This window comes from Chitinimonas arctica (assembly GCF_007431345.1).
Lineage (GTDB): Bacteria > Pseudomonadota > Gammaproteobacteria > Burkholderiales > Chitinimonadaceae > Chitinimonas > Chitinimonas arctica.
Window position 1 is genome coordinate 1,885,774 of sequence record NZ_CP041730.1, and the last position, 56,389, is coordinate 1,942,162.

At 61.0% G+C, this 56,389-nt stretch carries 56 protein-coding genes, 2 tRNA genes and 2 pseudogenes (1 of these 60 cut by a window edge); 38 read left to right on the forward strand and 22 right to left on the reverse strand.

The annotated features are described in order from the left end of the window. The first annotated feature begins 114 nt into the window (after positions 1-114). Entirely contained in the window at positions 115-777 is a 663-nt protein-coding gene (locus tag FNU76_RS08510) for a prepilin-type N-terminal cleavage/methylation domain-containing protein (protein ID WP_144277795.1), read from the forward strand. Positions 778-845: 68 nt separating this feature from the next. Here FNU76_RS08510 and FNU76_RS08515 read toward each other — a convergent pair whose 3' ends face one another. Beyond that, a complete protein-coding gene (locus FNU76_RS08515; protein WP_144277796.1) occupies positions 846-2,813 on the reverse strand; it encodes a monovalent cation:proton antiporter family protein in 1,968 nt (655 codons plus the stop codon). Between the two features lie 210 nt (positions 2,814-3,023). On the opposite strand from FNU76_RS08515, the gene FNU76_RS08520 reads away from it, so the two are divergent. The 13 genes from FNU76_RS08520 to FNU76_RS08580 all read left to right on the forward strand — a co-directional run bounded on the left by FNU76_RS08520 (position 3,024) and on the right by FNU76_RS08580 (position 13,789). Then, positions 3,024-4,001 carry a KpsF/GutQ family sugar-phosphate isomerase gene (locus FNU76_RS08520; protein WP_373279716.1) on the forward strand — a complete coding sequence of 326 codons (978 nt, stop codon included), beginning with the start codon at positions 3,024-3,026 and terminating at the stop codon, positions 3,999-4,001. After that, positions 3,973-4,542 (forward strand): 3-deoxy-manno-octulosonate-8-phosphatase KdsC, encoded by a 570-nt coding sequence (gene kdsC, locus FNU76_RS08525; RefSeq protein WP_144277798.1) that lies wholly within the window; start codon positions 3,973-3,975, stop codon positions 4,540-4,542. Before FNU76_RS08520 ends, kdsC begins: the two co-directional genes overlap by 29 nt. Positions 4,543-4,544: 2 nt before the next feature. After that, on the forward strand, positions 4,545-5,120 hold the full coding sequence (gene lptC / locus FNU76_RS08530; RefSeq protein ID WP_144277799.1) for an LPS export ABC transporter periplasmic protein LptC: 576 nt from the start codon (positions 4,545-4,547) through the stop codon (positions 5,118-5,120). Beyond that, complete coding sequence (gene lptA / locus FNU76_RS08535; protein ID WP_144277800.1) at positions 5,101-5,637, forward strand: lipopolysaccharide transport periplasmic protein LptA; 537 nt, start codon at positions 5,101-5,103, stop codon at positions 5,635-5,637. Before lptC ends, lptA begins: the two co-directional genes overlap by 20 nt. Next, the gene (gene lptB, locus FNU76_RS08540) at positions 5,634-6,359 is read left to right on the forward strand and encodes an LPS export ABC transporter ATP-binding protein (protein WP_144277801.1); all 726 of its coding nucleotides are present in this window, start codon (positions 5,634-5,636) and stop codon (positions 6,357-6,359) included. The genes lptA and lptB overlap by 4 nt, the downstream gene beginning before the upstream one ends. Before the next feature lie 7 nt (positions 6,360-6,366). Next, positions 6,367-7,827: an RNA polymerase factor sigma-54 gene (locus FNU76_RS08545; RefSeq protein WP_144277802.1), complete on the forward strand. Its 1,461-nt coding sequence runs from the start codon at positions 6,367-6,369 to the stop codon at positions 7,825-7,827. A 42-nt stretch (positions 7,828-7,869) separates the two neighbouring features. After that, positions 7,870-8,232, forward strand: a complete 363-nt coding sequence (gene hpf / locus FNU76_RS08550) for a ribosome hibernation-promoting factor, HPF/YfiA family (protein ID WP_144277803.1) — start codon at positions 7,870-7,872, stop codon at positions 8,230-8,232. A 133-nt stretch (positions 8,233-8,365) separates the two neighbouring features. Further along, complete coding sequence (locus FNU76_RS08555) at positions 8,366-8,821, forward strand: PTS sugar transporter subunit IIA (protein WP_144277804.1); 456 nt, start codon at positions 8,366-8,368, stop codon at positions 8,819-8,821. A gap of 146 nt (positions 8,822-8,967) precedes the next feature. Beyond that, complete coding sequence (hprK, locus tag FNU76_RS08560) at positions 8,968-9,909, forward strand: HPr(Ser) kinase/phosphatase (protein ID WP_144277805.1); 942 nt, start codon at positions 8,968-8,970, stop codon at positions 9,907-9,909. 2 nt (positions 9,910-9,911) lie between these two features. Next, positions 9,912-10,766: an RNase adapter RapZ gene (gene rapZ / locus FNU76_RS08565; protein WP_144277806.1), complete on the forward strand. Its 855-nt coding sequence runs from the start codon at positions 9,912-9,914 to the stop codon at positions 10,764-10,766. Beyond that, complete coding sequence (locus FNU76_RS08570) at positions 10,763-11,389, forward strand: flavin prenyltransferase UbiX (protein WP_144277807.1); 627 nt, start codon at positions 10,763-10,765, stop codon at positions 11,387-11,389. The genes rapZ and FNU76_RS08570 overlap by 4 nt, the downstream gene beginning before the upstream one ends. A gap of 50 nt (positions 11,390-11,439) precedes the next feature. Continuing rightward, on the forward strand, positions 11,440-12,921 hold the full coding sequence (gene acpA / locus FNU76_RS08575) for an acid phosphatase (protein ID WP_144277808.1): 1,482 nt from the start codon (positions 11,440-11,442) through the stop codon (positions 12,919-12,921). A gap of 70 nt (positions 12,922-12,991) precedes the next feature. Then, positions 12,992-13,789 carry a TIGR00266 family protein gene (locus tag FNU76_RS08580; protein WP_144277809.1) on the forward strand — a complete coding sequence of 266 codons (798 nt, stop codon included), beginning with the start codon at positions 12,992-12,994 and terminating at the stop codon, positions 13,787-13,789. A 135-nt stretch (positions 13,790-13,924) separates the two neighbouring features. On the opposite strand, the gene FNU76_RS08585 is transcribed toward FNU76_RS08580, so the two are convergent. The 9 genes and pseudogenes from FNU76_RS08585 to FNU76_RS08625 all read right to left on the reverse strand — a co-directional run bounded on the left by FNU76_RS08585 (position 13,925) and on the right by FNU76_RS08625 (position 26,608). Further along, positions 13,925-14,380, reverse strand: coding sequence for a hypothetical protein (locus tag FNU76_RS08585; protein ID WP_144277810.1), 456 nt, complete (start codon positions 14,378-14,380; stop codon positions 13,925-13,927). A gap of 204 nt (positions 14,381-14,584) precedes the next feature. Next, a complete protein-coding gene (locus FNU76_RS08590; RefSeq protein ID WP_144277811.1) occupies positions 14,585-16,351 on the reverse strand; it encodes a PAAR domain-containing protein in 1,767 nt (588 codons plus the stop codon). Then, positions 16,348-17,426, reverse strand: a pseudogene (locus tag FNU76_RS24490) (DUF2169 family type VI secretion system accessory protein). Before FNU76_RS24490 ends, FNU76_RS08590 begins: the two are co-directional and overlap by 4 nt. Positions 17,427-17,470: 44 nt before the next feature. Further along, positions 17,471-19,840, reverse strand: a complete 2,370-nt coding sequence (locus tag FNU76_RS08600) for a type VI secretion system Vgr family protein (RefSeq protein ID WP_144277813.1) — start codon at positions 19,838-19,840, stop codon at positions 17,471-17,473. Positions 19,841-20,115: 275 nt separating this feature from the next. Then, positions 20,116-20,202, reverse strand: a tRNA-Leu gene (locus FNU76_RS08605). A gap of 148 nt (positions 20,203-20,350) precedes the next feature. Further along, positions 20,351-21,700, reverse strand: a complete 1,350-nt coding sequence (locus tag FNU76_RS08610; protein ID WP_223879268.1) for a TolC family outer membrane protein — start codon at positions 21,698-21,700, stop codon at positions 20,351-20,353. 92 nt (positions 21,701-21,792) lie between these two features. After that, complete coding sequence (locus FNU76_RS08615) at positions 21,793-24,846, reverse strand: efflux RND transporter permease subunit (protein WP_144277815.1); 3,054 nt, start codon at positions 24,844-24,846, stop codon at positions 21,793-21,795. 18 nt (positions 24,847-24,864) lie between these two features. After that, complete coding sequence (locus FNU76_RS08620; protein WP_144277816.1) at positions 24,865-25,908, reverse strand: efflux RND transporter periplasmic adaptor subunit; 1,044 nt, start codon at positions 25,906-25,908, stop codon at positions 24,865-24,867. 16 nt (positions 25,909-25,924) lie between these two features. Beyond that, positions 25,925-26,608, reverse strand: coding sequence for a TetR/AcrR family transcriptional regulator (locus FNU76_RS08625; protein ID WP_144277817.1), 684 nt, complete (start codon positions 26,606-26,608; stop codon positions 25,925-25,927). Positions 26,609-26,813: 205 nt separating this feature from the next. Here FNU76_RS08625 and argB point away from each other — a divergent pair, with 205 nt between their 5' ends. The 10 genes and pseudogenes from argB to FNU76_RS08670 all read left to right on the forward strand — a co-directional run bounded on the left by argB (position 26,814) and on the right by FNU76_RS08670 (position 33,164). Beyond that, on the forward strand, positions 26,814-27,713 hold the full coding sequence (gene argB / locus FNU76_RS08630) for an acetylglutamate kinase (protein WP_144277818.1): 900 nt from the start codon (positions 26,814-26,816) through the stop codon (positions 27,711-27,713). Between the two features lie 107 nt (positions 27,714-27,820). After that, positions 27,821-28,252 (forward strand): CBS domain-containing protein, encoded by a 432-nt coding sequence (locus FNU76_RS08635; protein ID WP_144277819.1) that lies wholly within the window; start codon positions 27,821-27,823, stop codon positions 28,250-28,252. A 67-nt stretch (positions 28,253-28,319) separates the two neighbouring features. After that, positions 28,320-28,673 (forward strand): hypothetical protein, encoded by a 354-nt coding sequence (locus tag FNU76_RS08640; RefSeq protein WP_144277820.1) that lies wholly within the window; start codon positions 28,320-28,322, stop codon positions 28,671-28,673. Continuing rightward, a complete protein-coding gene (locus tag FNU76_RS08645) occupies positions 28,667-29,149 on the forward strand; it encodes a hypothetical protein (RefSeq protein WP_144277821.1) in 483 nt (160 codons plus the stop codon). The genes FNU76_RS08640 and FNU76_RS08645 overlap by 7 nt, the downstream gene beginning before the upstream one ends. Positions 29,150-29,152: 3 nt before the next feature. Next, on the forward strand, positions 29,153-29,812 hold the full coding sequence (locus FNU76_RS08650; protein WP_144277822.1) for a pyrimidine 5'-nucleotidase: 660 nt from the start codon (positions 29,153-29,155) through the stop codon (positions 29,810-29,812). A 102-nt stretch (positions 29,813-29,914) separates the two neighbouring features. Further along, a pseudogene (locus FNU76_RS08655) lies at positions 29,915-30,646 on the forward strand (methionine ABC transporter ATP-binding protein); the annotation flags it as partial. 57 nt (positions 30,647-30,703) lie between these two features. Then, entirely contained in the window at positions 30,704-30,919 is a 216-nt protein-coding gene (locus tag FNU76_RS25395) for an NIL domain-containing protein (protein ID WP_444542085.1), read from the forward strand. Beyond that, positions 30,916-31,590, forward strand: coding sequence for a methionine ABC transporter permease (locus FNU76_RS08660; protein WP_144277824.1), 675 nt, complete (start codon positions 30,916-30,918; stop codon positions 31,588-31,590). Before FNU76_RS25395 ends, FNU76_RS08660 begins: the two co-directional genes overlap by 4 nt. Before the next feature lie 57 nt (positions 31,591-31,647). After that, the gene (locus FNU76_RS08665; RefSeq protein WP_144277825.1) at positions 31,648-32,427 is read left to right on the forward strand and encodes a MetQ/NlpA family ABC transporter substrate-binding protein; all 780 of its coding nucleotides are present in this window, start codon (positions 31,648-31,650) and stop codon (positions 32,425-32,427) included. 143 nt (positions 32,428-32,570) lie between these two features. Further along, positions 32,571-33,164 carry a 6-pyruvoyl trahydropterin synthase family protein gene (locus FNU76_RS08670; protein ID WP_144277826.1) on the forward strand — a complete coding sequence of 198 codons (594 nt, stop codon included), beginning with the start codon at positions 32,571-32,573 and terminating at the stop codon, positions 33,162-33,164. Here the strand turns inward: FNU76_RS08670 and FNU76_RS08675 are convergent. The 6 genes from FNU76_RS08675 to mutM form a co-directional block, all read right to left on the reverse strand. Beyond that, entirely contained in the window at positions 33,161-33,883 is a 723-nt protein-coding gene (locus FNU76_RS08675; RefSeq protein WP_144277827.1) for a hypothetical protein, read from the reverse strand. The genes FNU76_RS08670 and FNU76_RS08675 overlap by 4 nt on opposite strands. Then, positions 33,853-34,299 (reverse strand): VanZ family protein, encoded by a 447-nt coding sequence (locus FNU76_RS08680; RefSeq protein ID WP_144277828.1) that lies wholly within the window; start codon positions 34,297-34,299, stop codon positions 33,853-33,855. The genes FNU76_RS08675 and FNU76_RS08680 overlap by 31 nt, the downstream gene beginning before the upstream one ends. Before the next feature lie 197 nt (positions 34,300-34,496). Next, positions 34,497-34,820 carry an H-NS histone family protein gene (locus FNU76_RS08685; protein ID WP_223879269.1) on the reverse strand — a complete coding sequence of 108 codons (324 nt, stop codon included), beginning with the start codon at positions 34,818-34,820 and terminating at the stop codon, positions 34,497-34,499. A 142-nt stretch (positions 34,821-34,962) separates the two neighbouring features. Continuing rightward, on the reverse strand, positions 34,963-36,162 hold the full coding sequence (locus FNU76_RS24495) for a P-loop NTPase family protein (RefSeq protein ID WP_223879270.1): 1,200 nt from the start codon (positions 36,160-36,162) through the stop codon (positions 34,963-34,965). Further along, positions 36,105-36,920 carry a dynamin family protein gene (locus tag FNU76_RS24500; RefSeq protein WP_223879271.1) on the reverse strand — a complete coding sequence of 272 codons (816 nt, stop codon included), beginning with the start codon at positions 36,918-36,920 and terminating at the stop codon, positions 36,105-36,107. The genes FNU76_RS24495 and FNU76_RS24500 overlap by 58 nt, the downstream gene beginning before the upstream one ends. A gap of 176 nt (positions 36,921-37,096) precedes the next feature. Next, positions 37,097-37,921 carry a bifunctional DNA-formamidopyrimidine glycosylase/DNA-(apurinic or apyrimidinic site) lyase gene (gene mutM / locus FNU76_RS08695; protein WP_144277829.1) on the reverse strand — a complete coding sequence of 275 codons (825 nt, stop codon included), beginning with the start codon at positions 37,919-37,921 and terminating at the stop codon, positions 37,097-37,099. Positions 37,922-38,008: 87 nt separating this feature from the next. Between mutM and FNU76_RS08700 the strand changes: the two genes are divergently transcribed. From FNU76_RS08700 to FNU76_RS08765, 14 genes are all read left to right on the forward strand, one after another. Beyond that, complete coding sequence (locus tag FNU76_RS08700; protein ID WP_144277830.1) at positions 38,009-39,781, forward strand: tetratricopeptide repeat protein; 1,773 nt, start codon at positions 38,009-38,011, stop codon at positions 39,779-39,781. A 1-nt stretch (position 39,782) separates the two neighbouring features. Further along, the gene (gene lolB / locus FNU76_RS08705; RefSeq protein WP_144277831.1) at positions 39,783-40,346 is read left to right on the forward strand and encodes a lipoprotein insertase outer membrane protein LolB; all 564 of its coding nucleotides are present in this window, start codon (positions 39,783-39,785) and stop codon (positions 40,344-40,346) included. Beyond that, positions 40,343-41,182, forward strand: coding sequence for a 4-(cytidine 5'-diphospho)-2-C-methyl-D-erythritol kinase (gene ispE / locus FNU76_RS08710; protein ID WP_144277832.1), 840 nt, complete (start codon positions 40,343-40,345; stop codon positions 41,180-41,182). The genes lolB and ispE overlap by 4 nt, the downstream gene beginning before the upstream one ends. A 22-nt stretch (positions 41,183-41,204) precedes the next feature. Further along, a tRNA-Gln gene (locus FNU76_RS08715) sits at positions 41,205-41,279 on the forward strand. Between the two features lie 111 nt (positions 41,280-41,390). Then, positions 41,391-42,341: a ribose-phosphate pyrophosphokinase gene (locus FNU76_RS08720; RefSeq protein ID WP_144277833.1), complete on the forward strand. Its 951-nt coding sequence runs from the start codon at positions 41,391-41,393 to the stop codon at positions 42,339-42,341. 89 nt (positions 42,342-42,430) lie between these two features. After that, positions 42,431-43,030, forward strand: coding sequence for a 50S ribosomal protein L25/general stress protein Ctc (locus FNU76_RS08725; RefSeq protein WP_144277834.1), 600 nt, complete (start codon positions 42,431-42,433; stop codon positions 43,028-43,030). Positions 43,031-43,111: 81 nt separating this feature from the next. Next, positions 43,112-43,726 carry an aminoacyl-tRNA hydrolase gene (gene pth, locus FNU76_RS08730; RefSeq protein WP_144277835.1) on the forward strand — a complete coding sequence of 205 codons (615 nt, stop codon included), beginning with the start codon at positions 43,112-43,114 and terminating at the stop codon, positions 43,724-43,726. A gap of 110 nt (positions 43,727-43,836) precedes the next feature. Further along, complete coding sequence (gene ychF, locus FNU76_RS08735; protein WP_144277836.1) at positions 43,837-44,928, forward strand: redox-regulated ATPase YchF; 1,092 nt, start codon at positions 43,837-43,839, stop codon at positions 44,926-44,928. Between the two features lie 100 nt (positions 44,929-45,028). Further along, complete coding sequence (locus FNU76_RS08740; protein ID WP_144277837.1) at positions 45,029-46,162, forward strand: Fic family protein; 1,134 nt, start codon at positions 45,029-45,031, stop codon at positions 46,160-46,162. A 130-nt stretch (positions 46,163-46,292) separates the two neighbouring features. Further along, entirely contained in the window at positions 46,293-46,502 is a 210-nt protein-coding gene (locus tag FNU76_RS08745; protein WP_144277838.1) for a YgaP family membrane protein, read from the forward strand. Between the two features lie 15 nt (positions 46,503-46,517). Further along, positions 46,518-47,030, forward strand: coding sequence for an RNA polymerase sigma factor (locus FNU76_RS08750; protein WP_308418628.1), 513 nt, complete (start codon positions 46,518-46,520; stop codon positions 47,028-47,030). Between the two features lie 204 nt (positions 47,031-47,234). Next, the gene (locus tag FNU76_RS08755; RefSeq protein WP_144277840.1) at positions 47,235-47,507 is read left to right on the forward strand and encodes an oxidative damage protection protein; all 273 of its coding nucleotides are present in this window, start codon (positions 47,235-47,237) and stop codon (positions 47,505-47,507) included. Positions 47,508-47,650: 143 nt separating this feature from the next. Continuing rightward, a complete protein-coding gene (ppk1, locus tag FNU76_RS08760; RefSeq protein WP_144277841.1) occupies positions 47,651-49,747 on the forward strand; it encodes a polyphosphate kinase 1 in 2,097 nt (698 codons plus the stop codon). 33 nt (positions 49,748-49,780) lie between these two features. Continuing rightward, positions 49,781-50,239 carry a SixA phosphatase family protein gene (locus tag FNU76_RS08765; protein WP_144277842.1) on the forward strand — a complete coding sequence of 153 codons (459 nt, stop codon included), beginning with the start codon at positions 49,781-49,783 and terminating at the stop codon, positions 50,237-50,239. Between the two features lie 20 nt (positions 50,240-50,259). Here FNU76_RS08765 and FNU76_RS08770 read toward each other — a convergent pair whose 3' ends face one another. The 6 genes from FNU76_RS08770 to FNU76_RS08795 all read right to left on the reverse strand — a co-directional run. Beyond that, entirely contained in the window at positions 50,260-51,477 is a 1,218-nt protein-coding gene (locus tag FNU76_RS08770; RefSeq protein ID WP_144277843.1) for a heme biosynthesis HemY N-terminal domain-containing protein, read from the reverse strand. Beyond that, on the reverse strand, positions 51,474-53,315 hold the full coding sequence (locus tag FNU76_RS08775) for a uroporphyrinogen-III C-methyltransferase (protein ID WP_144277844.1): 1,842 nt from the start codon (positions 53,313-53,315) through the stop codon (positions 51,474-51,476). Before FNU76_RS08775 ends, FNU76_RS08770 begins: the two co-directional genes overlap by 4 nt. Before the next feature lie 4 nt (positions 53,316-53,319). Further along, entirely contained in the window at positions 53,320-54,162 is an 843-nt protein-coding gene (hemC, locus tag FNU76_RS08780) for a hydroxymethylbilane synthase (RefSeq protein WP_144277845.1), read from the reverse strand. A 75-nt stretch (positions 54,163-54,237) separates the two neighbouring features. Further along, positions 54,238-55,569, reverse strand: coding sequence for a deoxyguanosinetriphosphate triphosphohydrolase (locus FNU76_RS08785; protein ID WP_144277846.1), 1,332 nt, complete (start codon positions 55,567-55,569; stop codon positions 54,238-54,240). Positions 55,570-55,626: 57 nt separating this feature from the next. Beyond that, the gene (mtgA, locus tag FNU76_RS08790) at positions 55,627-56,319 is read right to left on the reverse strand and encodes a monofunctional biosynthetic peptidoglycan transglycosylase (RefSeq protein WP_144277847.1); all 693 of its coding nucleotides are present in this window, start codon (positions 56,317-56,319) and stop codon (positions 55,627-55,629) included. 58 nt (positions 56,320-56,377) lie between these two features. Beyond that, positions 56,378-56,389: the end of a zf-HC2 domain-containing protein gene (locus tag FNU76_RS08795; protein WP_144277848.1), read on the reverse strand. The gene runs 159 nt beyond the window's last position; the window shows 12 of its 171 coding nt (coding positions 160-171); its start codon lies beyond the right edge, outside the window; the stop codon is at positions 56,378-56,380.

Here is a 56,389-nt window from a genome sequence, read left to right on the forward strand (position 1 = left end):
TCCCGCCTGTCTTATGACATTCAACTGGCATTTGCCGGATTTATGCCGTTGGCGCAATGCTTGCTATAACTGGTTTGCAGATTCAATTTTTCAGCAGGAACCGGGAGATATCCAATGCGTACACGTAATAGCAGGCAAAAAGGCTTCACCCTGATCGAAATCGCCATCGTTCTGGTCATTATCGGCCTGTTGCTGGGCGGGGTATTGAAAGGCCAGGAACTGATTACCGGCGCCAAGGTCAAGGCGCTGGCCTCCGACCTCAAGAATATGATGGTCTATATCAATGCCTACCAAGACCGGTTCCGCTCCATCCCGGGCGACGACCTCACCGCCGCCACCCACCTGACGGGCGCCACCAACGCCACCACCCCTGGCGCGGCAGCCAACCGGGGCAATGGCTTGATCACCGGCAACTGGGATCCGACCGTCGCGGCCCAGACCGACGAGTCCTACCTGTTCTGGCAGCATGTGCGCCTGGCCAACCTGGCGACGGGTAACTCCACCGTCGGTGCGGCGGACTACCCGCCGGTCAACGCCCTCGGCGGACGCATGGGCATTACCAGCACCACGCCGGTAACCGGCCAGACCGGCACCTTCTTCGCCTGTGCCAACAATATCACCGGCGATATGGCGAACCGGGTCGATATCCTGGTCGATGGCGCAGCCCAGGGTGCGCAAGGTTCGCTGCGGGTAAGAGCCAATACGGCGGCAGCGGCGGCGGCAGCGGTCGCGGCGCCGGTTGCCACGACCTTGTACACCATCTGCCTCTCGACTTAGAACAGGCAAGGACCAGCGGCCCTGTCGGCGATTCCAGCCGGCAGGGCCGGTTTTTTATGGGTCCGGATTCAGCCTTGCAATAGGCGCCGCTCGGCCTGCGCCAGCAATTCCGGCGCACCCAGCAGCACCAGCACATCGCCGGCCAGCATGACCTCGGCCGCAGCGGGCTCGTCGATCCGTCCGCCGGCGCGGCGCACGGTCTTCACCGCCACGCCGATTTCGGCCAAGCCCAGTTCCGCCAAGGATTTGCCGATCGCATCGGCATCGGCATCGAGCAGGATCGAATGCAGGCGGGGCTGTGCCTGCTCTTCGATATTGTCGTCGGTCACCCCGCGGAAGAAGCCGTGGAACAAGCTGTAGCGCTCTTCCCGCGCATCGCGGATATGCCGCAGCACCCGATTGATCGGCACGCCCAGCAACACCATCGCGTGCGAAGCCAGCATCAGGCTGCCTTCCATTATCTCGGCCACCACTTCGTCGGCACCGGCCGTCCGCAAGCTTTCGATATCGCTGTCGTCCCAGGTGCGCACCACCACCGGCAGCTCCGGCCGCTCCTTGCGAACGATTTCCAGAATCCGTAGCGCCGACGGCGTGTGATGGTAGGTGATGATCAAGGCGCGGGCCCGCGTCAGCCCGGCCGACATCAGCACCTCGCGACGGGTCGCGTCGCCGAAGGAGACGTTTTCACCCGCTGCCGCCGCTTCCCGTACTCGTTCCGGATCGAGATCCAGTGCATAGATGCCGATTTCTTCCTGCTGCAGCACCCGCGCCAGTGCCTGGCCGCTACGGCCATAGCCGCACAGGATCACGTGGTCGGAGGTAGCCATGGTCTTGGCTGCCAACTGGGTCAGGCGCATGGCCTGCAACATCCAGTCCGAACCGATAAAGCGCCGCACGATGGGCTCGGTCTGCTGGATCAGGAAGGGCGCGGCCAGCATGGAAAGCAGGATCGCAGCCAAGGCGATCTGCTCCACATTGGCCGGCAATATTCCCGAGGCGGCCGCCAGCGCCAACAGCACGAATCCGAACTCCCCCCCTTGCCCCAACGCCAAACCGGTACGTACGGCGGTACCCGGGCTGCGGCCGAATGCGCGCGTCAAGCCGCCGATCAAGGCTGCCTTGCCGAAGGTGAGAAATACGAAAACGCCCAATACCACGAACAGGTCCCGCCAGACCGCCAGCAGATTCAAGCGCATGCCCACGGTTATAAAAAACAGGCCCAGCAACAGATCGCGGAACGGCCGGATATCTTCCTCCACCTGGTGACGGTATTCCGTCTCCGCGATCAGCATGCCTGCGAGAAAGGCGCCCAGCGCCAGGCTCAGGCCGGCCTGCGCGGTCGCATAGGCAATGCCCAGCGTCACCAGCAGCACGTTCAGCACGAACAATTCGGTGGAACGCCCCTTGGCGACCAGATTGAACAAGGGCCGCAGCAGCTTGGGACCGAAATACAGCAGGATCACCAGCGTCAGGGCGATCTTCAGCATGGCCGTCCCCAGCACCATCCAAGGGTCGCCGCCCGCCTTGCCCACGGCCGGAATCATGATCAGCAGCGGCACGACGGCCAGGTCCTGGAACAGCAGGATGCCGATGGCGTGCTGGCCATGGGTCGAGTTCACCTCCACTCTTTCCGCCAGCATCTTGCTGACGATCGCCGTCGACGACATGGCCAGCGCCCCGCCCAGCGCCAAGCCGGCCGGCCAGGGCAGGCCCGACAGCAACGCCACCGCGATCACCAGCACCATGGTGGAAACGACCTGGGCGCCCCCCAGCCCGAACACCACCGTGCGCATGGCTTTCAGCTTGGGCAAGCTGAACTCCAAGCCGAGGCTGAACATCAGGAAGACCACCCCGTACTCGGCCAACTCGGCCGCCTCGGCCGAAGAGCCGATCAAGGCCAAGGCATGCGGGCCGATGGCGATGCCCACCAGCAGGTAACCCAGCATGGCCGGCAGCTGTACCCGGCGGCAGAGGGTGACCACCGCGACGGCGGCGGCGAGCAGAAGCAAGACGGTTTCGAGTACGTGGTGATGCATAGAGAGGATGGTCTTCTTGCAAGAGAGGGTAGATTGTAAAGAAGATAGCTTGGCAAATGGTCCAGCGGGGCGAAACCCCCGTTATTCCTATCGCCCCTCGCAAGGAGGAGGCCGTGGTTGTAAGCCCCTTCAAGGGGCAACAACCACGCACCCAACGCTCGTTTGGTGACTTGTGGTGCCGTTCACTTATACTTCCTCGTTATGAATCCGATTCGCACCCCATCCAACGATGCGCTGCTGGGCCTGGCGCGTGAAGTGCTTGCCATCGAAGCCAGCGCCATCGAAGCGCTGGCCGCCCATCTCGACCAGTCATTTATCGCCGCCCACGACTTGATGCTGAACTGCACCGGTCGGGTGGTCGTCACCGGCATGGGCAAGTCCGGCCATATCGGCCGCAAGCTGGCGGCCACCCTGGCATCGACCGGTACGCCGGCTTTCTTTATGCACCCCGCCGAAGCCGCCCATGGCGACCTCGGCATGATTACCGCCGATGACATCGTACTGGCGCTCTCGTACTCCGGCGCGGTGGAAGAACTGGTTTCCCTCCTGCCCGCCCTCAAGCGCCGCGGCGCCCGCGTGGTGGCGATCACCGGCAATGCCGATTCCGCCCTGGGCCGCGCCGCCGATGTCCACCTGGACGGCAGGGTTGCAAAAGAAGCCTGCCCGCTCAATCTAGCACCTACGGCCAGCACCACCGCGGCGCTGGCGCTGGGCGATGCCCTGGCGGTCTGTCTATTGGAATCGCGCGGTTTCAGCCGGGACGATTTCGCCTTGTCCCATCCCGGCGGCAGCCTGGGCCGCAAGCTGCTGGTCCATGTCCGCGATGTGATGCACCAGGGCGATGCCTTGCCGGTGGTCGAAAATACCGTGAATGTGCGCGATGCCCTGTTTGAAATCACCCGCAAGGGCCTGGGGCTGACCGCGGTAGTGAATGAAGGCGGCGAATTGCTGGGCGTTTTCACCGATGGCGACCTGCGCCGGGCCATGGACAAGGATATCGACCTCAAGACGGCCAATATCGAAACCGTCATGACCCGCCTGCCCAGGACCATTGCCGCGGACCGCCTGGCCGTTGAAGCGGTGCAGATGATGGAAAGTGCCAAGGTGTATGTACTCCTGGTACTGGACGAGGGCAAATTGGCCGGCGCGATACGCATGCATGATCTTCTTCAGGCCGGCGTGGTCTGACCCTTTACATAGCAAGGAATTCCCCGTGTTGGAACGTGCGCAAACTGTTCGCCTGATGATTTTCGACGTCGATGGCGTCATGACCGACGGCAGCCTCTATTACACCGATGCCGGCGAAGAGCTGAAGGCCTTCAATTCGCTGGACGGCCACGGGCTGAAAATGCTCCAGAATTCCGGCGTGCAGCTGGCCATCATTACCGGCCGCACTTCGCGCCTGGTGGAGCACCGTGCCCGCAACCTGGGCATAAACAGGCTGGTGCAGGGCGCGCACGACAAGCTGGCCTCGTTTGAAACCCTGCTGGCCGAAACCGGCTTTACCCCGGCCGAATGCGGCTATATGGGCGACGATGTGATCGACCTCCCGGTGATGCGCCGGGTCGGATTCGCCGTTGCCGTTCCGGACTCGCCCGATATTGTCCGCCAGAATGCCCATTACGTGACCGGCGCCCGAGGCGGCAACGGCGCCGTGCGCGAAGCCTGCGATTTGATCATGCAGGCGCAAGGCACGCTGGATGCCCAGCTGGCGGTCTATCTACGGTGAGCATGCTGCCCGACCGCGCCGCGCGCGCCTTTCCGCTACTGCTGCTGGGCCTGTTGGCAGGCCTGGCCCTGCTGCTCGACCGCGCCACCAACCTGCCTTATTTCACGCCCAATCCGGTCAGCCGCGACCCCGACCTGAGCATCAGCCAATTCGAAGCGATCGGCTTCGGCCAGGATGGCAAGCCGCTCTACACGCTGGCGGCGGACAAGATGCAGCACTATCCACGCGACGACCGCTCGGAATTTACCCGGCCGCGCCTGGTACGTACCCTGCCGGGCGAGCCGCAGCTGAATGTGGTGGCCGCCAGAGCGCGTATGCTGGAGCGGGGGAATCGCATCGACTTCGACCAGGATGTGCAAATGACCCGGGTCGCCACGCCCGCTCTCCCCGCCATGACCTTGCGCACCAGCAATCTGCGGCTGGATACCGAACGGGGCCTGGCGAATTCCGATGCACCCGCGGACCTTTCCACCGGCGGCGACCGCATCAACGCCACCGGCTTCGATTACGACCACACGACCGCGCAGCTGATGCTGCGATCCAAAGTGAGGATTAATTATGCTTCGCCGAAACCTTAGTACGCTGTGCCTCGGCGCCTTTCTGTTGCTTGCCCCGCAAGCCCGGGCCGAGTTGGCCGATAGCGAAAAGCCCATGCTGGTCGAAGCCGGCCGCGGCGGATTGGCCGACAAGGCCGGCCGCGCCGTGCTGGAAGGCGGCGTCAAGATGACCCAGGGCACCCTGTCGGTGGACGCCGACCAAGCCGTTATCCAGAAGCAGGCGGACGGCGAGCAGACCGTGCACGCCGAAGGCCGTCCGGTGAAATTCCGGCAACGGATGGAAGGCCAGCAGGGCTGGCTGGATGCCCGGGCCGCCAAGCTCGATTACGATAGCGGCAGCGGCAATGTGAAACTGGTAGGCAACGCCTGGCTCAAGCACGGCGAAGACGAGATCAGCGGCAGCGTCATCACCTACAACACCCACACCGAGATATATAGCGCCGAAGGCGGTCCCGCCACGGCGAACGGCGAAACGGGACGGATAAAAATGATCATCCAGCCGAAGAAAAAGCCGGCAGAGAGTCCCGCCAAGCCATGACCGCACGTCTCTCCGCACAGCATCTGCAAAAGCGCTACAAGTCCCGCACCGTTGTCCGCGATGTTTCCCTGCACGTCGACGCCGGCGAAGTGGTCGGCCTGCTGGGCCCCAACGGCGCCGGCAAGACCACCAGCTTCTATATGATCGTGGGCCTGGTCGCCCTCAATGACGGCAAGATCTTTCTCGATGACGCCGAGATCACCCATAAGCCCATCCATGAACGCGCGCATCTGGGCCTGGGCTACCTGCCGCAAGAGGCGTCCATCTTCCGCCGCATGACGGTGGCCGAAAACGTGCGCGCCATCCTCGAACTGCACGAGAAAAGCGGCGATGCCATCGAGCACCGGCTGGACGAATTATTGCGCGAGCTCAATATCGCCCATCTTCGCGACAGCACCGCCCTATCGCTATCCGGCGGCGAGCGCCGCCGCTGCGAGATCGCCCGCGCCTTGGCCGCCAATCCGCGCTTTATCCTGCTGGACGAGCCTTTTGCCGGGGTGGACCCGATCGCGGTGATGGATATCCAGAAGATCATCCGCTTCTTGAAGGAGCGGAAGATCGGCGTCCTGATCACCGACCACAATGTCCGCGAAACGCTGGGCATCTGCGACCGTGCCTATATCATCAACGAAGGTAGCGTGCTTGCGTCGGGCACCGCAGAGGAGATTGTCTATAACGACAATGTCCGCCGTGTGTATCTAGGCGAGCATTTCCGGCTGTAAGCCCCGCATGAAACAGTCCCTCCAACTCAAATTCTCGCAGTCGCTCACGCTCACGCCGCAGTTGCAACAGTCGATCAAACTGCTGCAATTGTCCACGCTCGACCTGAACCAGGAAATCGAGCGCTTCCTGCTGGAAAACCCCATGCTGGAGCGCGAGGACGAGAACGAGCCGGAAATCCACGTGGTCCGGGAAGACGGCACGCCGGTGGAGGTCGAGGCACCCACGCCCACCCTGGATGAAGCACCCGCGCAGGAATCGGGCGAGTCCGATTTCGATATGGACGACTCGCTGGGCGACAATTACTGGAGCGAGGCTGGTGGGGGCCAAACCCGCGACGACGACGACGAGTTCGACCCGCAAGCCAATGTCGCCCGTATCTCCACCCTGCGCGAACACTTGCTGGCGCAGCTGGGCCTGCTGCCCATCAGTCCGCGCGATCTGGCGCTGGCCAGCATGGTGATCGATGCACTGGACGACAATGGTTACTTGGGGCTAAGCCTGGAGGAAATCTACGAACTGATCCCCCAGGAAGTGCGCGACGGGCTGGAAATCGAGCGGGAAGAACTGCAGATCGGCCTGCAGCTGGTACGCCAGTTGGAACCTTGCGGCATCGGGGCGGTCGATCTCAAAGGCTGCCTGCTTTTGCAATTGCAGCAGCAGATGGGCGATGAACCGGCTAGCGGATTGGCCCGGGCAATCGTCGCCGAGCACCTCGATTTATTGGCCAACAAGGACTACAGTAAGCTTAAGAAAACGCTCAAATGCGATGACGATGCGCTGAAAGCGGCCCAAATACTGATCCAGCGGCTCAATCCACGCCCTGGCGCCATGTTTGGCGAGACCGAAACGCGTTATGTGGTAGCGGACGTTATCGTGAAGAAGCTTCGGCAGGGCTGGTCGGTTCAGCTCAACGAAGCGGCAATGCCCAAGCTTAAAGTTAACCAGCTTTACGCCAACATCCTGCGGCAGCACCGCGACAGCGGCGCCGGCCTGTCAGGTCAGCTGCAGGAAGCCAAATGGCTTATCAAGAACGTCCAGCAACGCTTCGATACCATCCTCCGGGTTGCGCAGGCCATAGTCGAGAAGCAACAACGATTCTTCGAGCACGGCGACGTGGCCATGCGGCCGCTGGTACTGCGCGATATCGCCGAGGAGTTGGATCTGCACGAATCGACCATCTCACGCGTGACCACCCAGAAGTACATGCTCACACCCAGTGGCATCTTCGAATTCAAGTACTTCTTCGGCAGCCATGTCGATACCGACTCGGGTGGCGAATGCTCGGCCATCGCGATCAAGGCGTTAATCAAGCAGCTCATCCAAGGCGAAGATACGAAAAAACCGCTTAGCGACAGCTATCTCGCCGACGTGCTGGGCAAGCAAGGCATCACCGTCGCGCGCCGTACCGTCGCCAAGTACCGAGAAGCATTACAAATCCCTCCCGTGAACCAACGAAAGTCCCTGTAGCCACCAGATCATCGGTGGCGGCCTTAACACAAGGAGAGTCGTATGAACCTGACCATCAGTGGGCACCACCTGGACGTAACCCCAGCCATCCGCGCATACGTGGAAACCAAGCTGGAGCGGGTAACACGCCATTTCGATCATGTGATCGATATGAACGTCACCCTCAGCGTCGACAAGCTGCAGCACAAGATCGAAGTCAATGTGCACCTGCGCGGCAAGGATATTCATGTGGAAGCCACCGAGCCCGACATGTACGCAGCCATCGACCTGGTGGCCGACAAGTTGGACCGGCAAGTCTTGAAGCACAAGGAAAAGCGCTACAGCGATCGCCATAGCGACGCCATGAAATATCAAACCGGCCAGGAGAGCCACGAAATCCAAGAAACCCAGCAGCCCGCCGCCTAAGGCGACCGGCGCTGGACGAGAGGGGACGGGAGCGGTGTGGGGACGCCGCTCCCGTTTTCCATTCCAGACAGCTTAGCCTTGTAGCCACGAGCGACCGGCGTACAATGACGGCCTATTTTCGCATTTCATACTCATGGCCCTGATCGCTTCCATCCTGCCACTGGCCAATGTCTTTCTAGACCTCGACCTGACCAGCAAGAAACGCCTGTTCGAACAGGCCGGCCTGCTATTCGAGAACAGTCACGGCATTGCCCGCAGCGCTATTTTCGACGCCCTGTTCGCCCGTGAAAAACTCGGCTCCACCGGCCTGGGCCAAGGCGTCGCCATTCCGCACGGCCGCATCAAGGGCCTGAAGGAAGCGGTCGGTGTCTTTGTCAGACTGAAACAAGCCATCCCCTTCGAAGCACCCGATGGCAAACTGGTCAGCCTGGCCTTTGTACTGCTGGTACCGGAACAAGCCACCGACCTGCATTTGCAGATTCTTTCCGAGCTGGCGCAATTGTTCAGCGATAAAAAGCTGCGCGAGGCGCTGAACCAGGCAGCCACGGCGGAACAAATGCACCAACTGCTGATGCAATGGCAAGCCTGAGCATCCGCCAAGGGTACGGGATTCGTTAGTCACGCCTTATCCGCGTGGTTTCCGCCCACACCGAACACGCCTTCCAGCGGCCTTGTCCGGACCACCGACCCGGCAAGCCGAAAACTTGCTTCATCACCGGAACCGGAACCGGAAACATGCCGCAGATCACCGTCCGCCAGCTGTTTATCGATAATGCCGAAAAGCTGCGCCTCACCTGGCTGGCCGGTCAGAGCGGCGCCAATAATCTTCTGTCGAACGAAACCCATGCGCAAAAGCCCGCCCACGCGCTGGTTGGCCACCTGAATTTCGTCCACCCCAATCGCATCCAGGTGCTGGGACTGGCGGAAATCGCCTATCTGCAAGAGGTGGAGGCGGCCGCGCTGAAGAAATCGCTGGACCATCTGTTCAGCACAGATATGGCGGCCATGATCGTGGCCAACGGCCAGCCCGCGCCGGATGTGCTGCGCGAAGCCTGCGAGCGGGCGCATGTGCCGCTGCTGACCTCACCCGAACAAAGCCCCTACCTGATGGACGTGCTGCGCTTCTACCTGGCCAAGGCGCTGGCGGTATCCACCAATCTGCACGGGGTGTTCCTCGATGTGCTGGAGGTGGGCGTGCTGATCACGGGCGAAAGCGCCATGGGCAAGAGCGAACTGGCCCTGGAACTGATCTCGCGCGGCCACGGCATCGTGGCGGACGATGTGGTGGAGCTCTACCGCATCGCGCCGGATACCCTGGAAGGCCGCTGCCCTCCCCTGCTGCGCGACTTCCTGGAAGTACGCGGCCTGGGTGTGCTGAATATCCGCACCATCTTCGGTGAAACGGCGGTCAGGCCCAAAAAGAACCTCAAGTTGATCATCCACCTGACCAAGCAAGCCGAATCCATTACGCCGCTGGACCGCCTGCAGATGCAGGCCGCCACCCAAGCCGTGCTGGACGTGGCCATTCGCAAGGTGGTCCTGCCCGTGGCGGCCGGCCGCAATCTGGCGGTGCTGGTCGAGGCGGCGGTGCGCAACTATATTCTGCAGTTGCGGGGCATAGACTCCACCCGCGAATTTATCGAGCGGCATCAACGCTTTATGGAGTCGGGAGAATAAGCGTGCAGATCGTCCTGATCTCGGGCCTTTCCGGCTCCGGCAAAAGCGTGGCACTCAAGTTGCTCGAAGATCTCGGTTACTACTGCATCGACAATCTGCCCGCCACGCTGCTGCCGCAGACAGTCCGGCTGCTGCAAAACGAAGGCCACCGCCAGCTCGGCATCAGCGTGGATATCCGCGGCGCCCAGAGCCTGCCGGCGCTGCCCGATTGCGTGGCCGATCTCAAGGCTCACGGCCTGGACGTGCGTGTCCTGTTCCTGGAAGCGCAGACCGAGGCCTTGCTGAAACGCTTCTCGGAAACCCGCCGCCCGCACCCGCTATCGGCCTTGCACGCGGACCGCACCGTCAGCGAATGCATCGTGCAGGAACGCGAAATGCTGGCCGATGTGGCCGGACTGGCCCATCGGGTGGATAGCACCGATCTGTCGGCGAATGCCTTGCGTGCCTGGGTCAAGCAATGGCTTTCGCTGGATCAATCCCGCCTGACCCTGATCTTCCAATCCTTCGGTTTCAAACATGGCCTGCCGCTCGATGCCGATTTCGTCTTCGACGCCCGCTGCCTGCCCAATCCCTATTACGATCCGGCCCTGCGCCCCTTGACCGGCCGCGATCAGCCCGTCGTCGCCTTTCTGGAGGCCGAACCGCTGGCCCTGACCATGTTCGACGATGTCGCCTCCTACCTGGCTCGCTGGCTGCCGGCTTTCGATCGCGATAACCGCAGCTACGTCACGGTTGCCATCGGCTGTACCGGTGGACAACACCGTTCGGTCTGGCTGGCGGAGCGGCTGGCCGCGCGCTTCGGTCCGGAGCGGCAGGTGTTGGTACGCCATCGCGAATCATGGGCCGACACCATATGAACCCTTTCCCCAGGACCGTCACGCTGGCCCTGACCGGCGCATCCGGCATGCCCTTTGGCCTCCGTCTACTGGAATGCCTGCTGGCCGCCGGCGTGCGGGTCTATCTGCTGTATTCGCAAGCCGCGCAGATTGTCATCAAGCAGGAAATCGGCGAAACCTGGCCCTCGCGCGCGCGCGAGGTGGAAACCATGCTGCGCGTCCGCTACGCCGTCGAAGGCGAACAATTGCGCGTATTCGGCCGGGAAGAATGGTTTGCACCGGTCGCCTCCGGCTCCAACCCAGCCGACGCCATGGTGATTTGCCCCTGCACCATGGGCACCCTGGCGGCGGTCGCGGCCGGCATGAGCGACAATCTGATTGAACGGGCCGCCGATGTCAGCATCAAAGAGGGCCGCAAACTTATCGTGGTCCCGCGTGAAACCCCCTACTCGGCCTTGCATCTGGAAAACATGCTGAAGCTGGCCCGTCTGGGTGTGTGCATCCTGCCGCCCAATCCCGGTTTCTACCACCATCCGCAATCGATCGCCGAGCTGGTGGATTTCGTTGTCGCCCGCATCCTGGATCAACTGGCGGTACCTCACCAGCTGATGCAGCGCTGGGGCGAGGCACCTGAAAATCCCTAACCCGCCGGCAGCCTTTTTGCGACGCTGCCGCTATTCCCGACTATTCATCCATGCTCAAAACATTGCCGCTGGCCCTTGCGCTGGCATTTTCCATGAGCGCCGCGCAGGCGGCCACCCTGGACAAGATCGACCATATCGTCGTCATCTACGGCGAAAATCGTGGTTTTGACCATTTGTACGGGCTTTATCCCGGCGCGGACGGCATCAGCAAGCTCAAGCCCGCCCAATACCAACAGCGCGACCACGACGGTAGCCTGCTACCGCGCCTGCCGCCGGTATGGGATGCGGAACATGGCAAGCGCGGAGAAATCGATCCAAACTTCACGGTCGAACCCCAGCCCAGGAATGTACCGTTCCGTATCGATGCCGCCCCTTACAAATTGAACCTGGCCAGCGAAACACGCGACCTGGTCCATCGTTTCTACCAGAACCAGGAGCAGATAAACGGCGGCAAGATGGATAAATTCGCCGCCATTTCGGATGCCGGCGCCCTGACCATGGGCCATTACAGCGGCAAGCAGATGCGCATGTGGCAGATTGCCCGCCGCTATACCTTGGCCGACCATTTTTTCATGGGCGCCTTCGGTGGTTCCTTCCTCAACCATATGTGGCTGGCTTGCGCCTGCACGCCGCACTTCCCCGATGCCCCGGAAAAGCTGCGTTCCATCGTCAATGAGGACGGCGTCAGCCTGAAGCGCAAGCCCGAGTCCCCCACCAGCGCCCTGCAAGGTCCGCCGGTGTTCGTGCGCGACGGCCGCTTGACCCCGGATGGCTATGCCATCAACACCAACCAGCCCAGCTACCAGCCTAGCCAGGTCCCGCCGATCAAAGATGGCGACAATACCCTGGCCGACCCCGCCAAGTTCCCACTCCCGCCCCAAACGGAAAAGACCCTGGGCGACCTGTTGAGCGAAAAGGGCGTCAGCTGGGCCTGGTATGGGCAGAACTGGAGTAGTGCGCTGAGCGACGGCATGCAGGCCCCCGAGGCGGAACGTACGGTCATCTACAACCACAATCCCGGCGGCGTCGGCTTCCAGGCGCACCACCAGCCTTACAACTACTTCGCCAGCTTCGCCCCGGGCACCCCGGCGCGCGCTGCGCACCTGAAGGATGGCCAGGACTTCCTGCAGGCCATCGACGCCGGCACGCTACCCCATGTCTCGTTCTACAAGCCCAATGGCATGCTCAACTCGCATCCGGGTGGCGATCTGAAGGCGGGCGACGACCATATCGCCGAGGTGGTCGAGCGCATCGAGCGCAGCCCGCAATGGAAACGCACTTTGGTAATTGTCACCTATGACGAAAACGGCGGCTTCTGGGACCATGTGGCACCGCCCAAGGCAGACCGCTGGGGTCCGGGGCCGCGTATCCCGGCCATTCTGATCTCACCGTGGGTAAAGAAGGGTTTCGTCGACCATACCGTCTACGACACCACTTCCATCCACCAGTTGGTCGCCAAACGCTTTGGGCTTCCGCTGTTGCCTGGCGTACGCAAGCAGTTCGGTGATCTTACCCATGCACTGAAGCGTTAATAGACAAGCTCTTTACGCATTATCACAGGCAAGCAGGCGAACACAGCCTCACCCACCCAGGAGCAAGACAATGGCAATGGATGTAATCGACTACCAGATTCACGGCGACGATATGCAGTTTGTCGAAGTGGAACTCGACCCGGGCGAAGCCGCCGTCGGCGAAGCCGGCACCATGTTCTTCATGGAAGACGGCATCCAGATGGATACCGTCTTCGGCGACGGCTCGGCAGCACAGGGCGGCCTGATGGGTAAGTTGATGGGCGCCGGCAAGCGCCTGCTCACCGGCGAATCGCTGTTTACCACCGTGTTCGTGAACGGCGCCAGCGGCAAGAAGCGGGTCGCCTTCAGCGCCGCCTACCCAGGCAAGATCATCCCCATCAACCTGCCTGATGTCGGCGGCACCCTGCTGTGCCAGAAGGACGCCTTTCTTTGCGCCGCCAAGGGCGTATCGCTGGGTATCGCCTTCCAGAAAAAGCTGGGCGCCGGCTTCTTCGGCGGCGAGGGCTTTATCCTGCAAAAACTGGAGGGCGATGGCCTGGCCTTCGTCCATGCTGGCGGCGCCGTGATCGAGCGCGTGCTCAAGCCGGGTGAAGTGCTAAGGGTGGATACCGGTTGCGTGGTGGCTTTCGAGCAGGGTATCGATTTCGATATCGAATACGTCGGCAAGATCAAGACCGCCCTGTTCGGCGGCGAAGGCATGTTCTTCGCCACCTTGCGCGGCCCAGGCCGGATCTGGCTGCAGTCGCTGCCGTTGGCCAGATTGGCCAACCGTATTGTCGGCGCGTCGAAGCTGGCGGCCGGCGGCGGTTCGGGCGGCGAGCAGGGCTCGGTGCTGGGTGGTATTTCGAACTTGTTCGAGCGGGAGTAAGGATACGGGCAGGATTGGTTTTCCTGCCCAGATCGGCACACCGACGTTAACGGACTTATCTGCTATGGCGCGGGCCGATTTTCATCGGCCCGCGTGTGCTTCAAGGATATGGGCCAGGGCAATTGCGCTCGAAGGTCATCCCTCAGCTGCCAAAATGCTGGAACTCAACTCTTCAAGACCTTCGAGAGCGGGAGCCGTCGGTGAATTCAGCGGTACGCTATTGAACACATCCCTGAGCTCCGCCTGGGCTTTTTCCAGTTCCTTTGCCGCGACAGAAAAATCCTCAAGTGCTGCGGCATATAACCCGGCACTTGCTGCGATCGATCCTGCTCCCCAAATATCATCGACAGCCATACGTTCCCACTCGGCACCCGTATCTTTTATCTCCTCGATTACCTCATCTAAATTCATTCCCTTACAAAAAATATTACGGATATAGGAGAGCATGGAAGACAAGTAGTCAGCAAAACTTCTCTCATTGACATTCCCTTCTTCCCCGCGTTCGAATTCATGACCTCGGATTGTTTGCCCACCATTTTCAGTCGCTTGAAAAAAACTTGTGGAATGCGACAAAGACGGATCTATTTTCATTACGAAACCCTATACTAGTTATATAAAATACATCAATCTATACAATACCAGTGCCAACTTATCGAAGATTGACTAGCTTCATTTTGTGAATTTGTCCGTTTTTGTCGATACTTGAACTACGCCCCTGTCATCATGCCTTCGCCGAGCGGACGCAGATCAATCATCGGCGATGAGGCACATCAGCAGGGGTCTTCCAATATTTCCCTATCGATGGATCGCCAAAACATCCGAAAGCTCCCGCCGATATCGATCAAGCAAGGTCCCGCGAGTGCGTTCGGTCAGACCACTCAACCCTGCCACATAATTACCACGTGCAAGGTAGAGCGCACTCACCTGTTGCTCAGCGCCTGGATTGCCAGGCAAGCTGGCAATCGCGGCAGCCATGATCTTCCTGTTCCCAACGGGACTATGATTGACGGACTGACTGAAGATTGCTTCTCGGACCCTATTATCTTCCATATCAAATCCAATTTTTCGTGCTCGATTAGCCAAGGGCTCGTAGTGTGTACGCGCAATGAACGCGTATTGAGCCGAATCGAATTCACTCCCACTGCTTTCAACAACCGAGCGATACGCATCATTGAAGGCTTCTGTCCCAGCTTCCAAGCCCTCGAAATGCTGGCGGAAGTTCGCGTTTTCCGGGCTACTCAAAAATTGAGTCAGCGTGCCGCTATTCTTGGAAAGTTGGTATGCCCCATACGAAACCCCGCCGGGATCACCTGCGCCGTTAGAGATCGTTGCAACGCCACCAGTCCCGCTTTCATACTTTCTGGCTATGAAACCCACGCACGGGTTTTCGTGCCGTGCCTCTTGCTGCTCGGGTTCAGTATTATTTTTAATACTTATCTTTGCGGGCGCGGCCATGACATGCACCCCACCCTTTTTCCCGCTATTCTCTTTTTCGTTTTTATCGCGTGCGGATGGCAATCCCGTTTTCGCCTCACTCGCTTTGGCGGGCGCTGATTCTTTTCTTGCAAGCAGCTTCTCGGCTTTCCCCTGCAACCAGATCCCCAAGGCATGCAACCCCATCCGTACCGGTGGATCGCGCTTCCACAACTGGCTGAGCGGCACAATCAAGACACCGCCCAGATCCAGGGCTGCTTCACCTATCGTGGCGGCCGTGATATTACCCAGGCGGATTTTCTCGGCCAGTATCTGCGCGTTCAATTGGGCGAGTAGCAGGGTCCGTGGCAGTTCCGCCAGCAAAAGCAGCGGCAACCTGGACTCGGTCTTGGCCACTTCATAAGCCAGCCCGCCGGCGGCAAGCATCACGTCCTTGCCCAAACCCAATGCCCCCCGCGCCATTTCACTGGCGCTTTCGATCATCGTATCCGGCTCGCCCTTGATTTTGGCGATAAGTGTGTCCAGATAGGCATTGGTCTTGTTGAAGTCGAGAAGACCATCCAACGCGCTTACCTCCACCTTGCCGGAAGCAACTTGAGACCGAAGGGCGCGTAAGGCATCCAGCTTGTCGCTGCTGCGCTGGCCGGCTGGCGCATCGGGATTGTTCGGCTGGCTGGGCGTCCGCGCCAGGGGCTTCTGTTCCGTATAGAGCATCCCCATCGCGCCGCCCTTGCCTGCCGCATCGCAATTGATCAGACAACGGCTACCGTGGCGGGCGACAGGGCGGCCATTGACCTTTACCGTCGGATGGCCGTCCAGAATTTTGACGTAACCATCTTCAAGCGATGTGTCGGAGACGATATGCCGGCCGCCATTGCCCTGTGTCCCTTTGAATATATCCCCCTCGCGATAGACCGGCCGGCCATGCACCTTGACGTTGGGTGACGCTTGAATCGGCTGACCCAGGCTTGCCACGCTATCGAAAGCGACCCTGCGTTCGCCGACCCAGCACCAGTCGGGCTCGCAAGCGATGGCGATCCAGCCGTCGTCGGCCTGGGCAATATGGCGGGTTTCGCCTGACTGTTCACCGGCCCCGCCGGTAGCGCCGCCTTCATTGGGCGCACTCATTGCGATATCGCCAGTTTGGTGAGACCGATACTCAGTTCGCGCACCGGATCGTGGCGATCGAAATGGGCTCGCCAGACCAGGGTGAGCCGACGACTATCCAGCTCGATACGCACCGTGTCGAGCGAGGGCAGGCACACCTTGCTGATATTGCCGTCGGTTTCGATGACAACGACGACCTGCCAGCCTGGTAGTCGCATTTCCGTTCGCTCTGGCAGCAAGCCCTGCAGGACGATGTGCTCATCCCCGCGCAGAAAGGGTGAAGCAATCAGATCCGGATGCGCGCATTGGAAAAAATGGGCATCGATCCCGCCTATCGAGTGACCGCCGTGACTGGCGTGCGCGGCAATATAGTCGGTACGCGGCCGCCACCAACGGGCCAGGGGCCCAAGCCTTGCGTGGCGACGGCTTGATCGGGCTGGTGGACGGCCATGTCGGCCGCCTCGATCTGTGGTGCAGGCATCTCCTGCAGATTGGCCGCTATAGACTGGACATAGCGGCGCAGCGGCTTGCGCAGGGATGCCAGCGTGGCTGGACCGGGTAGCCAAGCCAAGCCAGCGGGATTGCCGGGGTAGCCGATTACCTCGGCCTGATCGTCCACCTGTAGCTCGGCGGGAATATCGATGCAGCCACCATAGGCCAGGCGGTAATCCAGCATCAGCGAGTGGATGACTTCGGTGCCGTCGAGACGCCAGCCGGGCCAGCGCCGCCGGAACTGGCGTGGGCCATGCAGGCGTAACAGTTTTCGGACTGGGCCAATGCGGACGCCCGCCACCCAGGCATCGCTAAGCCGCCCATCGGGGACATGGGCATGGCCCTGGACAAGAATATCGGTAGCCGGCTTGTACGGTACCAGATCGCTGTCGCGGACCATGACCGCGCGATGCAATTTTGTACCCACCACGCCGGCAAATTCATCATGCAGCGCGCAGGCTTCCTGCTCGGCCGCCAATGGCACGGGCTGGCCATCGGCGCTCAGGTCAAACGTACCGCTGACGACCAGTACATCGAGTAATTCACCCGCCGGCCCCGCTTTTTCGAACCAATAATGCGATAGACCACTGGCGTTCACTACCATGGCGAGAGCCTCCGAGCAGCTTGCCTGCAGCGCAATCCTTCAAACTACGCCTTCAAGAACTCAACCGGAGCTGGCGCGGCTGCGGATGGCGGTACGGGCGGCGGCGCGGCCGTCGTGTTCAGCAGCACATCGTCCGGACCGTCGATATGGATCGTGCTACTGGCGGCAAGATGGATCGTCTTGCTTTCCAGCCGTATATCCTCGTTGGTCATGACCAGCCGAGATTTGCCGCAGACCAATTCGATCTTTTCACCGGCATTGATCGTAAGGGTTTTACCGATGCGGTCATTGCGCGAGGCACCCACCCGCGTATCCATCATCAACCCCACATTCAGGCTATAAGCCACCCCTACCGTTTCCATCCGGCTGAGCCCTACGTTTTGCATATAGCCCTTGGCAATGGTTTCGGTCTTTACCTTGCCGACCCTGATGGACCAGTTCCTGGCTATCGTGTCCTGCTCGTTTTTGCCGACGGATTTCCGGCGCGACTCGGCAATATTGATGGTCTGGTTCCGTCCAATACGCAGGGTTTCATCCTGCCCTACCTGACGGTCCCTATTTTCCCCGACCACCCACGTCTCATTCTTGCCAACCGATTCACGCCGGTTGTCGCCTATGCTGACGGTCTCGTTCTTGCCCACGTCCTCGCTGCGGTTGTCGCCGATCGAGATGGTCTCGTTGTGGTCCACCCGCTCCTTGCGGTTGTTGTGCACCGTGATGGTTTCATCGTTGTCCACCGTCTCGGTCCGGTCGTGCTTCACCAGTACCGTCTCGTCGTGGTCCACCGTCTTCTTGCGGTCGTGCCCTACCCAGTGGCTCTCGTCGTTCTCGACTTCGATGCGCTGGTCCTTCTCGGCATGCAGCCACAGTTCTTCCGCGCCCTTCTTGTCTTCGAAGCGGATCGCATTGGCGTGGTCGTACGCGCCACCCTGGGTCGAGCGGGTCAGGATGCCGGACTGGGTCTTGTTGGCCGGCAAGTCCCACGGCGGCATCTGGCCGGCGTTGTAGACCCGGCCGGTGATCAGCGGCTGGTCGGGATCCCCTTCCAGAAAGGACACCACCACCTCCTGGCCGATACGCGGCAGCGACATCGCCCCGAAATTCTGCCCGGCCCACGGTTGCGAGGAACGGACCCAGCAGGAGCTGTGCTGGTTGCGGCCGCCACGGCGGTCCCAGTGGAACTGCACTTTGACGCGGCCGTATTCGTCGCAGAAGATTTCTTCGCCCGCCGGACCCACCACCACCGCCGTCTGCGGACCCTGCACAAAGGGGCGCGGCGTGCTGCGGGCCGGCCGGAACGGCAGCGCGCTGGGCAGCGCATCGATCTGGCAGCTGGCGACCCATTCGCCTGCACCCGACTGGTAGGAAGCTTCCGCCCAGCTCAGATGCGCGCTGGTCACCAGGTATTCACGGTTCTGGTCGGCGCGCGGGTGGTCGAACAGGGTGAACAACGAACCGACCGGCAGGCCGCGCACGGTACCTTGGCCGGTGGCGGTTTCCTGGCGGGCCTGCGCTTCGTCCAGGCGAATGCGGGCGTAGTGCTCGCCCAGGCCCGGGTCGACGTATTCGCCCGGGTAGTCGAACACTTCGTGGTGCGCTTCGCCGTGGTTGCGGTCGATCTTGGACCGTACGGTCAGATCGGAGCGGGGCTTTTCGAAGTCGTAATCGGTCAGTACGAAGTTCACCGGCTGGACCGACTTGCTGTAATGCCAGTGTTCCAGATGCTCGCGGTCGGTGGTCATGCCGCCATCGCCGCCGCCCTGCTCGAACGGCACCTTGGCATAGCCGGGCGCCGGCTTGTGGGCGGACAGGGCATCGGCCAGGATCAGCGTGTGCGCGCCTTCGGCGTGTTCGAACCAGAAGTAGATGCCTTCCTGCTCGCACAGCCGCGCCACGAAGTTGTAGTCCGACTCGCGGTACTGCACGCAGTAATCGAATGGGACGTAGCTATGGCTGGTACGGACGACAAACTTGGCGTTGGCGTGGTCGGCAAGGACGGCGCGGATAATATCCAGAGCGTCCTGATGCTGGAACACCCGGCAATCGACGGTGCGCGACAGGAACCACAGCCAGGGCCGCAAGGTGGCCTCATAGCGGTAGTACTCGCCCTCGCGGCCGGCCAGGCTGATCTCGCTGACATGGAGATTGAGATGCCGAACCTCGCCCTGGGCGATATCGGTGCTGATGGTGACGGGATGCCCGAGCACCTTGTCCAGGGCCAGGTCGGCACGGAGCGACAGCGCCACCAACCGGTATTGGCCCAGCTGGCCCAGCGCTTCGAAGCCGTCCAGGCTACGGAAGATCAGCGCCTTCGGGTCCAGGGGTGTGGTAAGACGGAAGTTGCGGCGGGAAATCGATTGTGCGGCGACCAGTCTGGCGAGAGGGCTTCGTTCCAAGGACGTAAGAATCGACATGACTTTACTCCCGAGGCAAATGGGAGTTGTCAGGCAGCGAGCGCATAGGCGGTCACCAGCGCGACCCAGATGATCCAACCGCCTTGCAGTGCTCGGCTTTGCTGGATTTTCCGGCAACGCTAGGGAAAGCCTCGACGATCCCGCTGTTCACTTTCTCGCGGGTCTTTGGGATTTGCGTCGACGAGCTGAAATGCAAAAACCCAGCACAAGGCTGGGTTTCTGTTTTGGAAGGCCTGGATATCCGATTGCCGGAACCCACACCATCCTTGCTGTTTTGGTGCCCAAGAGAAGACTCGAACTTCCACGACCTTGCGATCGCTAGGACCTGAACCTAGTGCGTCTACCAATTCCGCCACCTGGGCTTCGAACCACATCGCGTCGTCAAGACCGCAGTGCCGTCGAAAGATGCGCATAATAGCCCTAAATCAGCCGGAACGGAAGCCCGGAATCATCAGGATGCACTGATTTTTCGACAAGACCGCCACGAATGGCGGTCTTTTTGCTATCGAATCAATGAATTAATTGGGAATTGACGCTATCCAGATTTTTCTCGGCCAGCTCACCCACCGCGGCGGAAAGCTTCAGCTGATTCAGCAGATAGCCGTAGCGGGCCTGGGCCAGGTCACGCTTGGTCGAGAAATACTGCTGCTGCGCATTCAACAGATCCAGGGTGGTACGCACACCGACTTCGCGTCCCAGCTTGGTCGAATCCAGCGAGCTTTGCGACGACACCAGGGCTTGTTCCAGCGCCTTGATCTGGGCCGCGCCCGATTGCACGCCCAGGAAAGCCTGCTTGGTATTCTGGGCGGCATCGCGGCGGGCAGCCTCCAGCTTGTGCTGGGCCTGCTCGCGCAGCGCGATGGACTCGCGCAGCTTGGAGCTGGTGTGGCCGCCGGTGAAGATCGGGATATTCAGCTGCACGCCGATGGCCGTGGAACGGGTCTTGTCGGTACCGCCGATGGCCGCCAGACCGCCACGGCTGTATTCGTCGCCGTACTTGGCCACCAGGTCCAGGGTGGGCTGGCGCAGCAGGCGGTATTTATCGATCTCGGCTTCGGCGATAGCCAGGGCGCCACGCTGGGCGTCGATGGACAAGCTCTTCTGCTCCGCCATCTTGACCCATTCGTTCATGTCGGCAGGCATCGGCGGCGTTGCCACCATCTTCGGCGGCAAGGCCACCAGCTTGTCGGCGGGTACGCCGGTCAGCTGCAGGAAGGCGTTCTGCTTGACGGCCAGATCGTTCAAGGCGGCGATTTCGGCCGCGACGATACCGTCATACTTGGCCTGCGCCTCATGCGTATCGGTGATGGTCGCCACGCCCACCTCGAACTGCTTCTTGGCCTGGGCCAGCTGTTGCGACACCGCGTCCTTCTGGGCGCGAGCGAATTCCAGGCTGTCTTGCGAGTACAGCACATCGAAATAGGCTTGCGCGACCCGCAGGATCAGATCCTGCTTGGCGGCGCTGAAGCTGACTTCGGCGAGACGGGCCTGCTCGCTGAGCTGGCTGGCGCCGGCACTGTATTCGGCACGGTAGATAGGCTGGCTGGCGCTGACGCTATAGCTGTATTGATTACCGCTACGCTTACCGTCGACCACGCCGGCGGCCGGATTGGATTCGCCGTAGGTCTTCTCGCTGCTGGCACGGTTGTAGCCGGCTTCGACCTGGACCTTGGGCAACCACAGGGCGGTCGCCTGGCTGGATTTTTCCTGGCCGGCGCGCAATTCGGCCTCGGCCGCGGCAAAGGTGGCGTCGTATTTCTTGGCTTCCTGATAGACCTGCATCAGGTCGGCTGCCACGGCGGATGTGCCGGTGGCCAGCAGGACTGCGGCGGTCAGGGCGCGGATTGCGTAGCGCTTCATCGTTGATCCTCTGGATTGAACGAGTTGTTTAAACATACCGTTCGGTATTCTACTAGGGTTAATTGCTGAATAATAAGTCATTTCCGGGGCCGTCAGGCAACATCCAGCGGTTTTTTCACGCCGTACCAGGCTGCATATAGCGCCGGCAGGAATAGCAGCGTCAGCAGGGTAGCCACGAACAAGCCGCCCATGATGGCCCAGGCCATGGGCCCCCAGAAGGTGGAACGGGTCAACGGCACCATGGCCAGGATGGCCGCGGCAGCGGTCAGCATGATGGGCCGGAAACGTCGAACCGCCGATTCGACGATGGCATGCCAAGGATGTTCCCCTTCGGCCGTATGTTGATCGATTTGATCGACCAGAATCACCGAATTGCGCATGATCATGCCGGCCAGCGCGATCACCCCCAATTGGGCGACAAAACCGAACGGCACCTGGAACAACAGCAGCGTGGCGGCCACACCTATCATGCCCAAGGGGGCGGTAAGCAGTACCAGGATCATTTTGCTGATGCTCTGCAACTGGAACATCAACAGCGTCATCACCGCCAACAGCATCAATGGCATCACCGCCATGATGGAGCTCTGTCCCTTCACGCTGGATTCCTGCGAGCCGCCGATCTCGATGCTGTAGCCGATGGGCAGGCTATCGTTCAGCTTCTTCATTTCGGGCCATAGGCTCATGGTGACATCCGGCGCCTGCGCGCCCGACACGTCGGCGCGAACCGAGATGGTCGGCATGCGGTTACGCCGCCAGACGATGCTTTCCTCGCTTTCGAGCTTGAGGCGCGCGACCTGGCTAACCGGCACGTACTTGCCGTTGTGCAGATAGATCTTGGCGTCCTTCAGATTGTTGAGGTCGGTACGTTCGGGCACATCCAAACGCGCCACCACATCGATGGTCCGATCATGCTCGCGGTACTGCGTCACGGTGATACCGGTCATGGAGGTCTGCAGCGCGATCGACAGCTGTTGCGAGGTGATGCCGAGGGCGCGTGCCTTGTCCTGGTCCACTTCCAGCCGCATTACCTTGACCCGCTCGCTCCAATCGGTGTTCACGTGGCGCACATGGGCGTTGCCGCGCATCAGGGTGGCAACCTGTTCGGCAATGCCCTTGAGCTTGACGTGGTCGGGACCGGCCACCCGGAACTGCACCGGATAGCCAACCGGCGGACCGTTTTCCAAACGGGTTACCCGGCCGCGCACCAGCGGAAAATCGGTGTCGAACAGCTTCTGGATCTTGTCGAACACGGCATCGCGCACATGTTCGTTCTTGGTCATGACCATCAATTGACCGAAGTTCAGATTGGGCAGCTGTTGTTCCAGCGGCAGATAGAAGCGCGGACTGCCGTTACCGACATAGCTGGTGACGCTTTCGATATTCGGGTCGCCCTTCAGCTTGGCCTCCAAGGCCTTGATCTGGCTTTCGGTCTGCGCATAGGTGGAAGCCTGCGGCAGCCAGACGTCCACCATCAGCTCCGGCCGGTTGGACGCGGGGAAGAACTGCTTGGGCACGAACTTGAACAGGCCGACCGACACGACAAAGGCCAGCAGCGTCACCACGATGACGGTCTTGCGATATTTCAGGCAGGCATTCACCAAGCGGCGGAAGCGGGCATAGAAAGGTTTCTGGTAAACGGCATGCTCGTCGCCGTGGTGCTTGCTTTCCGGCAGCAGCTTGAAGCCGAGATAGGGGGTAAACACCACCGCGACCACCCAGCTAAGGATCAGGGAAATACCTACCACCTGGAAGATCGATACCGTGTATTCGCCGGCATTGGACTTGGCCAGTCCCACCGGCAGGAAGCCGGCGGCGGTGATCAGCGTGCCCGTCAACATCGGGAAGGCCGTGGTGGTATAGGCATAGGTAGCCGCCCGCAGCCTGTCCCAGCCCTGCTCCAGCTTCAGCGCCATCATTTCCACCGCGATGATGGCATCGTCCACCAGCAAGCCCAGCGAGATGATCAGCGCGCCCAGCGAAATACGCTGCAGATCCAGGCCGAAGGCGTACATGGTGAGAAAGGTCATGGCCAGCACCAGCGGGATGGACAGCGCCACCACCAGGCCGGTACGGAGTCCCAGCGAGATAAACGATACGGCCAGCACGATGACCACCGCTTCCATCAGGCTCTTGATGAACTCATGGATGGAATCGCCGACCACCTTGGGCTGGTCGGAAATCGCATGGATCTCCACGCCGACCGGCAGTTCGGCCCGCAGGCGCGCCAGGCTTTCATTCAACTTTTTGCCCAGCTGGATCACGTCGCCGCCCTTGCGCATGCTGATGGCCAGGCCGATGGCTTCCTGGCCGTTGAAGCGCAGCTTGGCCAGGGTCGGGTCGGAATAGCCGCGATAGACATTCGCCACGTCGCCCAGCCGGAAAGTCCGGTTATTGGCGCGGATGCCGATATTGCGAATCGCTTCGATCGAGTCGAACTCACCCGTTACCCGCAAGGCTACCCGTTCGCTGCCCGACTCCACCGTACCGGCCGGCACCACCGCATTGGTGGCCTGCAGCGTCTGGAACACCAGTTGCGGATCGAGTCCCAGCGAGGCGAGCTTGGCATTGGAGGTTTCGACATAGATCTTCTCGTCCTGCACGCCCATATAGTCGATCTTGTTCACATCGGGCACATGCAGCAGTTCGGCGCGGGCCGCATCGACGTATTTCTTCAGTTCGGCATAGCTGAAGCCGTCGCTGGTAAAGGCATACAGATTGCCGAAGGTATCGCCGAACTCATCGTTGAAGAACGGGCCCTGCACGCCGGCGGGCAAGGTATGGCGCATATCGCCGATCTTCTTGCGGACCTGGTACCAGATGCCGGCCACATCCTTGGGCGGCACGCCTTCCTTCAGGTTGATCATCAGCTGGTTTTCGCCGGCCTTGGAATAGCTGCGTACAAACTCGATCTCCGCCATCTCCTGGAGTTTTTTCTCCATCTTGTCGGTGACCTGCAGTTCCATATCGCGCGCCGAGGCGCCCGGCCAATAGGCCTGGATGATCATGGCCTTGAAGGTGAATTCGGGGTCTTCCTTCTGGCCCAGCCGGGTATAGGAAAACACCCCGGCCAGCATAAAGACCACGATAAAGTACAGCACCAGTTGCTGGTGCTTGAGTGCCCATTCGGACAGATTGACGCCACGCATAAGGTGTCCTCTCCGGGCTTATTGGCGATTAAGCTGGCTGGCGGCGAGCCGGACAGCCTGGTTGGCGTGCAGCAGGTGAGCCCCGGCGGTCACCACGGTTTCCCCGGCCTTCAAGCCGCCGGCCACCAGCACCACATCATTGCGCACACCGGCCAATTGCACCGGACGGGCGGCAACACGGCTGGTCTTGCCATCCACCACCCAGACCTTGGGCTGACCATCCTGGTCATAGATGGCGGTCAGGGGCAGCGTAAATCCGGCGTGGCCTTGCTCGCCGGGCAGCAGGACATTGGCGGTCATACCCAGCCGCACGGCCTCATCCGGATTTTGCAAGGTGATACGGGCGGCATAGGTGCGGGTAATCGGATCGGTATCCGGCGCCATCTCGCGCAATTTTGCCTGGTAGCGCTTGCCCGGCGTGGCCCACAGCACCACGCTCAGGTCACTGGCCTTGCGCAGTTCCTCGACCCGCGATTCGGGTACGCTGACCACGACCTCCCGCTCGCCATCCTCGGCCACCTTGATCACCGGCGTACCGGCCGCCACGACCTGGCCGACCTCGGCGGTCAAGGCGGTCACGATACCCGCGCGCTCGGCTTTCAATAGGGTATAGCCACCCTGGTTGGCGCTCAGGCTGAACTGCGATTTGGCCGCATCGAATACAACCTTGGCCTGATCCACCTGGGCCTGGCTGACAAAGCCTTGCGCACGCAGCTGCTGTGCCCGGTCAAAATCCATCCTGGCCTTGTCGAACTGGCTCTTGGCGGTGGCCTGCTGCAGCACCACGTCACGCGCGTCCAGGCGCAACAAGGCTTGACCGGCCTTGACCGATTGGCCCAGCTCGACGTAGCGCTCAAGCACCTGGCCAGGAAGGCGGAAAGCCAGCTGGCTTTCGCGGCGGGCGCGCACTTCGCCGGAATAGCTGGCGCCGGTGGCAATGCCGGTGGGCTGAACTACCGTGGTCCGCACCGGACGCACATCCTCGTACTTTGCCTCGGTCTTACCGCAAGCGGCCAGCGCGCTGCCGATGGCCAACAACAAGGCCAGGTTTCGTTTCAACATCAGAGGTTCTCCGTTTTTACGAATTCGTGCCGGGGCGTACGCCCAGGCCATGGATCAGGGTTTCGATAACGATGTCGAGGTAGCGATCCAGATCGATGCCATCGTTGCCACATACGTCGGTGTGCTTCCAGACCATGGCCATCACCACCGGCGCGGTCACCACCTTGACGGCCAGTTCGACCGGCTGCGGCCGGAACTCGCCCCGGTCGATGCCGTACTGGAGGGCGCGACCGATCAGCGCTTCACCTCGGGCAATCACCTCTTCGCGGTGAAAGCGCGCCAGCTCGGGAAAGTTATTGGATTCGGCGATCATCAGCTTGGGGATGCCGGATAGCCGGGTGGCGCCATTGAGTTGCCACCAGGTGCGTATCACCTGGGTCAGCAACTCGGCTGCCGAGCCCTCGAAATTGGCCAGCAGCGCTTCACCTTCCAGCAAGGCGGGCGCGAAGGACTCGCGGATCACGGCCTTGAGAATTTCTTCCTTATTGGCGAAATAGCGGTAGATGGTGCCGGCGGTCACACCGGCAGCCCGCGCAATATCTTCAACCTTGGTTGCGGCAAAACCACGCGCCACGAACAGATCGAGCGCGGCATCGAGTATCTCGCCCGGCCGGGCATCCTTGCGGCGCGTCCAGCGCGCCACGGTATCGAGAACGGCGCAACACGCTGCCGGATCGCTGGGGGGCTTGGTGGATTTCATGACAACCATAGTAAATGAATGTTTATTTATTTTCCTAATTTACGCTGCCCAGCGTATTCGGGCAAGCGTGCCAGGGTCCTGGCCGATGAACGGCGCGGATACAAGACCCGAAGTACTCGCTGTCTGCACTAAGGCGTGCCGGCACGGTCTTTCACGCTAAAATCCCCTATCGGAACCGCTCCAACCCAACACAAAAGGACACCGCATGCCCGCCGTTGAACCCATTTCCGCCCAGACGGCGGCCGACAAGGCCTCCATCCTGGCGGAAGCCATGCCCTATATCCGCCGCTTCTTCGGCAAGACCATCGTGATCAAGTACGGCGGCAACGCCATGATCGATCCGGAGCTGAAGGAAGGTTTCGCCCGCGACGTGGTGCTGCTGAAGCTGGTGGGCATGAACCCGGTGGTGGTGCATGGCGGCGGTCCGCAGATCAATGAGTTGCTGGCCAAGATCGGCAAGCAGGGCGAGTTTGTTCAGGGCATGCGGGTCACCGACAGCGAAACGATGGAAATCGTCGAAATGGTGCTGGGCGGCCTGGTGAACAAGGAAATCGTGTCGCTGATCAATCAGCATGGCGGCCGCGCGGTCGGCCTGACCGGTAAGGACGGCCACTTTATTCGTGCCCGCAAGATGTATCTGAAGGATGCGAGCGGGCAGGAACAGATCGATATCGGCCAGGTGGGCGAGGTCGATAGCATCGACCCCGAGCTGGTCGCCCTGCTCGACACCCGCGACTTTATCCCGGTGATCGCGCCTGTCGGTGTCGGCCAGCAAGGCGAAGCGTTCAATATCAACGCGGATCTGGTGGCCGGCCGGCTGGCCGAGGTACTGGATGCGGAAAAGCTGATCCTGATGACCAACACGTCCGGTGTACTGGATAAGGAAGGCAAGCTGCTCACGGGTCTTACCCCCTCCATCGTCGAGCAACTGATCGCGGATGGAACGATCTCCGGCGGCATGATTCCCAAGATCGCATCGGCGCTGGAAGCCGCCGTCCGGGGCGTGAACGCCGTGCACATCATCGATGGCCGGGTAAAGCACGCCCTGTTGCTCGAAGTGCTCACCGACCACGGCGTGGGCACCATGATCACCCGGGAAGACTAGGCGATTCGATGGGCCGGCCGCACACTACGTGGAGCCGCCGGTCTTGCGCGAAGCGGGCGCTGCTCTATTATTTTTATGATGACCATTGCGAACGGAGAGAGTGCAGCATGAAAACCGCCCGTCAGCTTCTGCAGGAAAAGTCTCGCCAAGCCATTTTCTCGGTACCCCCCAATGCCACTGTCTATCAAGCGCTGCAGCTGATGGCCGAGAAGGATATCGGCGCGGTGCTGGTCATGGAGGGCGATGCCCTGGTGGGCATTTTTTCCGAGCGCGATTACGCCCGCAAAGTGGTTTTGCAGGGCAAGACCTCGGCCGGTACGCCCATTCTCGATATCATGACCAAGCGGGTCATGTTCGCCAAGCCCACCCATACCGTGGATCAGTGCATGGCCATCATGTCGGAAAAGCGCTTCCGCCATTTGCCGGTCATGGACGGCACCACCGTCCTGGGGGTACTTTCCATTACCGACCTGGTGCGCGAACAGCTCGCCGAACAGCAATTCCTGATCGAGCAGCTGGAACACTATATCCACAGTTGACTCGGTCTACGCAACCCACTCAGCCGGCCTTGCGCCGGCTGAGTGCTTTTACTTCCCTGGAGTAGCCATGAAGTTGTCCCCCTTGCTGCTAGCCGCTGTACTGGGCAGCAGCACACTGTGCCAGGCGGCCTGCCAGCAGCTGGATATCCAGCCGCTGCACGCCTTGAAAGCGGATTTCCTGTTGCTGGGCGAAATGCATGGTACCGAGCAATCGCCGGCCTTCGCCGGCGAACTGGCCTGCAATCTTTTGGAAGACGGCAAGGGGCTCTTGCTGGGATTGGAAATCCCCCGGCCGAACAGGCCAGACTGGATGCCTACCTGCGGTCGCGCGGCGACGCGGCGGCCCGCCAGGCCCTATTGGACGGACCTCACTGGGATAGCAGCAAATGGGCGGATGGCCGCAGCAGCGAAGCCATGCTGAAACTGATAGAACGTGTGCGCCAACTGCGCCAAAGCGGCAAGCCCGTCGATCTGCTGGCTTTCGCCGATGGTGGCGCTCTCGGCTATGCGCGTATGCTGGCCACCACGCAGGCCAGCCGTAAACTTCGGGTGCTGGCCCTGGTGGGCAACGTCCATGCCAATCGGGCCGAGCTAAACAGTTATACCGGTGCACCGCCCATGGGGGCGCTGCTGGCGGAACATGGCCGTACCGTCAGCCTGAATGCCAGCTATCCAGGCGGCAAGGCCTGGCTTTGCATGGATCAGTTCGGCTGTGGCCCGCAAGCCCTGACGGGCAGCCCCAAGGCCTTGCCGGCGGGTCGCATCAGCCTGGTCGAAGCACGCCGCGACAAGGTCTGGCTGTATGACGGCTGGTACGACCTGGGGGAACTGAGCGCATCGCCGCCCGCGCGTCCAGCCCCGACACCGCCGCCCCGGTCCGAACAAAAGACAAGTTGATAGATGGTTACCTGGATTTTTGACCTGGACAATACGCTGCACGATGCCGAGCCTTTCATCTTCCCCGAGATGAATCGCCTGATGACGCGTTATATGGCGACCCATCTGGATATGAGCGAAGAGCAGGCGGATAGCTTGCGTCTGCACTACTGGCAGCGCTATGGCACTACCCTGGCCGGCCTGCTGCGCCATGACGGGGTGGATGCGGCCCATTTCCTTAGCGAGACCCATCACTTCCCCCATCTGCTGAGGCAACTGCTCCCGATGCGCGGCATGCAAGCCATGCTGCGCCGGCTTCCCGGCCGCAAGATCCTGTTCACCAACGGGCCGCAAGCCTATGCCTTGGCGGTATTGCGCGGCCTGGGCATTGCCCATCTGTTCGACGGTGTTATCGCCGTCGAACATACGAGGCTGCGACCCAAACCTGAAGCGATCGGCTACCGCCAGCTGCTGAAGCGCTATCGGCTGGATCCCAGCCGCTGCATCATGGTCGAAGATACCCACGCCAATCTGGTCACCGCCCGCAAACTGGGCATTCGCACGGTCTGGCTAGGCAGGCGGGCTAGACATGGCTTCATGGTGGATTTGGCCTTGCCGGCGCTGGCGCATCTGCCCCGCCATGCCAAGCGGCGCGGCTGGCTGATTTCTAATAACCAAAAATAAGAAAATATTACTTTTTTAGTATTTTATTGGAATAACAATCTTCGCTAAAGTCCGCTCAGAGCCAAGTCACCGGCGTTTTTTCTGACTAAAAGCGGGCAAGCTGTGATCGCGTTACAACACCTTTCCAAGACTTATCGCGCCGAGGGCCGCAGCGTCCACGCCCTGCGCGATATCAATCTGCAGATTCCCCAAGGCCAGATTTTCGGCATCATCGGCCGCTCCGGTGCCGGTAAGAGCAGTCTGCTGCGCAGCCTGAACTTATTGGAACGGCCGGATTCCGGCTCCATCCGAATCGCCGGCGAGGAAATCACCACCCTGGATGCGGCCGGCCTGCGCGCCCTGCGCCGCCGTATCGGCATGGTGTTCCAGCATTTCAATCTGCTCAGCCATCGCAACGTGGCCGGCAACGTGCGCTTCCCCCTGGAGCTGGCCGGCGGTCATACCAAAGCGGACATCGAGGCACGGGTCAATGAACTACTTGAACTGGTCGGCCTGACCGAACAGCGCGAGCAGTTTCCCAGCCAGCTTTCCGGCGGGCAGAAGCAGCGGGTCGGCATTGCCCGCGCGCTGGCCACCCAACCGCAGCTGTTGCTATGCGATGAAGCCACCTCGGCGCTGGACCCGGAAACGACGCTTACCGTCTTGCAACTCCTGCTTGATATCAATCGGCGACTGGGCTTGACCATCGTCCTGATCACCCACGAGATGGCGGTGGTAAGGGCAATTTGCGACCGCGTGGCGGTGATCGACGACGGTGCCATTGTCGAAAGCGGCCCCGTCGCCGAGGTCTTTCTCCATCCTCGCCACCATGCCACCCGGCGCATCGTTGCCGAAGGCGCTTACACGCCGCTGCCGACGCTGGGGAAGCAGGGCGCGACGAGTACCCGGCTGTTGCGCCTCACCTTCCTGGATGGCGCCACCTACGAACCGATCATTGCCGACGTGGGCCAGCAACTGGATGCGCCCATCAATATCCTGCAAGGCAGTATCGGGCGCATCAAGGACCGTCCATACGGCCAGTTGATCATAGGCTTCGACGGCAATGCCGTACGGGCCCGCCGCGCATTCGAAGCCCGCGGCGTGCACGTCGAGGAGTTGACGGCATGAACAAGGATTTCGACTGGAGCCTGATCGATTGGACCGATATCGGCCTGGCCACGCTGGATACCCTGACCATGCTGGGCGTTTCGCTGGGCTTTACCCTGGCGCTCGGCTTGCCGCTCGGCGTGCTGCTGTTCCTGGCCGGGCCGCGCCAATTGCTGGCCAACGGCAAGGTCTACGCCCTGCTCTCCTTCCTGGTGAACGTACTGCGCTCGCTCCCTTTTGTCATTCTCCTGATCGTGCTTATCCCCTTGACGGTCAAGCTGGTCGGCACCTCCATCGGGGTGGCCGGCGCGATCCCGCCACTGGTGGTGGGGGCGGCGCCCTTTTTTGCCCGCCTGGTGGAAGCGGCGCTGCGCGAAGTGGATCACGGCATTGTCGAGGCTAGCCAGGCCATGGGCGCCGATATCTGGCAGATCGTGACCCGCGCGCTATTGCCCGAAGCCCTGCCAGGCCTGCTGGCCGCCGCGACGGTAACCGCCGTTACGCTGGTTTCCTATACCGCGATGTCCGGTGTGATCGGTGGCGGCGGCCTGGGCGACCTGGCCATCCGTTACGGCTATCAACGCTTCCAGACCGAGGTCATGGCCATCACCGTACTGGCGCTGCTGGTATTGGTCCAGCTTCTGCAGATGGCCGGCGATTGGCTGGTACGCCGCATCGCGCATCGACGCTGAGCCCCCTATTCCTGCTTCCCCAAACCTATTTGAATCCCACTGCCCGAGGACCAAACCATGAAACTGCTGAACTCGCTCTTGATCGTTGCCACCAGTGCAGTCGCATTAATCGCACACGCCGAAAAATTGACCGTCGCGGCCACCGCCCTGCCCCATGCCGAAATCCTGGAATTCATCAAGCCGGCCTTGGCCAAGCAAGGGGTGGAACTGAACGTGAAAGTGTTCACCGACTATGTCCAACCCAATGTGCAGTTGGCGGAAAAGCAGGTCGATGCGAACTACTTCCAGACCAAGCCTTATTTGAGCGAATTCAATAAAAACCGCGGTACCGGCCTGGTAGCCAATGTGGCGGTCCACGTCGAACCGTTCGGCGCCTACTCGCGCAAGGTCAAGAAGGCTGCCGAGCTACAGGAAGGCGCCGTGGTAGCCATCCCCAACGAGGCATCCAATGCCGGCCGCGCCCTGGTGCTTTTGGCCAAGCACGGCGTGATCAAGTTGAAGGATCCAAGCAATATCCTTTCAAGCGTCAAGGACATCAGCGCCAATCCGAAGAAGCTGAAGTTCAAGGAACTGGAAGCGGCCACCTTGCCGCGCATCCTGGACCAGGTTGACCTGGCGCTGATCAACACCAATTACGCGCTGGAAGCCAAACTGGTGCCCACCCGCGATGCGCTCTTTATCGAAGATGCCCACTCGCCTTACGCCAACTACCTGGTCACCCGTAGCGACAACCAGGCCGCCCCCGTCGTGAAGAAACTGGCGCTGGCGCTGACCTCGCCCGAGGTCAAGAAATTCATCGCCGACAAGTACAAGGGCGCCGTGATTTCCGCTTTCTAAATGTTCCACGCGTGGTACCCGCACCGGCAAGTGCGGTTTGTTTGGCTTGTCTCACTCCATCGGTAGTTATTACGCCACGCCTTGTGCGTGGCTTTTTTTTGGGCGGATGGCACAATTGCGCCATTCCTCCCTTGGTAACACCCATGCTGATCCGCAAGCTGTTCAAGTTCGAAAATGCCCATATCGTCCGCAATTGCAGCAGCGATCGTTGCCGGCACTCGATCCACGGCCATAGTTACAAAGTGGAAGTACTGCTGCAGGCCAATGCGCTGGACCATGGCCAGATGGTTTACGACTTCGGCCTGATGAAGGGCACGATACGCGACGTTATCGACGCCTTCGACCATGCCATCTGCTTTTGGGATCGCGACGAAGCCGACTATATCGCCTGGGCCAAACGCTATTCGCAGCGCTGGATCGCCATGCCGGTCTCGCCATCCGCCGAACAGTTCTCCCGGCTATTCTTCGTGCTGATCGACGCCATCCTGGCCAATACCCGGATGGCCAACGGCGAACAGGATGTAACGCTGCACTCGGTGATCGCCCACGAAACCGAAACGGGGTATGCGCAGTGTTTCCGCGAGGATGCCTATAACCCGCGCATGGGTGACATCAAGCTGGAAGAAGTCGTCTTCTCCGATCAGTGCCGCGCCGAGTGGCATGACCCGGCCATGCTGGAAAAATTGCAGCGTGGCGAGAAATTCACCAATCCCACCATTGCATTGCAGGTCCGCTAAGGCAGCACTACCGAATGGCGAGCCTGCCGCCAGTCCAGCACCATCAACCAGAACAGGTAGGCTGCCGCCAACCAAGGCCAAGCTTCCGACATGGTCTGGGTCAGGCCGCTGAAATCACGCAGGTGGCCATAGGACCATTTGAACAGGCTGGCCATGCCGACCGGTTGGGCTGTCAGCGGCCACAATGCTTCCACCAATTGCGCCATGCCCAGGCAGAGCAGGGCCATACGGGCTTGCCAGCGCCGCTGCAGACGCACCAGCACCGCCAGCAGCCCCCACGCCAGCAAGGCGCCCGCCAACACGTTCAAATTGAACCAGGCGAGGAATTCCGTCGGTTTAAGCAAAGCGCCGGCGAACAGCACCTTCAACAGCAAAGCGGTCAATACCAGCCCAAAAATGGCCAGCACGGCATTGCGCCGCTGCGCCAGCAGGGTAGTCACCAGCAGACCCACCGCTGTGACGCTGAGCATCACTCCCACGCCTTCCAAGGCTCGCAGGAACAGCAATGCATTGCTGATGGGCGATACCCACGGCTGCGGCAGGCCTACCGGCTGCACGACCACCCCGAACAGCGGGACGGCCGGGTTCAACTGCGTCAGTAGCCACAACACCATCAGCGTCAGTCCGAAATCGGTCAGCGGCCCTTCGCGAAACCAGCGCTGCCGCCGGACATGCCAGCCACGCACGATCAGCAATTTGGTGGATAGCCCAGCCAGCAAGGCGCCGCCAAGACTGCCGGCGGTGTTGTACAGCAGATCGAGATTGGAGGCGACACGCCCCGGCAGGAATTGCTGTACGAACTCGACCGAGCCCGACAGCAGCCCCCCAGCGCCAAAGCCAGGAGCGGGGCGTACCAGCGGCAGCGGAAAAATAGCGCCCAGGCGTAGCCCAGCGGCATATAGGCCAGCAGATTGAGGGTGTTGTCCGAGGCGGTATGATAATAAGGCAGCGGATAGCCGAAAAAAGCGAATATCGGCTCGCCGGTATAGCGCCAACCGCTGAATGGATACCAGCTGGTAACCAGGATGACCGCATGCCAAGCGAACAGAAAATGCCGCCCCAGCCAGGACGGCACGGTATCACGAGCGAGATAGGAGATCGGCAATTGCCAGCGCATGGCGGGCAAGCTTATCACGGCGCCGATGGCTGGAAATATTTGCCGTCGATCCGTCGCATGCCGGGAGGCGGCGGAGACAGTGCGGCACTGCGCAAGCGGCTGGACGCCAGCTTGTGCAGACATGTCGAAACAAGTCCACCCGCCCTGCTTTGGATGGTTTACAAACAATAAAAAAGGAAGCCGAAGCTTCCTTTTTTATAAGCGATGCAGCTGGCTTATACGCGCAGCGAATCGATATCGCCACCCTTGGCCAGGTGATCGGCAACCCACTGTGGCTTACGGCCACGGCCGCTCCAGGTTTGCTCCGGATTGGCTGGGTTCTTGAATTGCGCAGCGACAGGACCACGCTTGCCACCGCGCTTGCTGGGCGCTTCGGCGCCGAGCAATTCGGTCAGGCTGAAGCCACGCTCGGCGGCCAGCTTTTGCAGGTCGGCAATCGCCTTGTGCTTGTCTTCGACCTTGCGGCGGGAAATCTCGCGCTCCAGGTCTTTCAGCAGTTGATATAGCTGGGGCAAGGTCAGGCCGGACAATTCCACCATTTTCATTTCTCCTATTACTTACGCGTTTTTTGGTCGGAAGACTCGCATTTATTATGCAGCGGTCTAAACAATCAATCAACCCACTTATCAATAAAATCGCCGCACAAGGCGGCGATATGTCATTGGTATATAAATGCTTATTTTACGCGACGTGCCGTGCCGCCGGCTTCATGGCGTCATTGAGGGCCTCATAAGCCCGTTTCAGGCGCACATCCAATTCAGTCAATTGTTGCTGAATTACCGCGTCGATCTCGCTCAATTCTTCAATCCTGTCCTCCAGCGTGTCGGTGGCCTTGTGTATGCGCTTCACACTTTCCAAACGCCGGCGAAGCTGGATCTGGTGCTCGCGCACCTGCGTCTCCATCGGCGCCATCACGGCCTTTAGCCAATTCTCGGCATCGCGATTGGCAACGTCGTAAACATATACGACACGGCTGGCGATGGTTTCCAGGAATTTTTTGATCAACTTGTTTTGCGAGGTGGTGAGGATAGCGCCCACGGTATTGAAATGCTCGTGGAAACTCTTCTCCAGCCGGGCAATTTCCTTGTGGTATTTCAGCGTGGAAAATGGCGGCGGAGTGACGGCGCCCAGGCCATGCTCGTCGCTGAATTTCTTGTACATGCCGGCCATCATGGCCTGGATTTCGGCAACTTGCTCGGCGGACTTGGTTATGTTGCCGTTCACATCCTTAAAGAATTTCTGCATAGCACCGGTAAGGCCGGACGATAGGCTGGAAGCATCCATTTCCATGCGTATCTTGGTAATCCGGTTCTTCAGGCCGTCCATGCCCAGGTAGCCGAACAGCACGTTGGTCTGCTGCGAGAACACGCTCCGCAAGGCCTGGAAGCGTTGCATGCCGCGTTCGAAGTGGCTTTTCTCTTCCTGGATCTTGTCCAGCATATGCTCGATCACGTCGCGGTTCTTGCCCCGCAAGGCGGTCAGCTCATCCAGTTGCTCCCTGACGCCGTCGCGGCGGGCGCCAAGAATGCCGCGGGTGGCCAGGACCAGGTCTTCCACTTCGGTCTGGGTATTATCGCGGACGATTTCCTGCTTAAAGGGAATCAGGTCTTCCGAGAGCGCACGTTCAAGCAATTTGAGACGGCTTTTTTCCAACAGCTCGTCATCGTCATTGATCTTGCCGACCAGGCCTTTCTGGGCCGACACCGGAAATACCTGGCTACTCTTTATACCCAGCAATTCGGCGCTGGTCTTGACCTGCTTGTCGATCTCCGCATTTATCTCGGCTTCGCTCTTGAGGCTGTCCCACAAGCCGTCGATTTTGTTCAGGACGGCAATACGCCCGCGCTGCCCCCTTGCGCCTTGCCGATATGATTGCGCCATACATCGATATCGGTCTTGGTCACGCCGGTATCGGCCGCCAAAATAAACAGGATGGCGTGGGCATTGGGCAGAAGATTGAGGGTCAACTCAGGTTCGGTACCGATGGCATTGAGACCAGGGGTATCCAGAATCACCAAGCCTTGCTTCAGCAGCGGATGCGGGAAGTTGATTACCGCATGGCGCCAACATGGAATTTCGATCTTACCGGCCTGCACCGAGAGTTTATGGTCGGGATCCGCTTCGTCGAATAGCCCCAGCTTTTTAGCTTCGTCGACGCTTACCCATTTTTTCTGGCCCACTTGCTGAAATGCAGCCAGCATGGCCTCGCCCGAGTCGATATCGAGCGAAACGGTCGTCCACTCTTCGGGGTAGCGCCGATATTCGGAAGTGGTGGTGTCGCTGGCGCGCGTTTCAATTGGCAACAGCTGGATGCAATTCGGTCGCGACGCCTCATATTGCAGCTCGGTCGGACACATCGTGGTACGCCCGGCCGACGAAGGCAGCAGGCGCTGTTTATATTCCGCGAAGAAGATCGCGTTTATCAGCTCCGACTTGCCGCGCGAAAATTCGGCGACGAAGGCGATGTTCAGTTTGTCCTCGCGCAGCTTGTCGATCAGGTGCTGGATGCGCATATTGGTTTGCGCATCATTGAGATCCTGCTCGGAAAGCCAGCGCTGCAATTCGCCCAGACGCTGAATCAGATTACCGCGCCATTCGCTGTAGGCTTCGAAATTGGCTACCAGATTATCGTGCGACATCCTAATTCCCTTCGCGCGGCGCAGCGTTCCGTCTGCAGGCGCATGTTTTGACGATATAAAGTTCATTGTCATTAAATAACGCGGGGCGCGGTCGCGCAAGCGCGGTCATCGGCATTGACATACCGCGCAGCGGGATTCATGCATCCGCGCCCCGATAGTGGCATCACGCCACTTATTCAACGCGGCTGGCAATCCACGCACCAAAACGTGGCGCGCTGCCCCAGGCGGGCATGCCGCACGGGACTACCGCAACGCAAACACGGTTGTTCTTCACGGCCATAAACAAAATAGCCTTGCTGGAAATAGCCCGGCCGGCCTTCGCTGTCGACGAAATCCCGCAAGGTGCTCCCACCGGCCGCGATCGCTTCGGTCAGTGTCTCGACCACCACCCGCACCAAGCGTTCGCAATCGGCCAGACTCAGCTTACCGGCCGGCCGATCCGGCCGGATGCCGGCGCGGAACAAGGCCTCATTAGCGTAAATATTGCCAACGCCGACCACGATATGGTTGTCCATCAGGGCCAACTTGATGGCGACCTGCTTGCCTTCCAGTGCGGCCTTCAGATACTTGGCGGAGAAATCCGCCTCCAAGGGCTCCGGCCCGAGATTTGCCAGCAAGGGATGCGCGAACGCCTCGCCAGGCTGCCATAACACGGCGCCAAACCGACGCGGATCACGATAACGCAATACCCGGGGTTCCGGCAGATCAATCAGCAGGTCGATATGGTCATGCTTGGCGGGCGGCACATCGGCCGCCAATACCCGCAAACTGCCCGACATACCGAGGTGCAGGATCAAATGGCCATATTCCAGGTCGAACAACAGGTATTTCGCCCGACGCCTGATTCCGGCGATGCGCCGTCCCGCCACCAGCTCATTCAATGCCGGCGGCACCGGCCAGCGCAACCGCCCGTCGCGTACCACCGCCCCGCTCAACTCGACGCCGCCAATAGCAGCCTCGATACCGCGTCGGGTTGTTTCGACTTCCGGCAATTCAGGCATAGGGTCGATTAGAAAGAGTTAAGATAACAAGGCGGCCGACTATAGCATGGCCGCAAACGTCGCCACGTGGCGACCAAGGATACGAGCATGACTATCAGACCTTCCCACCGCAGCAGTGCCTTGCTGCTTATCGCCGGCCTGCTGGCAGGCTGTGCGACGCCGCCCGCGGCCAACACCGAAAACGCCGCGCCAACCGCGCCTGCCCGCGCCCCAGCCATCAGCGAAAAGCCGGTCGAATCGGTAGTCATCCGTGAAGACGCCAAGTATCCCAAGCAGGAACTAAGCCGCGAACTGCTGTTCGGGATTCTGCTGGGCGATTTCGCGGCCCTCCATGGCGACAAGGCGCTGGCAGCCGATACCTGGCTGGAACTGGCCCGCCGTACCCGCGATCCGCGCGCGGCCAAGCGCGCGGTGGAGATGGGTTTCGTAGCAGGCAAGGCCGAGCACGCATTGATGGCGTCCAAGTACTGGCGCGAGCTGGAGCCCGACAGCCTGCCGGCGCGCCAGATGGAACTCAGCGTACTGGCCCGCGTCGGCAAATTGGCGGAAACGGAAGCCGCGCTGGCCAACTGGATGAAGGACCGCCCCCAGGACGTGCCAGGCATCCTGATGCAGGCGCATACATTGTGGTCGCCGCAAGCCGACAAGCAAGCCATCCTGGCACTGATGAAACGCCTGGCCGCGCGCCATCCGCAATTACCGGAAGCCTCGCTGGCGATCGCACTGGCGGCGAATCGCGCAGGCGATGGCGCGGCTGCCCTGGCGGCCGCCGACAACGCGATCCGGCTCAAGCCGGACTGGGAAGCGGCCATCCTTTACCGCGCCGCCCTGACCGAAGCCAATCCGGCGGTAACGGTGCAATACCTGCAAACGGCCACCCAGCGCCTGCCCAAGTCGCGCGAGATCCAGGCGGCCCTGGCGCGGGCATTGACCGACGCAAAACGCTACGCCGACTCCCGCCGTATATATATGGGCCTGGCGCAAACCTATCCCGACGAGGTCGAGTACCTGGTCGGGCACGCGCTGGCCACCATGCAGCTGCGCAATTACGCCGAAGCCGAAGCCCCCCTCACCCGCGCCTTGGAACTCGGCGTCAGCAAACCCGCGGTACTTCACTACTACCTGGGCATGGTAAGCGAAGAGCAAGGCAAGTTGACCGCGGCACGCGAGCACTATCTACAGGTAAGCGACAACGAACAAAGCGTGCCGGCCGCCGTGCGCCTGGCCCGCATCGAAGCCAAGCTGGGCAACCGCGAAGCGGCTTTGGCGACGCTGGAACGTTTGCCGCAGATCACCCCTTCGGACCAGGTCGCCCGCGTACAGCTGGAAGCGCAGATCTGGCGCGAACTGAAGGACCTCGGCCGGGCCCGCGCCACGCTGGATGCCGGCATAGGCAAGCACGCCGACAACGCCGATCTGCTCTACGATCGTTCGCTGGTATTCGACCAGCTAGGCGATCTGCAAGCGGCCGAGAAAGATCTTCGCCAGTACCTGGTACTCAAACCCGACAGCCCGATCGGCCTGAATGCGCTTGGCTATACCCTCGCGAATCGAACCCAACGCTTCGAAGAAGCGGAGTCGCTCCTGCGCAAAGCGCTGAACCAAGAACCCGACAATCCGGTGATCATCGACAGCATGGGCTGGCTACAGTATCGCCGGGGCAATCTGGAAGAAGCCGCCAAGTGGCTGAATCGCGCCTTCACCACCCTGCCTGATCCGGAAATCGCCGCCCATTACGGCGAGGTGCTGTGGCAAGCCGGCAAACATAAGGAGGCCCGCAAAATCTGGGCCGAGGGCAAAAAGCTGGATCCGGCGCACGAAGTACTCAGCGAAACCATGCAACGCTTGAACGGGGAGTAGCATGGTGCGTTTCAAATGGCTGGCAACCGTGCTTGCCGGCCTGCTTCTGGCTTCCTGCGCCACCCAGCGGCCGGCGCCGGCCGCCTTGTCGCAATTGCCCGCGCAATACCATGTCAGCGGCCGTGTCGCCGTGAATGCGGCCGGCAAGGGCTACAACGCCCGCTTTAGCTGGTCCCATGCCAGCACGCTCGACACGGTCGATATCAGCAATCCGCTGGGACAGGTGCTCGCCCGCCTGGAATTGGACGGCGACGACGCACGCTTCTTCGACGGCAGCGGCAAGCTACGTGCCGCGGACGATATCGAAGCGCTCAGCGAACGGGAACTGGGCTGGCGGCTGCCGGCCAGCGGCCTGCGCTTCTGGCTGCTGGGCCTGGCCGACCCCGGCAGGCCGGCCATCTGGACCAAACTGAGCGATGCCAATCAACTGGAGCAGGATGGCTGGACCATACGCTATCCGCTCGAAACCGCCGGGACCGCGCCCACCCGCCTTACCTTGTCGCGGCCGGATCTCGAAGTCCGTATCGCACTCTACGACTGGCAATTGGCCAGCAGCACGCCATGACCGTATTCCACGCTTTCCCCGCCCCCGCGAAACTCAATCTCTTTCTGCACGTGACCGGCCGGCGCAACGATGGCTATCACCTGCTGCAAACGGCATTCCGGCTGATAGACCACGGCGACACCGTGCATATCGCCATCGATGGCAGCGGCAATGTGGTGCACGAGAATCCGCTACCCGGCGTACCGGCCGATACCGATCTGATCGTTCGCGCCGCACGCCTGCTGCAACAGGCCACCGGCACCCGGCAGGGTTGCCGCCTGCGGATCGATAAGCGCCTGCCGATGGGCGGCGGTCTGGGGGGGGGCAGTTCGGATGCGGCAACGACGCTGATTGCGCTCAATCATCTATGGCGCCTGGGCCTGAACCGTGGCCGCCTGCAGGAGTTGGGCCTGCAATTAGGCGCCGATGTACCGTTTTTCGTATATGGGCGCGATGCATTCGCGGAAGGCGTAGGCGAGGCGCTGCAGCCGATTTCCCTTCCGGCTCAATGGTATGCAGTGCTTATCCCACCGGTATCCGTACCTACCGTCGAAATTTTTTCCGATCCGGCCTTGACACGGAACAGCGAGCCCATAATAATGGCGGCCTTTCCGAGCTACCAGATCCGCAACGATCTGGAAGCAGTAGCAAAAAGGAAGTATCCGATCATCGCCGAATACCTAGCCTGGCTAAGCCAGTACGGCAAAGCGATGATGACCGGATCCGGTGCTTGTGTATTCGCTGCATTCGATACTCAGATTGACGCCGAGCGTGTGATAAAGGCAATGCCTGCCGAGATGCAGGGGTTTATCGCACCAAGTTTGATGCAGCATCCTTTGCTCGATTTGCTCGATTGAGTCATTCGGTCAAGCAGGTTGTAGGGGAGTCGCCAAGTGGTAAGGCATCGGATTTTGATTCCGACATTCGTAGGTTCGATCCCTACCTCCCCTGCCAGTTTTTGCCCTGCAATCGGGCACTACGCGAATGCGTACGTTTAACGCAAGAAAAAATCAGAAAGCGTGTAATGTCGATTACACGCTTTCTTTTTTTGTTAAGGATCAGGACATGGCCTACGAAAGCTTGATGGTCTTCACTGGCAACGCCAACCCACAGTTGGCCGACGCTGTCGCCAAGCACCTCGATATCACCGTCGGCCGTGCAACCGTAGGTCGTTTCAGCGATGGCGAAGCCACCGTCGAACTACTGGAAAACGTCCGTGGTCGCGATGTATTCGTGCTGCAATCCACTTGCGCACCGACCAACGACAACCTGATGGAAGTCTTGCTGATGGTGGACGCGCTCAAGCGTGCTTCCGCCGGCCGCATCACCGCCGCCATGCCCTATTTCGGCTACGCCCGCCAGGATCGCCGTCCGCGCTCCGCCCGGGTGCCGATTTCCGCCAAGGTGGTCGCCAATATGCTGCAGGCCGCCGGCGTCGACCGCTTGCTGACCGTCGACCTGCATGCCGACCAGATCCAGGGCTTCTTCGACATCCCCGTGGACAATATCTATGCCACGCCGGTCCTGCTCGACGACGTCCGCACCAAGAATTACGAAGACCTGATGGTGGTTTCGCCTGACGTAGGCGGCGTACTCCGCGCCCGCGCCATGGCCAAGCAGCTCAATACCGAGCTGGCCATCATCGACAAGCGCCGCCCCAAGGCCAATGTCGCCGAAGTGATGCACATCATCGGCGACGTGGAAGGCCGCACCTGCCTGATCATGGATGATATGGTCGATACCGCCAACACCCTCTGCAAGGCCGCCGAGGCCCTCAAGCAGCACGGCGCCAAGCGGGTTCTGGCTTACTCGACCCACCCTGTCCTGTCCGGGCCGGCCGTCGAGCGCATCGCCCAATCGGAACTGGACGAGCTGGTGGTAACCGATACGGTACCGCTGAGCGAAGCCGCCAAGAAATCCCCGCGCATCCGTGTCGTCAGCCTTGCCCCTTTATTGGCCGAGACGCTGCGCCGTATCAACAACGAAGAGTCGGTATCCACCCTGTTCGTTGACTAATTCCACGGCTGGCCTTTTGGCCGGCCGTTTTAGCAAGCATTGCCTGGTCGCGGGCAGTGTTTTTATTGAGTTGTTCAGGAGCAAGATCCATGACTATCGAAGTTATCGCCAGCCAACGCGTTGAACAGGGCACCGGAGCGAGCCGCCGCCTGCGTCGCGACGGCAAGGTCCCCGGTGTGGTCTACGGTGCCGATCAGGCCCCCGTTGCCGTTACGCTGGACCACAACAATCTGTACCACGCCATGCAACACGAAGGCTTCCACGCTTCGATCCTGAACCTGAAGATCGACGGCAAGGCCGAACCCGTGCTGCTGCGCGATGCGCAATACCACCCATGGAAGCAGATCGTCATGCACGTCGACTTCCAACGCGTGAACCCGAACGAAAAGATCCATATCAAGGTGCCGTTCCACTTCATCAACGCCGATGTCGCTCCTGGCGTGAAGACCGGTGGCGGTATCGTTTCGCACGTGATGACCGATGCCGACGTGTCCTGCCTGCCAGGCAAGCTGCCGGAATTCATCGAAGTGGACCTGAAGAACCTGGAAGCAGGCCATTCCATCCACCTCGGCGACCTGACGCTGCCGGAAGGTGTTGAGTTCGTCGCGCTCAAGCACGGCGACAACGCCACCGTAGCCACCATCCTGTCCGTACGTGGTGCTGCTAGCGAAGAAACCGCCGCCGCTTAATCGGCCGCGCTCCTTCTGAAACGGCTCGTCGCCCCAAGGGCCGGCGGGCCGTTTTTACTTTGGTCATCTCGTATATAAATCATGAGCGCATCCCCTATCCGCCTGGTCGTCGGCCTAGGCAATCCCGGCCCCGAGTATGCCGATACCCGTCATAACGCCGGCTTCTGGTGGGTAGACGCCTTGGCCCGCGAGCTGCGGCTGGACCTGAAACCGGAAAGCAAATTTTTCGGCTTCAGCGCCCGGGCCAAGCTGGGCGAGGGTGAAGTCTTTCTACTCCAGCCCACCACCTATATGAACCGCTCCGGTCACGCCGTGGCGGCCTTGGCGCGTTTCTACAAGATACTGCCGCAGGAAATCCTGGTGGTGCACGACGAACTGGACCTCCTGCCCGGCGATGCCAAGCTTAAGCAGGCAGGCAGCCATGCCGGTCACAACGGTCTCAAGGATATCCAGGCCATGCTGGGCAGCAGCGATTTCTGGCGCCTGCGCCTGGGCATCGGCCACCCGCGTACCCTGGGCCTGAACCAGCCGGTGGTCGATTTCGTACTGCATCGTCCGCGCCAGGACGAGCAGCCGCAAATCGAGGAGGCCATCCTCCGCAGCTTGCAGGCCTGGCCGGCCTTGGCCCGTGGCGAAATGAGCCACGCCACCAAGACCATCAATACCCGCCCGAAGGCGCCCAAGGGTGAGGGCTAGCCAAGCCGAAGATGTTTCGCACCAGCCTGCCCCGTTGGCGGCTGAACCACAATGGCGTGCCGCTCGCGCGCTACCCGATCTAAAATCATGTTTTCCCGGAAGGAACTCCCATGAGCCTGAAATGCGGCATCGTCGGCCTGCCCAATGTCGGCAAGTCCACCCTGTTCAATGCGCTTACCAAGGCCGGCATCGCTGCCGAGAACTATCCTTTCTGCACGATCGAACCCAATGTCGGCATCGTCGAAGTCCCGGACGCCCGCCTGGCCGAGCTGTCCAAGATCGTGAACCCGCAGAAGATCCAACCGGCCATCGTCGAATTCGTCGATATCGCCGGCCTGGTGGCGGGCGCCAGCAAGGGTGAAGGCCTGGGTAACCAATTCCTGGCCAATATCCGCGAAACCGATGCCATCGTGAATGTGGTGCGCTGCTTCGACGACGAAAACGTCGTCCACGTCGCCGGCAAGATCGATCCCCTGGCCGATATCGAAGTCATCCTGACCGAACTGGCCCTGGCCGATATGACCGCCGTGGAAAAAGCCATCCAGCGCGAAGGCAAGAAGGCCAAGCAAGGCGACAAGGATGCACAACGGCTGGTGGCCATCTGTGAATCCCTGCTGCCCCACCTGGACCAGGGCAAGCCGGCCCGCACCATGGCCCTGAGCGAAGAAGACCGCGACTTGCTCAAGCCACTGTGCCTGCTCACCATCAAGCCCGCCATGTATGTCGGCAATGTGCTGGAAGACGGTTTCACCAACAACCCCCACCTGGAACGCCTGCAAGCGCACGCCGCCAAGGAAGGCGCACCGGTCGTGGCGCTGTGTGCCAAGATCGAGATGGAACTGTCCGACCTGGACGACGAAGACAAGCTGGCCTTCCTGGAAGACCTGGGCCTGGAAGAACCAGGCTTGAACCGGCTGATCCGCGCCGGCTACAAGCTACTCGGCCTGCAGACCTACTTCACCGCCGGGGTGAAGGAAGTACGCGCCTGGACCATCCATGTCGGCGACACCGCGCCGCAAGCCGCCGGCGTGATCCACACCGACTTCGAACGGGGCTTTATCCGCGCCCAGACGATTTCCTACGACGATTTCATCGGCTACAAGGGCGAACAAGGCGCCAAGGAAGCGGGCAAGATGCGGGCGGAAGGCAAGGAGTATGTGGTGCGGGATGGGGATGTGTTGAACTTCCTGTTTAACGTCTGAACTGCCTATCGGCATATAGTGCGGCGAATAAGCACCTATTCGCCGCACTTGTTGCGGAGAATGTATTCCCCTTGCGGCGAATACACCTCATAATCTCCGCATGAACTGCGGCGATTACACTTACATCTGGCAGGCCAGTGACTGGCCGAATTGGCGCTACGATCTCGCAGCGCTTGCCTCCCCTCTGTCGCAAGTCAGTCAGGCACAGGGGCTGTTGCTCGGCCGGCTCGCCGACATCGGCATAGGGCTGCGCGGCCAAGCCAGTCTTGCGGCGCTGACGGATGATGTGCTCAAGACCAGCGAAATCGAGGGTGAGCAATTGAACGTCGCATCCGTACGTTCATCCATTGCGCGACGCCTGGGAATAGACATCGGCTCACTCGCGCCTGTGGATCGCCATGTGGAAGGCGTGGTGGAGATGGTGTTGGATGCCACCATCAACAGTACCTCGCTGCTGTCGCAAGAGCGCCTATTTGGATGGCATGCCGCACTCTTTCCCACTGGCTATTCCGGCCTAAGCAAGATCACCACCGGCATCTGGCGCGACGATGCACACGGCCCCATGCAAGTGGTTTCCGGCGCTTTCGGACGGGAGCGCGTGCACTACGAGGCGCCGTCAGCCGAACGCCTAGACATCGAGATGGCTCACTTTTTTAAGTGGGTGAACGCACCGGACCAGACCGAACCAGCGTTGATCCGTGCTGGCCTGGGACATCTGTGGTTTGTAACCCTGCACCCATTCGACGACGGCAATGGCCGTATTGCCCGCGCAATTGGAGACCTTCTGCTAGCGCGTGCCGATGGTAGCCCGCAGCGCTTCTACAGCCTGTCGGCCCAGATTCAGCGTGAGCGCAAAGCCTATTACGCCATTCTGGAGCGCACGCAAAAAAGCAGTTTGGATGTGACCGAGTGGTTGCTGTGGTTCCTGCATACGCTAAGCGAAGCCGTCGGCCATGCTCACCGCACGCTGGACGCCGTGTTGGATAAAACGCGTTTCTGGCAACGCCTTTCCGGGGCCGCACTCAACGAACGGCAAGTGAAGGTGCTCAACCGCCTGCTAGATGGTTTCGAGGGAAAACTGACCAGCAGCAAGTGGGCAGCCCTTGCCAAATGCTCGGCAGACACCGCGCTACGTGACATCAATGAACTGGTGGCGCTGGGGGCACTACAACGCTCGGGGTCTGGTGGGCGCAGCACCAGCTATGAGCTGGTGGAGCGAGAAGACACGCGTTGAAGTTTCTTTAGCTATCCCATCGGACACATACCGATACTTTTTCACTCCCCCCGCGAACCGTTTTGCCGTCTCGGCTCCTCTTAGCCAAGGAGGGTTGCCCTCGAACCTGAAACCGTCAAAGGAGACCGAAATGTTCTACGTGAAAAATGTCCCGAATTGGGAACGCGCCCTTCGTTCCATCCTGGGCGTGATCGCCCTCGCGTTCGCTGCCATGAATTGGGGCTCGTCGAGCTTGACCATGGGTATCGGCATCACGGGTGCAATACTGGCCATGACCGGCCTGATCGGTTTTTGCCCGATGTGCGCCATGGTCGGGCGCAAGCTCGACAAGCGGCACTAAACCATGGTGGACGGCGTGATCGAAAGGGAGAATCTTATCTGGGCGGCCCAGACCGGCGACCAGGCTGCCATCTCCCGCCTGCTCGCGGTGTGCCAGGCGGATGCCCGCCGCTATGCCCGCAGGCATTGCCAGGCCAGCGATGTCGATGACGCCGTCCAGGAGTCATTGCTGATCGTTTCGCGCAAGGTCAAAAGCCTCAAAGCCGCCGCCGCCTTTTCCGCCTGGCTGTTCACCGTCATCAAGCACGAGTGCCGCAAGCTCGGACGCATGCTGCTCAAGCATGAACCGCTGGACGACGAGGTGGCGGAGCGGCGCTTGGCTTGCCGCAGCGACACCGCTTTGAGAGTGGATCTTGCCAATGCGCTCGAATCGTTGCCGGCGCACTATCTCGAAGTCGTGCTGCTGCGCGACTTCGAAGAGCTGACGATTGCGGAAATCGCCGAGCGTCTCGCTGAGCCGCCGGGCGCGGTCAAGAGCCGGCTGCATCGCGCCCGCGAACTCGTGCGGGAATACCTGTTGAGCAGCTAGACAAGCTGGTGCTTATTGCGGGTACTGACGCCAAGGCCCGATTGTGCGAAGCTGCGCGTCGATTTCGGCGAGACCATTCCGGGTCCGCCGCGTAAAATACGGCCTTGGCAGTGACGAGCGAAACGACCGCGCTTGTGCCGCGGTTTAATTGTCACGTTTCACTAAATCGTCACGACAGTTTGTTAGCCTGAAAGGAATACCGATATGGCCAGAACAGTAAATTGCATCAAGCTCGGCCGCGAAGCCGAGGGATTGGACTTCCCGCCCCTGCCCGGCGAGATGGGCAAGAAGATTTTCGAGAGTGTATCCAAGGAAGCCTGGGCCGCCTGGGTGAAACACCAAACCATGCTGATCAACGAAAATCGCCTGAGCCTGGCCGATAGCCGTGCCCGTCAGTATCTGGCGCAGCAGATGCAGAACTACTTCTTCGGCGCGGGTGCCGATGCGGTGCAAGGCTACGTGCCGCCGCAAGAGTAAACCCTGCCCGTCGAAATGGCCGCCTTGTGCGGCCAATTTGTTTTTCGGCCATGGAAAGACGCGAGAGCACGGGCCTGACGGCGCGCGCTCGCTATACTGGTTTACACAATTTTCATGCCACCGCAGCAGCACGGTCCCCAACCATGACGCATCATCCACACCACCCACATCACCCCCACACCACCGAGTTTTTCCTGAACCGGGAACTCGGCTTGCTGGAATTCAACCGGCGCGTCCTGGCGCAAGCGGAAGACGTCAGCAACCCTTTGCTGGAACGGCTCAAGTTCCTCTGCATCGTGTCGTCCAATATGGACGAATTCTTCGAAGTGCGGGTGGCATGGCTGAAAGAAAATATTCGCATGCACAATGAGCGGCCGGCACCGGACGGCCTCTCGCCCGAAGCGGCTTTTCACCGCATTGCCGAAGATGCCCACGCCTTGGTGGAAAAGCAGTACCGCATCCTGCGCGAAATCATTCTTCCCAAGTTGGCGGAAGAAGGTATCGCCTTTCTACGCCGAACCAGCTGGAACGATACGCAACGCCAATGGGTGCGCGAGTATTTCGACCGTGAGCTGGCACCGGTATTGACGCCGATCGGGCTGGATCCGGCCCATCCTTTCCCGCGGCTGCTGAATAAAAGCCTGAACTTCGTGGTGGAGCTGGACGGGCGGGATGCCTTTGGCCGCAGCTCCGGTGTCGCGATCGTCCAGGCACCACGCATCTTTCCGCGTTTTATCAAGATGCCGTCGGATATTTCCGGGGTCGAGCATGGCTTCGTGTTTCTATCCTCGGTCTTGCACGCCCATGTGGACGTACTGTTCCCCGGCATGGAAATGCGCGGCTGCTTCCAGTTCCGGGTGACGCGCGACTCGGACCTCAATGTGGACGACGAGGACGTAAAGGACTTGCGCGCGGCGCTGCAAGGCGGCTTGAGCGAGCGCCAGTTCGGCGACGGCGTGCGGCTGGAAGTCGCCGCCGATTGCCCGCAGCATATCTATGGCTTTTTGTTGGAGCAGTTCGGCCTGCAGGAAGAGGATCTCTACCGCGTCGACGGTCCGGTCAACCTGGTGCGTTTTATGCAGGTCCCCGACCAGGTCGATCGCCCCGACCTGAAATACCAGGCCTTTATGCCCGGCGTGCCCAAGGCTCTGCGCAAGCAGCCGGACCTGTTCTCCGCCATCCGCCACGGCGATATCCTGCTGCACCATCCATTCGAGAGCTTTACGCCCGTGATCGACCTGTTGCAGCAGGCGGCGCGCGACCCGCAGGTGGTGGCGATCAAGATGACGGTCTACCGCACCTCGAAGGAATCGGCCCTGATGGAGGCGCTGATCGAAGCCGCCTCCGCCGGCAAGGAAGTAACGGCTGTCGTCGAGCTGATGGCGCGCTTCGACGAGGAAGCGAATATCAATTGGGCGGCCAAGCTGGAGCGGGTGGGCGCCCATGTCGTGTACGGTGTCTACGGCTACAAGACGCATGCCAAGATGCTGCTGATCGTGCGGCGCGAAGAAGGCCGGCTCAAGCGCTATGCCCACCTCGGCACCGGCAACTACCACCAGCGCACCGCCAAGCTCTATACCGACTTCGGACTGATGACCGCAAACGAGGAAAAGTGCGCGGACGTCAACGATGTGTTCATCCAGCTCACCGGCATGGGCAATCCCGGCAAACTCAAGGCCTTGTGGCAATCGCCCTTCACCATGCACTCCGCCATGATCGCGGCGATAGACAACGAAGCGGAGCATGCACGCGCAGGCCGGCGGGCGGTGGTGATCGCCAAGATGAACTCCTTGCTGGAGCCGGCGCTGATCGAAACGCTATATGCCGCCAGCCAGGCCGGTGTGACCATTCATCTGATCGTGCGGGGTGTCTGCACCCTGCGTCCCGGCGTCAAGGGCCTGTCGGAGAATATCAAGGTACGCTCCATCGTCGGCCGCTTCCTTGAACATACGCGGGTATTTTATTTCTTCAATAACGGCAAGGAAGATCTCTACCTCGGATCGGCCGACTGGATGGGGCGCAATTTCTTTCGCCGCATCGAGATCGCCTTTCCCATTTTCGACGTAAAGAGCAAACGCCGCATTATCCGCGAGGGTTTGCGTCCTTATCTGGTGGACAACTGCCAGGCATGGGAGATGCAATCCGACGGTCGATATCGCAAGAAGCACGCCCGCGGCGGCAAGCTACGCGGCGCGCAAGGCATGCTGCTGGCTGAACTGGCGGCCAAGGCAAGAGACTAAGCAAGGCCAATCGGCACACGAGGGGGAAAATATATGAAAACCAATCTGATCCTGTGGCGGCATGCGGAAGCCGAGGACGGCGAGGATGATCTCGCCCGCAGCCTGACCCTGCGTGGCCACAAACAGGCGAACAAGGTCGGCGAATGGCTACGCGCCCGGCTACCCGCCAATGCCCGCATCGTTGCCAGCGAAGCCTTGCGCGCTCGCCAGACCGCCGCCGCGCTCTATCCCGAACACGGGGTGGATGCGCGCCTGAACCCTTGCATGTCGGCAAGCGACTATCTCACCGTTTCGGGCTGGCCCGACGCGGGTGGCACCATCGTTTTGGTCGGTCACCAACCCACCATCGGCCAACTCGCCGCCAAGTTGCTGAGTGGAATCGAAGCGGATTGGGCGGCCAAGAAGGGCGCCATCTGGTGGTTGCAGTACCGGCTACGGGACGGGATGCCGCAAACCCGGCTAAAGACCATGCTAGCGCCGGATCAGCTGTAGGCCAGCCAATCCGGACTGCTTTACTGAGCCCGCTTTTCCAATAGATCGAGCGCCAGGCCCAGGCTTGCACGGTAGTGTTCGTTGGCGGTTTCGCCTTCGTCCAACTGTTCCAGCAACTGCCCTAGCTCGGCGTGCGCCACCGGCGTAGCCGCCACCGCCACGCTGGCTTCCAGGTAGTTGCGCGCCTTGCCCCACAAGGCGGCGGCCCGGCATAGCCGGCCCAAGGCCATCAAGAGCTGGTGGTCATTGGGATGATGCCGCAGCCAGTCCTCGGCCCGCGCGAGACGCTTTACCGCATCGCCTTTTACGCCTAGCCGGCTCAGTTCGCCGTACAACTCCAGCGGCGCCACGTCCCAATGCGCTTCCAATGCATCGACCAGCACCGCCTCGGCGCGTTCGTCCATGCCCGCCCGGATAAATTCGCGCGCGGTGGCGGCGGCCAGCTTGGGAAGTAGCCTTTCTTCTTTTTTCAGGCCATTCCACCAGCGTTCCAGCTCGCGGGCATCCATCGGCCCCATCTTCAGCTGCGCCAGGCGCGCCTGGTTGCGGATACGGGCGGCATGGCTGGGGTCGAGCGCTTCGCTCTTCTCCAGCATATCGGTCAGTTCGATCACGCGGGCCGGATGGACTTCCTGCTGGCGAATCTTCAGTTCCAGCTTGAGGGCCGCCGTCAGCTTGGGCGAGCGCGCATACACACGCTGAAGTGCCAGCAAGGCTTCGCGATTGCGATATTGCTCGTACAGCATCTCGGCTTCCAGCATATCGAGCGCCAGCGAGTTACCACCGGAAACCTTGCGGGCATCTTCGACGAACTTGTCGCGCGCCTCGAAATCGCGGCCAAAATGCGCCGCCCGCGCCGCGATCAGCGTATCGATCAGCTGCATATCGCTTTCGTCCTCCGCCGCGCGCGCATCGCAGATCGCTCTGACCGATTTGTGATAGCGGCCTTCAATCAGGGCGGTGATGGCTTCACGCCGAAAACGTCGCGCCTCGCGGGTGCGGCGGGCGGAATGATAGCGGCGGACATTGCGCGGCATGCTGATCAGCCAATCGACGAGCTTTACCGCGGCATAGCCGCCCAGCACCAGCAGCGAGAACAGCAGAACAAAGGCGTTCAACGACAGTTCGACCCGCCAGGGCGGGAAAAACAGCAGGGCGTAGCCGGTGTTGTAGCGTGCGAACAGCGCCAGACCCACCGCCATGGCGGACAGGGTGAGCAACCACAGCAGGATTCTCACTTCACATCCTCCCGGCTGGCTTTACGGCGGGCGTCCCGGGCCGCGTTCAGGCTGTCGACCGGGGTCGGCAAGGCTTGGGCCGGCTGCGCCATCTGCAGCTCGCGCAGGGTGGCAAGCGTTGCGATAACCGGTTTGGCACGCGTATCGAAGTGCTTGCGCATGGCTTGTTCGGTGGCGGCCAGGTCACGCCGGAACGTCACCTCGTCACGTTGCAACAGCGCAAGACGGGCATTCAGCAGGCGTAGCTTGACCTGTTCGCGCAGATAGAGCGCCTGTTGCGGCGCAAGCAGCACCGGATCGGGCTGATCGATGCGGCGAATGGAGACCAGGGCGCCCAGCGCACGGCTGAACTCGCCCAATAGTCCGCTGGCTTGGGTCGTGCCGCGATCGGCAGCGTCCTCGGCCGAGGTGGCATCCACCACCAGGGGCAACTTGTCGACGTTGCCGGCAAGGCTATCGATCTTGGCGGACAAGCCGACATAATCGATCCACGGCACCCGCTTGAGGGCGTCCAGATCGCGCGCCAAGGCACGGCGCAAGGCCATCAGGCGCGGTTTGTCGTGGCCGGCGAGGCGTTCGTCCAGGCGATACAGTGCCGCCAGGGCGGCGCCGACATTACCGGTCAATTGCAATTGCTGGCTGGCCAGCGACAGGGTCAATTCGGCATCGGCCAGCAGGGTTTCCTCCTGGTCTCCGGCGATGGACCCATACAGGGCTTGCAGATCGGCTTGCTGGGCATTCAGTTCGGAAATGCTGTGATTGATGCCCGCCAGCTGCGTATCCAACTGGCTCATGCGGCCACCATCGCGTTGCTCGCCGACGGATAAGGCGCGCAAGCGCGTTTCCAGCAAACTCAGCCGGCCATCCATTTCGCCACCGATATCTTGGCGCCGGCCTTGTTGCAGGAGACTGGCGACGCCGATGGCCAAGGCAGCGCCAACCAACGCCCACAATAGTTGGCTGGTCCAGCGCGGCCTGCTCCGGCCGGCAGCGGATGACGGTCGCGCGGGGGGATGGTTTTTCGGTGTGGATGCCGGTATCGGTGCGGGAGTCGCCGGCGCACTGGCCGAAGGAGACGCCTGGCTGCCGGCGAAGCATTCGATCAGGGAGGCGACGATGCCGGCATCGCCCGCCGCCGTGGTGAACACGCTGGCCACGCCTTGGCGGCGGGCGGTATCGGCAATGGCAGGGTGGCTGGCAAAGAACAGGCTGCCGCGCAACTTACGGGTCAGCGCTTCGTCGCTCATGGAGAACAGGTTCTGGACCGCCTCGCTGCTGGTCACGATCACGCCGTCGCAATCCTCGGCCAGCATGGCGGCCAAGGCTTCCCGCGCCATGGTGGGCGGCAAGCGCCGGTAAGCCTCGACGATTTCCACCTGGGCGCCGCGCGCCGTCAGGGAATCCGCCAGCAGTTCCCGGCCGGCATTACCGCGAAACAGTACAACCCGGCGACCTTCCATCCGCTGTAGCGAGGGAAGCTCCAGCAATCCTTCGCTATCGTAGCGATTATCGGGGCAGAGCACGTCCAGTATGCCCAGTTCGCGCGCCCGCTCCCGGGAGGCGGGGCCAATGACCGCCGCCGCCAGTTCCGCCGGCCAGTGGCGAATACGCTGGCCTACCTGGTCAAGCGCGGTCGGGCTGACAAAAACCGCCAGGTCGAAATCGTCCAGGCGGTGCAGTACCGCATCGAGCGCGGCCGGATCGGCAGCTTCGCCGATCGCGATCATCGGCGCCAATAGCGGCGTGGCGCCGGCATCTTGCAATAGTGCGGCAAGGCGGTCCGATTGGTTTTCCGGGCGGGTGACTAGGAAACGGCGGTTGGCGAGTGGACGGATCATGGCCTCACACTTTGGGGATAAGCAGGGCGCGGGCGCCCTCGGTAAGCATTAGATCGGCGACTTGGCGGCCCAGGCCGACGGCGGCGGCACGGCTGCCGTTCGATTCGGCCCGCAGCATCTCGCTGCCGTCCGGACGGGCGACAAAGCCGCGCATGCGCAGAAAATATTCGTCGAGCACTTCGGCAAAGCCGCCCAGCGGCGTCTCGCACGAAGCATCCAGGCGCAAGCTCATGGCCCGCTCGGCTGCCACGCAATCGGCTGTTTCGGCATGATTGAGTGGCGCAAGGAGCACGGCGAGTTCAGGACGGTCGGCCGGTATCACCAATCCTAGCGCGCCCTGCCCTGGCGCCGGCAAGCATTCGTCCGTGCTCAGGCAGGTACGGATACGTTCAGCCAGGCCCAAGCCTTTCAAGCTGGCGGCCGCCAGGATGATGGCATCGTATTGGCCGTCGTCCAGCTCGGCCAGGTGGGTGTGTACATCTCCGAGCAGCGGTGCGACCCGCAGATGTGGAAAGGCCGCACGGATCTGCGCTTCACAGCGCGGGTCGGAAATGCCGACTACGGCTGCCGGCGGCAAGTCGGCCAGCGTGGCGTGGCGGTTCGAAACAAAGGCATCGCGCGGATCTTCGCGCTCGGTGACCACGGCAAGGACGAACCCGTCCGGCAGGCGCATCGGCATATCCGTCATGGCATGCACCGCCACATCGGCACTGCCGCCACTCACGTCGAGAAGGTCGATTCGCAGACCAGGATAGCGGGCTTGCAGCCTCGCTGCGATATGGCGGGCCTGCCATGAGGCGAGGGCGAATTCTTGCGTGGCGATGACGAGGCGATCGGGAAGGGACACAGCTGGATGGTCTCGCGGGGTGAGTTTGCGGGAATTCTAGCACGCAGGCCGCGTCCGGCAGTCCGGCCGACCTGCTTAACGCGCCATGCCGCCGACCTGCTGGGCAAGATAGGTGGCGTAGTTGTCGGTCATGCCGCCGATAAAATCCAATACGCGCATATAGCTCTCGTACAAGGGCCGCTCGTGATTGGGTGCGTTGTACTCCATCAAGTCGAGAATACGCTTGTTGCGAAAACTCAGCTTCTCCTCGGTCCGCAGTTGATACGCCGCGCCACAGAATGCTTCCAGCAGGATATCGAGACAGGTGAAGGAACCCACTTCGATCTCCACCTTGCGGCGATTGTTGAAAATACGCTCGCGCGCCAGCTGCTTGGCGTCGCGAATGCCGTGCCGGACAAAATCGGGGCAGGCGGCGATCAGGTCGCCCTGGTATTCGCCCGCCAGCAAGGTGTCGTGGTGGCGCATAAAGGCCGCCGCCACTTCGCGCACACAGCGGTCCACCGCCTTGGAGCGCAGCAGCGACATCTTGCGCCGCACGCTGGGCGCACCGGCGACCTCCAGGGCCAGCAGGTCGTCGTCTATGCCGGCCAGTCGAATCAGCATGGGGGCAATGGTTTCGAACGGCAGCATGCCGATTTCCACACCGTCTTCCAGATCGAGGATGGCGTAACAGATATCGTCCGCCGCCTCCATCAGGTAGGACAAGGGGTGGCGGCACCAGCTGCCCTCAGGCTTGGCGATCAGGCCCAGCTCGTTCGCAACCTCGTCCAACAACTTTTTTTCGGCTTGGTAGCAGCTGAATTTTTCCTTGAAGCCGGCGTGCTCACTGGTCCACGGATATTTCAGGGTGGCGCCCAGGGTGGCGAAAGTCAGCCGCATACCGCCGTCGAAGCGATGGTTTTCCAGCTGGGTGACCACGCGAAAACCCTGTGCATTGCCTTCGAAGGTCTGCACATCGCGCCGCTCGCTGGCGCTGAGATTCTGCAATAGATAGGCATGCGAGGAACGGCGGAACCAGTCGCGAATGGCGTATTCACCGGCATGGCCGAAGGGTGGGTTGCCGATGTCGTGGGCCAGGCAGGCGGCCTGCACGATGGCGCCTATATCATAGGGAATGATATAGGCCGGCAGTTGCCCGGCCAGCGCCTGGCCGACCATGATGCCCAGCGAGCGCCCCACGCAGCCCACCTCGATGGAATGGGTCAACCGCGTATGCACGTGGTCGTTCTCGGTCATCGGGTGCACCTGGGTCTTGCGCCCCAGCCGGCGGAACGGCGAGGAGAAGGCGATGCGGTCGTGGTCCTTATGGAAATCGGAACGTCCGATCAATGGCCCGGTTTCCGGCGGACGGCGCGGCGCGCGCAGGCGGTCGGCGGAAAGCAGTTGCGTCCAGTTCATTTGCGGCATGGCAAAACCCTATGCAATCGGTAGGCATCGAAACGGCATGCTACGGCGTAGTCAAACTCAAGGAATATCGGCGTAAGTCATACGCCGCTGGATAATGGCGGCCTTACGCAACAAGCCACGGGCATTGCGATTCTTGTCGTAAAAGCGCGGCCGCGGCACCATGGCCGCCAACTTGGCGGATTGTCCGGTCCCCAGCGCGGCCGCGCTGGTTTGATAGTAATGGCGGGCAGCGGCCTCGGCGCCGAACACGCCGTTGCCCCACTCGATCACATTCAGGTAGATCTCGAAAATACGCCGCTTATCCAGTATCGCCTCCAGCATCAGGGTGATGGCGGCTTCCTGGATTTTGCGCAGGTAACTGCGCTTGCCGTTGAGAAACAGGTTTTTCGCCAACTGCTGGCTGATGGTGGAACCGCCGGCCGAGATACGGCCTTTTTTCTGGTTCTTCTCCCAGGCGGTTTGTATGCCTTCCCAGTCGAAGCCTTCGTGATCAAGAAACTTGGCATCTTCGCCGGCCACCAGCGCCCGCTTCAGATGGGGCGATATCTTGGCGTAGGGCACCCATTCGTGCTGCAGGCGCGCGTCCGGGTCACTGTCCTGCAGCGCACTCAGCTGCTGGTCCATAAAGGCTGTCGCGGACGGATTGTGGTCGCGCCACCAGATCACATGGCCAAGTATCCACAGCTGGTAGAGCAGGACCAACAGAATCAGTGCCAACAGGAGTCGGCCAAGTAGGCGAAGGAGGGTCATGGCGGCGATTATATCGACACTGCGGGCCATGCCCGTGTCGGCTCGCACCGACACTTTACTAGTGGTCTTT

Excerpts from the sequence above, each read along its gene's own strand:
- FNU76_RS08510 (WP_144277795.1), top strand. The coding sequence starts at position 115 with ATGCGTACACGTAATAGCAGGCAAAAAGGCTTCACCCTGATCGAAATC.
- FNU76_RS08515 (WP_144277796.1), bottom strand. The coding sequence starts at position 2,813 with ATGCATCACCACGTACTCGAAACCGTCTTGCTTCTGCTCGCCGCCGCC.
- kdsC (WP_144277798.1), top strand. The coding sequence starts at position 3,973 with ATGATCTTCTTCAGGCCGGCGTGGTCTGACCCTTTACATAGCAAGGAA.
- lptC (WP_144277799.1), top strand. The coding sequence starts at position 4,545 with ATGCTGCCCGACCGCGCCGCGCGCGCCTTTCCGCTACTGCTGCTGGGC.
- lptA (WP_144277800.1), top strand. The coding sequence starts at position 5,101 with ATGCTTCGCCGAAACCTTAGTACGCTGTGCCTCGGCGCCTTTCTGTTG.
- lptB (WP_144277801.1), top strand. The coding sequence starts at position 5,634 with ATGACCGCACGTCTCTCCGCACAGCATCTGCAAAAGCGCTACAAGTCC.
- FNU76_RS08545 (WP_144277802.1), top strand. The coding sequence starts at position 6,367 with ATGAAACAGTCCCTCCAACTCAAATTCTCGCAGTCGCTCACGCTCACG.
- hpf (WP_144277803.1), top strand. The coding sequence starts at position 7,870 with ATGAACCTGACCATCAGTGGGCACCACCTGGACGTAACCCCAGCCATC.
- FNU76_RS08555 (WP_144277804.1), top strand. The coding sequence starts at position 8,366 with ATGGCCCTGATCGCTTCCATCCTGCCACTGGCCAATGTCTTTCTAGAC.
- hprK (WP_144277805.1), top strand. The coding sequence starts at position 8,968 with ATGCCGCAGATCACCGTCCGCCAGCTGTTTATCGATAATGCCGAAAAG.
- FNU76_RS08570 (WP_144277807.1), top strand. The coding sequence starts at position 10,763 with ATGAACCCTTTCCCCAGGACCGTCACGCTGGCCCTGACCGGCGCATCC.
- acpA (WP_144277808.1), top strand. The coding sequence starts at position 11,440 with ATGCTCAAAACATTGCCGCTGGCCCTTGCGCTGGCATTTTCCATGAGC.
- FNU76_RS08580 (WP_144277809.1), top strand. The coding sequence starts at position 12,992 with ATGGCAATGGATGTAATCGACTACCAGATTCACGGCGACGATATGCAG.
- FNU76_RS08585 (WP_144277810.1), bottom strand. The coding sequence starts at position 14,380 with ATGAAAATAGATCCGTCTTTGTCGCATTCCACAAGTTTTTTTCAAGCG.
- FNU76_RS08590 (WP_144277811.1), bottom strand. The coding sequence starts at position 16,351 with ATGAGTGCGCCCAATGAAGGCGGCGCTACCGGCGGGGCCGGTGAACAG.
- FNU76_RS08600 (WP_144277813.1), bottom strand. The coding sequence starts at position 19,840 with ATGTCGATTCTTACGTCCTTGGAACGAAGCCCTCTCGCCAGACTGGTC.
- FNU76_RS08610 (WP_223879268.1), bottom strand. The coding sequence starts at position 21,700 with ATGAAGCGCTACGCAATCCGCGCCCTGACCGCCGCAGTCCTGCTGGCC.
- FNU76_RS08615 (WP_144277815.1), bottom strand. The coding sequence starts at position 24,846 with ATGCGTGGCGTCAATCTGTCCGAATGGGCACTCAAGCACCAGCAACTG.
- FNU76_RS08620 (WP_144277816.1), bottom strand. The coding sequence starts at position 25,908 with ATGTTGAAACGAAACCTGGCCTTGTTGTTGGCCATCGGCAGCGCGCTG.
- FNU76_RS08625 (WP_144277817.1), bottom strand. The coding sequence starts at position 26,608 with ATGAAATCCACCAAGCCCCCCAGCGATCCGGCAGCGTGTTGCGCCGTT.
- argB (WP_144277818.1), top strand. The coding sequence starts at position 26,814 with ATGCCCGCCGTTGAACCCATTTCCGCCCAGACGGCGGCCGACAAGGCC.
- FNU76_RS08635 (WP_144277819.1), top strand. The coding sequence starts at position 27,821 with ATGAAAACCGCCCGTCAGCTTCTGCAGGAAAAGTCTCGCCAAGCCATT.
- FNU76_RS08640 (WP_144277820.1), top strand. The coding sequence starts at position 28,320 with ATGAAGTTGTCCCCCTTGCTGCTAGCCGCTGTACTGGGCAGCAGCACA.
- FNU76_RS08645 (WP_144277821.1), top strand. The coding sequence starts at position 28,667 with ATGCTGAAACTGATAGAACGTGTGCGCCAACTGCGCCAAAGCGGCAAG.
- FNU76_RS08650 (WP_144277822.1), top strand. The coding sequence starts at position 29,153 with ATGGTTACCTGGATTTTTGACCTGGACAATACGCTGCACGATGCCGAG.
- FNU76_RS08660 (WP_144277824.1), top strand. The coding sequence starts at position 30,916 with ATGAACAAGGATTTCGACTGGAGCCTGATCGATTGGACCGATATCGGC.
- FNU76_RS08665 (WP_144277825.1), top strand. The coding sequence starts at position 31,648 with ATGAAACTGCTGAACTCGCTCTTGATCGTTGCCACCAGTGCAGTCGCA.
- FNU76_RS08670 (WP_144277826.1), top strand. The coding sequence starts at position 32,571 with ATGCTGATCCGCAAGCTGTTCAAGTTCGAAAATGCCCATATCGTCCGC.
- FNU76_RS08685 (WP_223879269.1), bottom strand. The coding sequence starts at position 34,820 with ATGGTGGAATTGTCCGGCCTGACCTTGCCCCAGCTATATCAACTGCTG.
- FNU76_RS24495 (WP_223879270.1), bottom strand. The coding sequence starts at position 36,162 with ATGGCGCAATCATATCGGCAAGGCGCAAGGGGGCAGCGCGGGCGTATT.
- FNU76_RS24500 (WP_223879271.1), bottom strand. The coding sequence starts at position 36,920 with ATGTCGCACGATAATCTGGTAGCCAATTTCGAAGCCTACAGCGAATGG.
- mutM (WP_144277829.1), bottom strand. The coding sequence starts at position 37,921 with ATGCCTGAATTGCCGGAAGTCGAAACAACCCGACGCGGTATCGAGGCT.
- FNU76_RS08700 (WP_144277830.1), top strand. The coding sequence starts at position 38,009 with ATGACTATCAGACCTTCCCACCGCAGCAGTGCCTTGCTGCTTATCGCC.
- lolB (WP_144277831.1), top strand. The coding sequence starts at position 39,783 with ATGGTGCGTTTCAAATGGCTGGCAACCGTGCTTGCCGGCCTGCTTCTG.
- ispE (WP_144277832.1), top strand. The coding sequence starts at position 40,343 with ATGACCGTATTCCACGCTTTCCCCGCCCCCGCGAAACTCAATCTCTTT.
- FNU76_RS08720 (WP_144277833.1), top strand. The coding sequence starts at position 41,391 with ATGGCCTACGAAAGCTTGATGGTCTTCACTGGCAACGCCAACCCACAG.
- FNU76_RS08725 (WP_144277834.1), top strand. The coding sequence starts at position 42,431 with ATGACTATCGAAGTTATCGCCAGCCAACGCGTTGAACAGGGCACCGGA.
- pth (WP_144277835.1), top strand. The coding sequence starts at position 43,112 with ATGAGCGCATCCCCTATCCGCCTGGTCGTCGGCCTAGGCAATCCCGGC.
- ychF (WP_144277836.1), top strand. The coding sequence starts at position 43,837 with ATGAGCCTGAAATGCGGCATCGTCGGCCTGCCCAATGTCGGCAAGTCC.
- FNU76_RS08740 (WP_144277837.1), top strand. The coding sequence starts at position 45,029 with ATGAACTGCGGCGATTACACTTACATCTGGCAGGCCAGTGACTGGCCG.
- FNU76_RS08745 (WP_144277838.1), top strand. The coding sequence starts at position 46,293 with ATGTTCTACGTGAAAAATGTCCCGAATTGGGAACGCGCCCTTCGTTCC.
- FNU76_RS08755 (WP_144277840.1), top strand. The coding sequence starts at position 47,235 with ATGGCCAGAACAGTAAATTGCATCAAGCTCGGCCGCGAAGCCGAGGGA.
- ppk1 (WP_144277841.1), top strand. The coding sequence starts at position 47,651 with ATGACGCATCATCCACACCACCCACATCACCCCCACACCACCGAGTTT.
- FNU76_RS08765 (WP_144277842.1), top strand. The coding sequence starts at position 49,781 with ATGAAAACCAATCTGATCCTGTGGCGGCATGCGGAAGCCGAGGACGGC.
- FNU76_RS08775 (WP_144277844.1), bottom strand. The coding sequence starts at position 53,315 with ATGATCCGTCCACTCGCCAACCGCCGTTTCCTAGTCACCCGCCCGGAA.
- FNU76_RS08785 (WP_144277846.1), bottom strand. The coding sequence starts at position 55,569 with ATGCCGCAAATGAACTGGACGCAACTGCTTTCCGCCGACCGCCTGCGC.
- mtgA (WP_144277847.1), bottom strand. The coding sequence starts at position 56,319 with ATGACCCTCCTTCGCCTACTTGGCCGACTCCTGTTGGCACTGATTCTG.